The organism is Streptomyces sp. CB09001, from assembly GCF_003369795.1.
In the GTDB taxonomy this organism is placed as follows: domain Bacteria; phylum Actinomycetota; class Actinomycetes; order Streptomycetales; family Streptomycetaceae; genus Streptomyces.
The window spans coordinates 4846510-4903388 of sequence record NZ_CP026730.1; the positions used below are offsets into that span (position 1 = coordinate 4846510).

The 56879-nt window shown below is 72.8% G+C and carries 52 protein-coding genes and 1 pseudogene (2 of these 53 only partly in view); 30 read left to right on the top strand and 23 right to left on the bottom strand.

Annotation, left to right across the window (positions count from 1 at the left end):
- Positions 1–65: the 3' end of a hypothetical protein gene (locus C4J65_RS22710; protein WP_115744051.1), read on the top strand. 2269 nt of this gene lie to the left of the window's left edge; only the last 65 of its 2334 coding nucleotides appear in the window; its start codon lies beyond the left edge, outside the window; its stop codon occupies positions 63–65.
- 139 nt (positions 66–204) lie between these two features.
- Positions 205–425: pseudogene (locus C4J65_RS22715) on the top strand (ATP-binding cassette domain-containing protein); the annotation flags it as partial.
- Between the two features lie 6 nt (positions 426–431).
- Here C4J65_RS22715 and C4J65_RS22720 read toward each other — a convergent pair.
- Both C4J65_RS22720 and C4J65_RS22725 read right to left on the bottom strand, forming a co-directional pair.
- Positions 432–1328 carry a transglutaminase-like domain-containing protein gene (locus C4J65_RS22720; protein ID WP_115744052.1) on the bottom strand — a complete coding sequence of 299 codons (897 nt, stop codon included), beginning with the start codon at positions 1326–1328 and terminating at the stop codon, positions 432–434.
- Positions 1329–1369: 41 nt separating this feature from the next.
- Positions 1370–2404 (bottom strand): GNAT family N-acetyltransferase, encoded by a 1035-nt coding sequence (locus C4J65_RS22725; RefSeq protein WP_115744053.1) that lies wholly within the window; start codon positions 2402–2404, stop codon positions 1370–1372.
- A gap of 140 nt (positions 2405–2544) precedes the next feature.
- Between C4J65_RS22725 and fdxA the strand changes: the two genes are divergently transcribed.
- Together fdxA and C4J65_RS22735 are read left to right on the top strand one after the other, a co-directional pair.
- Positions 2545–2865, top strand: a complete 321-nt coding sequence (fdxA, locus tag C4J65_RS22730) for a ferredoxin (protein WP_003973842.1) — start codon at positions 2545–2547, stop codon at positions 2863–2865.
- 116 nt (positions 2866–2981) lie between these two features.
- The gene (locus C4J65_RS22735; protein WP_115744054.1) at positions 2982–4079 is read left to right on the top strand and encodes a bifunctional succinyldiaminopimelate transaminase/glutamate-prephenate aminotransferase; all 1098 of its coding nucleotides are present in this window, start codon (positions 2982–2984) and stop codon (positions 4077–4079) included.
- A 113-nt stretch (positions 4080–4192) separates the two neighbouring features.
- Here the strand turns inward: C4J65_RS22735 and C4J65_RS22740 are convergent, their stop codons facing one another.
- On the bottom strand, positions 4193–4624 hold the full coding sequence (locus C4J65_RS22740) for an ATP-binding protein (protein WP_115744055.1): 432 nt from the start codon (positions 4622–4624) through the stop codon (positions 4193–4195).
- Positions 4625–4988: 364 nt separating this feature from the next.
- A complete protein-coding gene (locus C4J65_RS22745) occupies positions 4989–5957 on the bottom strand; it encodes a heavy metal transporter (protein WP_115744056.1) in 969 nt (322 codons plus the stop codon).
- A gap of 83 nt (positions 5958–6040) precedes the next feature.
- Between C4J65_RS22745 and dapE the strand changes: the two genes are divergently transcribed.
- Positions 6041–7120 carry a succinyl-diaminopimelate desuccinylase gene (gene dapE, locus C4J65_RS22750; protein WP_115744057.1) on the top strand — a complete coding sequence of 360 codons (1080 nt, stop codon included), beginning with the start codon at positions 6041–6043 and terminating at the stop codon, positions 7118–7120.
- Between the two features lie 117 nt (positions 7121–7237).
- On the top strand, positions 7238–7996 hold the full coding sequence (locus tag C4J65_RS22755) for a TIGR00730 family Rossman fold protein (protein WP_115744058.1): 759 nt from the start codon (positions 7238–7240) through the stop codon (positions 7994–7996).
- 56 nt (positions 7997–8052) lie between these two features.
- On the opposite strand, the gene folP is transcribed toward C4J65_RS22755, so the two are convergent.
- The gene (gene folP / locus C4J65_RS22760; RefSeq protein ID WP_115746585.1) at positions 8053–8913 is read right to left on the bottom strand and encodes a dihydropteroate synthase; all 861 of its coding nucleotides are present in this window, start codon (positions 8911–8913) and stop codon (positions 8053–8055) included.
- A 168-nt stretch (positions 8914–9081) separates the two neighbouring features.
- Here folP and C4J65_RS22765 point away from each other — a divergent pair, with 168 nt between their 5' ends.
- Together C4J65_RS22765 and C4J65_RS22770 are read left to right on the top strand one after the other, a co-directional pair.
- The gene (locus C4J65_RS22765; RefSeq protein WP_003973835.1) at positions 9082–9441 is read left to right on the top strand and encodes a DivIVA domain-containing protein; all 360 of its coding nucleotides are present in this window, start codon (positions 9082–9084) and stop codon (positions 9439–9441) included.
- Positions 9438–10022 (top strand): DNA-3-methyladenine glycosylase I, encoded by a 585-nt coding sequence (locus tag C4J65_RS22770; RefSeq protein ID WP_115744059.1) that lies wholly within the window; start codon positions 9438–9440, stop codon positions 10020–10022. Before C4J65_RS22765 ends, C4J65_RS22770 begins: the two co-directional genes overlap by 4 nt.
- Before the next feature lie 401 nt (positions 10023–10423).
- On the opposite strand, the gene C4J65_RS22775 is transcribed toward C4J65_RS22770, so the two are convergent.
- The gene (locus C4J65_RS22775) at positions 10424–11227 is read right to left on the bottom strand and encodes an enoyl-CoA hydratase-related protein (protein ID WP_115744060.1); all 804 of its coding nucleotides are present in this window, start codon (positions 11225–11227) and stop codon (positions 10424–10426) included.
- A gap of 359 nt (positions 11228–11586) precedes the next feature.
- On the opposite strand from C4J65_RS22775, the gene C4J65_RS22780 reads away from it, so the two are divergent.
- Positions 11587–11754, top strand: a complete 168-nt coding sequence (locus C4J65_RS22780; RefSeq protein WP_003966491.1) for a DUF3117 domain-containing protein — start codon at positions 11587–11589, stop codon at positions 11752–11754.
- A gap of 122 nt (positions 11755–11876) precedes the next feature.
- Here C4J65_RS22780 and C4J65_RS22785 read toward each other — a convergent pair whose 3' ends face one another.
- The gene (locus C4J65_RS22785; protein WP_162833618.1) at positions 11877–12575 is read right to left on the bottom strand and encodes an O-methyltransferase; all 699 of its coding nucleotides are present in this window, start codon (positions 12573–12575) and stop codon (positions 11877–11879) included.
- 247 nt (positions 12576–12822) lie between these two features.
- Between C4J65_RS22785 and sigE the strand changes: the two genes are divergently transcribed.
- From sigE to C4J65_RS22810, 5 genes are all read left to right on the top strand, one after another.
- The gene (gene sigE / locus C4J65_RS22790) at positions 12823–13494 is read left to right on the top strand and encodes an RNA polymerase sigma factor SigE (RefSeq protein ID WP_115744061.1); all 672 of its coding nucleotides are present in this window, start codon (positions 12823–12825) and stop codon (positions 13492–13494) included.
- Positions 13491–14480, top strand: a complete 990-nt coding sequence (locus tag C4J65_RS22795) for a zf-HC2 domain-containing protein (protein WP_115744062.1) — start codon at positions 13491–13493, stop codon at positions 14478–14480. The genes sigE and C4J65_RS22795 overlap by 4 nt, the downstream gene beginning before the upstream one ends.
- A 117-nt stretch (positions 14481–14597) precedes the next feature.
- Positions 14598–16619 carry a trypsin-like peptidase domain-containing protein gene (locus C4J65_RS22800; RefSeq protein WP_115744063.1) on the top strand — a complete coding sequence of 674 codons (2022 nt, stop codon included), beginning with the start codon at positions 14598–14600 and terminating at the stop codon, positions 16617–16619.
- Between the two features lie 146 nt (positions 16620–16765).
- Positions 16766–17245 (top strand): sec-independent translocase, encoded by a 480-nt coding sequence (locus C4J65_RS22805; protein WP_115744064.1) that lies wholly within the window; start codon positions 16766–16768, stop codon positions 17243–17245.
- Positions 17246–17476: 231 nt separating this feature from the next.
- A complete protein-coding gene (locus tag C4J65_RS22810) occupies positions 17477–18148 on the top strand; it encodes a hypothetical protein (RefSeq protein WP_162833296.1) in 672 nt (223 codons plus the stop codon).
- A 90-nt stretch (positions 18149–18238) separates the two neighbouring features.
- Here C4J65_RS22810 and C4J65_RS22815 read toward each other — a convergent pair whose 3' ends face one another.
- Genes C4J65_RS22815 through C4J65_RS22825 form a run of 3 tightly spaced genes read right to left on the bottom strand, consistent with a single transcriptional unit; the run spans position 18239 to position 21325 of the window.
- Entirely contained in the window at positions 18239–19372 is a 1134-nt protein-coding gene (locus tag C4J65_RS22815) for an Mrp/NBP35 family ATP-binding protein (protein WP_115744066.1), read from the bottom strand.
- A gap of 44 nt (positions 19373–19416) precedes the next feature.
- Positions 19417–20016 carry a DUF1003 domain-containing protein gene (locus tag C4J65_RS22820; protein WP_162833297.1) on the bottom strand — a complete coding sequence of 200 codons (600 nt, stop codon included), beginning with the start codon at positions 20014–20016 and terminating at the stop codon, positions 19417–19419.
- On the bottom strand, positions 20006–21325 hold the full coding sequence (locus C4J65_RS22825) for a CBS domain-containing protein (RefSeq protein ID WP_115744067.1): 1320 nt from the start codon (positions 21323–21325) through the stop codon (positions 20006–20008). The genes C4J65_RS22820 and C4J65_RS22825 overlap by 11 nt, the downstream gene beginning before the upstream one ends.
- Positions 21326–21616: 291 nt before the next feature.
- On the opposite strand from C4J65_RS22825, the gene C4J65_RS22830 reads away from it, so the two are divergent.
- The gene (locus tag C4J65_RS22830) at positions 21617–22354 is read left to right on the top strand and encodes a hypothetical protein (protein WP_162833298.1); all 738 of its coding nucleotides are present in this window, start codon (positions 21617–21619) and stop codon (positions 22352–22354) included.
- A 15-nt stretch (positions 22355–22369) separates the two neighbouring features.
- Here the strand turns inward: C4J65_RS22830 and C4J65_RS22835 are convergent, their stop codons facing one another.
- Both C4J65_RS22835 and C4J65_RS22840 read right to left on the bottom strand, forming a co-directional pair.
- Positions 22370–22882, bottom strand: a complete 513-nt coding sequence (locus tag C4J65_RS22835) for a hypothetical protein (RefSeq protein ID WP_115744069.1) — start codon at positions 22880–22882, stop codon at positions 22370–22372.
- Between the two features lie 33 nt (positions 22883–22915).
- Complete coding sequence (locus C4J65_RS22840; RefSeq protein WP_115744070.1) at positions 22916–24031, bottom strand: magnesium and cobalt transport protein CorA; 1116 nt, start codon at positions 24029–24031, stop codon at positions 22916–22918.
- 511 nt (positions 24032–24542) lie between these two features.
- Here C4J65_RS22840 and C4J65_RS22845 point away from each other — a divergent pair.
- The gene (locus C4J65_RS22845) at positions 24543–25139 is read left to right on the top strand and encodes a suppressor of fused domain protein (protein ID WP_115744071.1); all 597 of its coding nucleotides are present in this window, start codon (positions 24543–24545) and stop codon (positions 25137–25139) included.
- A gap of 49 nt (positions 25140–25188) precedes the next feature.
- On the opposite strand, the gene C4J65_RS22850 is transcribed toward C4J65_RS22845, so the two are convergent.
- Positions 25189–26448: an MFS transporter gene (locus C4J65_RS22850; protein WP_115744072.1), complete on the bottom strand. Its 1260-nt coding sequence runs from the start codon at positions 26446–26448 to the stop codon at positions 25189–25191.
- Between the two features lie 193 nt (positions 26449–26641).
- Between C4J65_RS22850 and C4J65_RS22855 the strand changes: the two genes are divergently transcribed.
- From C4J65_RS22855 to C4J65_RS22865, 3 genes are all read left to right on the top strand, one after another.
- Complete coding sequence (locus C4J65_RS22855) at positions 26642–27292, top strand: DUF6758 family protein (RefSeq protein ID WP_003973817.1); 651 nt, start codon at positions 26642–26644, stop codon at positions 27290–27292.
- A 181-nt stretch (positions 27293–27473) separates the two neighbouring features.
- The gene (locus tag C4J65_RS22860; protein ID WP_115744073.1) at positions 27474–28331 is read left to right on the top strand and encodes a PHP domain-containing protein; all 858 of its coding nucleotides are present in this window, start codon (positions 27474–27476) and stop codon (positions 28329–28331) included.
- A gap of 64 nt (positions 28332–28395) precedes the next feature.
- Entirely contained in the window at positions 28396–29001 is a 606-nt protein-coding gene (locus tag C4J65_RS22865) for a MarC family protein (protein ID WP_003973815.1), read from the top strand.
- 64 nt (positions 29002–29065) lie between these two features.
- Here the strand turns inward: C4J65_RS22865 and C4J65_RS36385 are convergent, their stop codons facing one another.
- On the bottom strand, positions 29066–29218 hold the full coding sequence (locus tag C4J65_RS36385) for a hypothetical protein (RefSeq protein WP_037837350.1): 153 nt from the start codon (positions 29216–29218) through the stop codon (positions 29066–29068).
- A gap of 244 nt (positions 29219–29462) precedes the next feature.
- Here C4J65_RS36385 and C4J65_RS22875 point away from each other — a divergent pair, with 244 nt between their 5' ends.
- Positions 29463–30359: an NYN domain-containing protein gene (locus tag C4J65_RS22875; protein ID WP_162833299.1), complete on the top strand. Its 897-nt coding sequence runs from the start codon at positions 29463–29465 to the stop codon at positions 30357–30359.
- Between the two features lie 135 nt (positions 30360–30494).
- Here C4J65_RS22875 and C4J65_RS22880 read toward each other — a convergent pair whose 3' ends face one another.
- Complete coding sequence (locus tag C4J65_RS22880) at positions 30495–31391, bottom strand: alpha/beta hydrolase (protein WP_115744075.1); 897 nt, start codon at positions 31389–31391, stop codon at positions 30495–30497.
- 110 nt (positions 31392–31501) lie between these two features.
- Positions 31502–34117 carry a DEAD/DEAH box helicase gene (locus C4J65_RS22885; RefSeq protein ID WP_115746587.1) on the bottom strand — a complete coding sequence of 872 codons (2616 nt, stop codon included), beginning with the start codon at positions 34115–34117 and terminating at the stop codon, positions 31502–31504.
- Positions 34118–34609: 492 nt separating this feature from the next.
- On the opposite strand from C4J65_RS22885, the gene C4J65_RS22895 reads away from it, so the two are divergent.
- Complete coding sequence (locus C4J65_RS22895) at positions 34610–35395, top strand: ferritin-like domain-containing protein (protein ID WP_115744076.1); 786 nt, start codon at positions 34610–34612, stop codon at positions 35393–35395.
- Positions 35396–35531: 136 nt separating this feature from the next.
- On the opposite strand, the gene C4J65_RS22900 is transcribed toward C4J65_RS22895, so the two are convergent.
- The 4 genes from C4J65_RS22900 to C4J65_RS22915 form a co-directional block, all read right to left on the bottom strand.
- Positions 35532–35801, bottom strand: a complete 270-nt coding sequence (locus C4J65_RS22900) for a hypothetical protein (protein ID WP_115744077.1) — start codon at positions 35799–35801, stop codon at positions 35532–35534.
- A gap of 212 nt (positions 35802–36013) precedes the next feature.
- Positions 36014–36241 (bottom strand): DUF3107 domain-containing protein, encoded by a 228-nt coding sequence (locus tag C4J65_RS22905; protein WP_115744078.1) that lies wholly within the window; start codon positions 36239–36241, stop codon positions 36014–36016.
- Positions 36242–36384: 143 nt separating this feature from the next.
- A complete protein-coding gene (locus C4J65_RS22910) occupies positions 36385–37026 on the bottom strand; it encodes a TetR/AcrR family transcriptional regulator (RefSeq protein WP_030400709.1) in 642 nt (213 codons plus the stop codon).
- 282 nt (positions 37027–37308) lie between these two features.
- The gene (locus tag C4J65_RS22915; RefSeq protein WP_115744079.1) at positions 37309–37536 is read right to left on the bottom strand and encodes a hypothetical protein; all 228 of its coding nucleotides are present in this window, start codon (positions 37534–37536) and stop codon (positions 37309–37311) included.
- A 247-nt stretch (positions 37537–37783) separates the two neighbouring features.
- Here C4J65_RS22915 and C4J65_RS22920 point away from each other — a divergent pair, with 247 nt between their 5' ends.
- From C4J65_RS22920 to moeZ, 7 genes are all read left to right on the top strand, one after another.
- On the top strand, positions 37784–38824 hold the full coding sequence (locus C4J65_RS22920) for an alpha/beta hydrolase (protein WP_115744080.1): 1041 nt from the start codon (positions 37784–37786) through the stop codon (positions 38822–38824).
- Positions 38825–38832: 8 nt separating this feature from the next.
- Positions 38833–40497 carry a DUF3152 domain-containing protein gene (locus C4J65_RS22925; RefSeq protein WP_115744081.1) on the top strand — a complete coding sequence of 555 codons (1665 nt, stop codon included), beginning with the start codon at positions 38833–38835 and terminating at the stop codon, positions 40495–40497.
- A gap of 214 nt (positions 40498–40711) precedes the next feature.
- On the top strand, positions 40712–42454 hold the full coding sequence (locus C4J65_RS22930) for a DUF3492 domain-containing protein (RefSeq protein ID WP_115744082.1): 1743 nt from the start codon (positions 40712–40714) through the stop codon (positions 42452–42454).
- Positions 42451–43812, top strand: a complete 1362-nt coding sequence (locus C4J65_RS22940; protein ID WP_240330494.1) for a hypothetical protein — start codon at positions 42451–42453, stop codon at positions 43810–43812. Before C4J65_RS22930 ends, C4J65_RS22940 begins: the two co-directional genes overlap by 4 nt.
- A 111-nt stretch (positions 43813–43923) precedes the next feature.
- Positions 43924–44982 carry an NAD-dependent epimerase/dehydratase family protein gene (locus C4J65_RS22945; protein WP_115744085.1) on the top strand — a complete coding sequence of 353 codons (1059 nt, stop codon included), beginning with the start codon at positions 43924–43926 and terminating at the stop codon, positions 44980–44982.
- A complete protein-coding gene (locus C4J65_RS22950; RefSeq protein WP_115744086.1) occupies positions 44970–45719 on the top strand; it encodes a spherulation-specific family 4 protein in 750 nt (249 codons plus the stop codon). The genes C4J65_RS22945 and C4J65_RS22950 overlap by 13 nt, the downstream gene beginning before the upstream one ends.
- Before the next feature lie 63 nt (positions 45720–45782).
- A complete protein-coding gene (gene moeZ / locus C4J65_RS22955) occupies positions 45783–46961 on the top strand; it encodes an adenylyltransferase/sulfurtransferase MoeZ (protein WP_115744087.1) in 1179 nt (392 codons plus the stop codon).
- 71 nt (positions 46962–47032) lie between these two features.
- Here the strand turns inward: moeZ and C4J65_RS22960 are convergent, their stop codons facing one another.
- From C4J65_RS22960 to C4J65_RS22970, 3 genes are all read right to left on the bottom strand, one after another.
- Positions 47033–48574: an alpha/beta hydrolase gene (locus tag C4J65_RS22960; RefSeq protein WP_115744088.1), complete on the bottom strand. Its 1542-nt coding sequence runs from the start codon at positions 48572–48574 to the stop codon at positions 47033–47035.
- 141 nt (positions 48575–48715) lie between these two features.
- Positions 48716–50266 carry an alpha/beta fold hydrolase gene (locus C4J65_RS22965; RefSeq protein WP_115744089.1) on the bottom strand — a complete coding sequence of 517 codons (1551 nt, stop codon included), beginning with the start codon at positions 50264–50266 and terminating at the stop codon, positions 48716–48718.
- Between the two features lie 79 nt (positions 50267–50345).
- On the bottom strand, positions 50346–53141 hold the full coding sequence (locus C4J65_RS22970) for a lysylphosphatidylglycerol synthase domain-containing protein (RefSeq protein WP_115744090.1): 2796 nt from the start codon (positions 53139–53141) through the stop codon (positions 50346–50348).
- Positions 53142–53326: 185 nt separating this feature from the next.
- Between C4J65_RS22970 and C4J65_RS22975 the strand changes: the two genes are divergently transcribed.
- Positions 53327–53734: an MGMT family protein gene (locus C4J65_RS22975; RefSeq protein WP_275898166.1), complete on the top strand. Its 408-nt coding sequence runs from the start codon at positions 53327–53329 to the stop codon at positions 53732–53734.
- Positions 53735–54000: 266 nt separating this feature from the next.
- Positions 54001–56879: the 5' portion of an ATP-dependent DNA helicase gene (locus tag C4J65_RS22980; protein ID WP_115744092.1), read on the top strand. Its footprint extends 604 nt past the window's final position; the window shows 2879 of its 3483 coding nt (coding positions 1–2879); its start codon is at positions 54001–54003; its stop codon lies beyond the right edge, outside the window.

The window sequence follows — 56879 nt, forward strand, 5'->3', positions numbered from 1 at the left end:
CCATGCGCCAGGCCCTGAAGAGCAAGACCGACCGGGTGGCCGTCATCGACACCAGTCCCAGCTGACGCAGGCACGGACGAGAGGGGCGCCCGGCGAGTGCCGGGCGCCCCTCTCGCCGCGCCGCGCACCGTATGACATCTGTCATCCGGCACCCGGGACCGCCGACACTGCCGGGCGCCCTCCCCGCGCGGCCACGATGGGGAAATGACGAGGACAACGGCGGTCGGCTTCGACCGGGTGACCAAGGGGTACGGGGCGACCTCCGGGCCGTCGACGGCCTGACGCTCGCCCTGCACCCCGGTGAGACCGTGGCCCTGCTGGGCCCGAACCGGGCGGGCAAGTCGACCACGCTCGACCTGCTGCTCGGCCTCAGCCGCCCCGACCCCGGCACCGTCCACGTCTTCGGCGGCGAACCGCGCGAGGCCGGACCCTCAGTTCAGCATCGCCCGAGCCGTCCGAGCCTCCCCCCGCACCTCCTCGGCGACCGCCTCGTCCACCGCCCCCACCACCTCCGCGTACGCCTCCAACTCCCCGGCCCCCGCCGCGAACTCCCCCCGCTGCACCAACAACACCGCCCGCTCGTACCGCAACCGCGCCGCATGCGCCGGCAACAGCAGCGCCAGCTCGATCGCCCACAGCCCCACCGCCGACTGCTCCGGCCGCGCCGCCGCCCACGCCCGGATGTTGTTCAGCACCCGCGCCACGACGTCCAACGGCGCCGCCGGCTCCAGCATCGACGGCCGCAGCTCCGCCCCCGTCGCCCCGGCGACCAGCACTTCCGCGTCGGTGCCGCTCAGCAGCCGCCCCCCGTCGTACGGATCGACGAGCACCCGCTCCTCCAGCGCCGCGGACCCGGGGCCGGACACCGCTCCCGGCTCCGCCCCGAACCCGACCACGAAGTGCCCCGGCAGCGCGACCCCGTACACCGGCGCCCCCGCCCGCCGGGCCACCTCCAGCCACACCACCGACAGCAGGATCGGCAGCCCGCGCCGCCGCCGCACCACCTCGTGCAGCAACGACGACTCCAGCCGCTGGTAGTCCGCGGCGACCCCGTGGAACCCGTACCGCTCGCCGAGCAGGTCCCGCAGCGCCACCGCCCAGGCCCGCGGCGTGCCCGGCCGGAACGGCAGCTCTCCGGCCAGCCGGTCCAGTTCCACCTGCGCGGCGTCCAGCCCCGCCTCGTCCAGCGCCCCGTCCGCCTCCGCGCCCACCAGCAGGCACAGCGTGGCCAGGTCGGGGCGCTCGGACCGCGCCTCTTGTGCGAACCGCCGCCGCAGTTCGGCCGACCGCTCCGGCGACGGGGGGTGAGGAGGACGAGGAGGACGCATGGCAGGTTCGGGCCCTTTCGGAGCGATGTCTCGGCGGTGAGCTACCGGTCGGCCCCGGCGGCCGCGGGCTCCCGGTAGTGGTGGTAGGCGTGGTGCGCCGCGAAGCCCATCCCGGCGTACAGCGCCCGGGCTCCGGCGTTGTCGGTCTCCACCTGGAGCCACGCCGCCGACGCCCCCTCGTCCAGCGCCCGCCGGGCCAGCGCGGCCATCACGGCGGTCGCCAGCCCCCGCCGCCGCTGCGCGGGGTCGACCTCGACGGCCGCGAAGGAGGCCCAGCGCCCGTCCACGACACACCGCCCGATCGCCGCCACGTCGCCCGCGCCGTCCGCGTCGACAGCGCCCTCCGCGCCGGGCACCGTGGCGAACCACACCGACGGCCCCGACTCCAGTACCCGCAGCGCCACTTCGCTCACGCCCTTGCGCTGGTACCGGGCCAGCCAGGTCTCGTCCGCCTCCCGGGACAGGACCACACCGGTGCCCTCGGCCAGGTCGGCGACCGGCGCCAGTGGCCCGGTCCACACCTCGGCCGTCACCTCCCGGACCCAGCCCCGCCGCTCCAGCTCCGCGCACAGCGACTCCTGCGTACCGGCGGCGCCGGTCGCGGTCTGGACGTACGCGGGCAGCCCGCGCTCGCCGTACCAGCGGCGTACGGCCGTCAGCGCCTCGTCGAGCGGCAGCCCCGGATCGCCGAGCGGCAGCACCGAGTTGGCCCGCCGGGTGAAGCCCCCGGCCGCCCGCAGCTCCCATGCGCCGAGCCGCTCGCTCTCCACCGGTCGCCAGGACCGCGCGGCGGCGCGCGCCAGCTCCTCGTAGGACGCGGCGGGGCCGCGACGGCGGGCGGGCGCGGCCGGCACTACCTTCCCGGCGACCAGAGTGGATTCCGCGACATGGACCGACTCGCCACTCTTTCGTGTGATCAGCAGCACACCATCGGTCCATGATGTGAGAACACCGACCGTGTCGGTGAACTTCTCACCTGAGACACCAGCTTCGCTCAAGCGCCGTACGGAGACTCGTTTGCCCACGTCAGCAGTGGTGATACGGACCTCAAGACGCCCGGCGGCAGAGAATTCCACGGGTCTGTCCACCCCTCCTGTTCGGATCATGCCCAAGAACGGAGATACTAGGGGCGGGCATCGACGACGCCGCGCTCCCGCGCGCCAGGCGGCGGAGCCTACGGAGGCCCGCCAGCGCCCTATCGAGGAGGAACGACAGCGTGACCTACGTCATCGCGCAGCCTTGTGTCGACGTGAAGGACAAGGCGTGCATCGAGGAGTGCCCGGTCGACTGCATCTACGAGGGCCAGCGGTCCTTGTACATCCACCCGGACGAATGCGTCGACTGTGGTGCCTGTGAGCCGGTCTGCCCGGTCGAGGCGATCTTCTACGAAGACGACACTCCCGAGGAGTGGAAGGACTACTACAAGGCGAACGTCGAGTTCTTCGACGAGCTCGGTTCGCCCGGCGGCGCCAGCAAGCTGGGGCTGATCGAGCGCGACCACCCCTTCGTCGCCGCGCTGCCGCCGCAGAACCAGTAAGAGCGGCCCGCACACGCGCCGCCTCGGTCCCGTACGGCCCGATCACCCCGATCGGCGCCGCACGGGACCGAGGCGTTTGCCGTAGCGGCGCCGACGAGGAAAGGGAGCCACCCACCGTGTCCGCAGTCACCGACCGACTTCCCACTTTCCCCTGGGACAAGCTGGAGCCGTACAAGAAGACGGCCGCGGCCCACCCCGGCGGCATCGTCGACCTCTCGGTCGGCACCCCGGTCGACCCGGTCCCCGAGCTGATCCAGAAGGCCCTGGTGGACGCGGCGGACTCCCCGGGCTACCCGACCGTCTGGGGCACCCCGGCGCTGCGGGACGCCCTCACCGGCTGGGTGGAGCGCCGCCTCGGCGCCCGCGACGTCACCCACCGCCACGTGCTCCCCGTCGTCGGCTCCAAGGAACTCGTCGCCTGGCTCCCCACCCAGCTGGGCCTCGGCCCCGGCGACAAGGTGGCCTTCCCGCGCCTGGCCTACCCGACGTACGAGGTCGGCGCCCGCCTGGCCCGCGCGGAGTACGAGGCGTACGAGGATCCGACCGAGCTGGACCCGGCCGGCCTGAAGCTCCTGTGGCTCAACTCCCCGTCGAACCCGACGGGGAAGGTCCTGTCCAAGGCCGACCTGACCCGGATCGTCGCCTGGGCCCGCGAGCACGGCGTCCTCGTCGTCTCCGACGAGTGCTACCTGGAGCTGGGCTGGGAGGCCGACCCGGTCTCGGTCCTGCACCCGGACGTCAACGGCGGCTCGTACGACGGCCTGGTCGCCGTCCACTCCCTCTCCAAGCGCTCCAACCTCGCGGGCTACCGCGCGGCCTTCCTGGCCGGTGACCCGGCGGTCCTGGGCCCGCTCCTGGAGATCCGCAAGCACGGCGGCATGATGACCCCCGCGCCGACCCAGGCGGCCGTGGTGGCGGCCCTCGGCGACGACGAACACGTCCGCGTCCAGCGCGAGCGCTACGCCGCCCGCCGCACCGTCCTGCGCGAGGCCCTGCTGGGCGCCGGCTTCCGCATCGAGCACAGCGAGGCCAGCCTCTACCTCTGGGCCACCCGCGACGAGTCCTGCTGGACCACGGTCGCCCACCTGGCCGAACGCGGCATCCTGGTGGCCCCGGGCGACTTCTACGGCCCGGCGGGCGAGAAGTTCGTCCGAGTCGCCCTGACAGCCACGGCCGAACGCGTCCAGACGGCGGCAGAGCGCCTGAAAGCCTGACCGCCCCCAACGCCGGGCCACGGCTCGAGACACGCCCACCGCGCCGACGTAGGCAAGCAAAACGCCGGGACCCAGGAAGGAAACCTGGGCCCCGGCGCCGTACCAGCCAGGCGCTAGCCGATCGGCAGACCCTGCACCGGCAGCCCGCCCTTGCCCAGCGCGTCCGTCGGCAGCCCACCCTTCGTGGCGGTCGCCGCCGTGTCACCCACGATGTCCCCGGCGGATCCCGCCGCGTCCCCGGCCGCGTTCTGCGCCGCCGGCGTGGCCTTCTTGACGACCGAACCACCGGTCTGGCCGGCGGCCGGCACGGCCTTCTTGACGGCCTTGCCGCCGGTGTCACCCGCGGTCTCGGTGACGTTCTGGGCCGCGGAGGCGGCGGTGTTGCCGACGTTCGCCCCGTCCAGGGCGGTCAGTCCCCCGAGGTTCGGGGTGGCCGGCAGTTCGGGAGCCGCGCTGGCGGAGCCGGCCGCACCGACCCCGGCAGCCGCTCCCGCAGCGACGAGCAGCGCGGCACGGGCGATCCGGCGGGTCAGGGGGAGGGACATGATGCTCCTTGGGCGTAAGTCGACAACAACGGTGGGAAATCCGACCGGGCCCGGAGGGCGACCGGTGAGTGACCGGAGAGCGATCGACCGGGCTCGGACGCAGTGACTACCGCTCGAAGGCGACGAAGGTTGCGGCGGCCCAACGTAAAGAGTTGGTAATGCGTCGCATTATCAGGTGCACAGAAAAACGGGCAAAAGGGCGCCGGTCGGAAAGTCTGCTGAATCCTTACGGCCCTTGATTTTCCTGGGCTCGGACGCATTCCGGGGTGACGGCGCGAAAAACGCGTCCCGCGCGTCGACTCCGTGCCGACCCGGGTCACTCCCCGGGATGACGACTCGTACGGGTGAGCGTCGGACGCGCCTGCTATCCGGCGGACGTGATCCGCACCGCTTCCGCCGCCCGCTCCGCGCCCTTGGCGCCCTCGGAGCCCGTCGGGTACCACTTGCTGTCGGTGTTGCCCGCGGTCCACTCCCGGCCCGCGTAGGTGACCCGTTGGATGTGCAGCGAGGACGCGTTGGCCACCGCCCAGTGCGCCAGCTGCCAGCCGCGCCGCCCGTGCTCCCGGGCCGAGCCGGCACCGGTACCGCCGGTCACCGGCAGTGTCACGGTCCGCTCGTCGGAACGGGTCGCGGGCGGGGAGGACGCGGCGTCGCCGCCCACCTCCACGCCGGCCGGTCGCAGCACGTCGTGTCCGAAGTCCCGCACCAGCGCGGCGCGGACCGCGTCCGGCCCCTTCTCCGGAGTCGCACCGGGGCGCCCGTCGCAGGTCAGCGCGGCCGCGGACCGTCCGGTGAGCGCGGCGGCCAGCAACTCGGCGTCCGGTTCGTGCTTGGCGTAGGCGTACGGGAAGGCGCTGCGCTGCACCCGCTGGGCGGCGTCGGTCAGCGGAAGATCGAGGTAGCCGGGCACCTCGACCAAGTGGTCGTAGAACAGACCCGCCGAGTACGCCGGGTCCATGATCTCCTCGGGCTTGCCCCAGCCCTGCGAGGGCCGCTGCTGGAACAGGCCGAGCGAGTCCTTGTCGCCGTGGTCCAGGTTGCGCAGCGCCGACTCCTGCAGCGCGGCCGCCAGCGCGATCGTCACGGCCCGCTCGGGCAGCCCGCGCGCGGTGCCCACGGCGGTGATCGTGGCCGCGTTCACCGCCTGCTCCGGGGTGAACTCGTAGGTCGTCCGGCCGTCCTTGCCGGAGGCCACCTTGCAGCCCGGAGCGCCCCCGCCTCCGGTGACGTACTGCACGGCCAGATAACCGGCGACCGCGAGCAGGACCATGGAGGCGGCGCCCGAACGGGCGAGGCGGCCACGGCGTTTGCGAGGTGGGGACGGCTGGAGCACGCGTACAAGGTACTGGAGGGTAGGGTCCGGTGTCCGCCGGGTGCGCACCTTGCCCGAAGGGGCAGGGCGTTAGGGTCGGGGCCATGGCCGATACCCCGCTTGACCTCACGCTGGACGCCGCGGAGCTTACCGCGCGGCTCGTCGACTTCCCGTCCGAGAGCGGCACCGAGAAGCCCCTGGCGGACGCGGTCGAGAGCGCCCTGCGGTCCCTGCCGCACCTGTCGGTCGAGCGGTACGGCAACAACGTGGTCGCGCGCACCGGCCTTGGCCGCGCGGAGCGGGTGATCCTGGCCGGCCACATCGACACCGTGCCGATCGCCGGCAACGTCCCGTCCCGGCTGGACGAGGACGGAGTCCTGTGGGGGTGCGGCACCTGCGACATGAAGGCGGGCGTCGCGGTCCAGCTGCGCATCGCGGCCACCGTTCCCGCCCCCAACCGCGACCTGACCTTCGTCTTCTACGACAACGAGGAGGTCGCCGCCGAGCTGAACGGCCTGAAGCACGTCGCCGAGGCCCACCCCGAGTGGCTGGAGGGCGACTTCGCGGTGCTCCTCGAACCGTCCGACGGCCAGGTGGAGGGCGGCTGCCAGGGCACCCTGCGGGTGCTGCTGAAGACCGCGGGGGAGCGGGCGCACTCGGCCCGCTCCTGGATGGGCTCCAACGCCATCCACGCCGCCGCCCCGATCCTCGCGCGCCTGGCGGCGTACGAACCCCGCTACCCGGTCATCGACGGTCTGGAGTACCGCGAGGGCCTCAACGCCGTCGGCATCACGGGCGGGGTGGCCGGCAACGTCATCCCCGACGAGTGCGTCGTCACCGTCAACTTCCGCTACGCCCCGGACCGCACCCCCGAGGAGGCGCTCGCCCACGTGCGTGAGGTCTTCGCCGACTGCGGGGTGACGGACTTCGTGGTCGACGACCACAGCGGCGCGGCCCTGCCGGGCCTGTCCCACCCGGCCGCGGCGGCCTTCATCGAGGCCGTGGGCGGCACCCCGCAGCCGAAGTACGGCTGGACGGACGTGTCGCGCTTCTCGGCGCTCGGCGTCCCGGCGGTCAACTACGGCCCCGGCAACCCGCACTTGGCGCACAAGCGCGACGAGCGGGTCGAGGTGGCGAAGATCCTCGCGGGCGAGGAGCGCCTGCGCTCCTGGCTGACGGCTTGATCCACGGCGGTCGCGGCGGGTTTGTGCCGCTGCGTGGCGGACATGCTGAGGTCCCTCGTACGTAACCCGCGTAGATCTACGCTGAGGTGGAAGAACCTGCAACTGGAGGGAGCTCGCATGGCTACCGGCAACCCCGAGGGCAAGAAGCGGCCACCGGAGGAGCAGCGCCTGGGCCCCGTCCTGCGGCGGCGGGGCCAGGTGCAGGAGAGCACCACGGACCAGCGCCTGCTGGACGAGCGTGCTCCGACGGACTGGGTCCACACCGACCCCTGGCGCGTCCTGCGCATCCAGTCGGAGTTCATCGAGGGCTTCGGCACGCTGGCCGAACTGCCGCCCGCCATCAGCGTCTTCGGCTCCGCCCGTACGCCCGTGGACTCACCGGAGTACGAGGCGGGCGTGCGGCTGGGCCGCGGGCTGGTGGAGGCGGGCTTCGCCGTGATCACCGGCGGCGGGCCGGGCGCCATGGAGGCGGCCAACAAGGGCGCCCTGGAGGCGAAGGGCACCTCGGTCGGCCTGGGCATCGAACTGCCCTTCGAACAGGGGCTCAACCCCTACGTCGACATCGGCCTGAACTTCCGCTACTTCTTCGTCCGCAAGATGATGTTCGTGAAGTACGCGCAGGGCTTCGTCGTCCTGCCCGGCGGCCTCGGCACCCTGGACGAACTCTTCGAGGCCCTCACCCTGGTGCAGACCCAGAAGGTGACCCGCTTCCCCATCGTCCTGTTCGGCTCGGCGTACTGGGGCGGCCTGGTGGACTGGCTCCGCGGCACCCTGGTGGCCCAGGGCAAGGCCGCGGAGAAGGACCTCATGCTCTTCCACGTCACCGACGACGTGGACGAGGCGGTCGCCCTGGTCTCCAAGGAGGCGGGCCGCTAGCGGCCGGTCACGGGCGGGGGTGGGGTCCCGGGCCGGCCGCGGGCGCGGACGAGGCCCTAGGCCAGCCCCCGCCGCGCCACCGCCGGCTCCCGGTGCCCGGCGATCGTCGCCACCATGTCCAGCACCTGCCGGGTCTCCGCCACCTCGTGCACCCGGTACACCCTCGCCCCCAGCCATGCCGACACCGCCGTCGTCGCCAGCGTGCCGATCAGCCGTTCCTTCACCGGCCGGTCCAGCGTCTCCCCGACGAAGTCCTTGTTCGACAGGGACACCAGCACCGGCCACCCCGTCTCCACCATCTCCCCGAGCCGTCGCGTCGCCTCCAGGCTGTGCCGGGTGTTCTTGCCGAAGTCGTGCCCGGGGTCGATCAGCACCGACTCCCGCGGCACCCCCAGCCCCACCGCCCGCTCGGCCAGCCCCAGCGTCACCCGCAGGATGTCGGCCACGACGTCGTCGTACGTCACCCGGTGCGGCCGCGTCCGCGGCTCGGCCCCGCCCGCGTGCGTGCACACCAGGCCCACCCCGTACCGGGCCGCGACCTCCGCGAGCTTCGGATCGACTCCGCCCCACGCGTCGTTCAGCAGGTCCGCCCCGGCCTCGCAGACGGCCTCGCCGACCTCGTGCCGCCAGGTGTCCACGCTGATCACGACGTCCGGATGCCGACGCCGCACCTCCGCGACGAACCCCACCGTCCGCCGTGCCTCCTCCGTGGCCGACACCTCGTCCCCGGGACCGGCCTTCACCCCGCCGACGTCGATGATCGCGGCGCCCTCGGCCACGGCCTGCTCCACGCGCGCGAGGGCGGGCTCGTCGCGGAAGGTCGCCCCCCGGTCGTAGAAGGAGTCCGGGGTCCGGTTCACGATCGCCATGATCACCGGCTCCTGCGCCGCGAATTCACGCCTGCCCAGCCTGAGCATCCCCTGTGACATCTCCTCGTCCACACCGTTCTCTCGTGCCGCTCTCGACCCCGGGCGGGCGGCCCTTCGGCCACCGCGGCCCCGGCTGTCAGACTCGCATGGCACGATCGGACCCGACACAACCGACTCCGGCACAACCGACGCCGACCCGACCATGGGGGCCCAGCGATGGTCATGTTCCTGTTCCTCGTCATCGCGCTGGCCGTCGTCGTGGCCGCGGTGACACTCGCCGTGGTTGGCGGCGGCGAGAGCGGGCCGCTGCCCGACGCCGCGCCCGAGCGGGTGAGGGACGCGCTGCCCCCGGACCGGCCGGTGGGCCGCGGCGACGTGGAGCGGTTGCGCTTCCCGCTCGTGGTCCGCGGCTACCGCATGGCCGACGTCGACGACGCCCTCGGCCGCCTCGGCGCCGAGCTGGCCGAGCGCGAGGCCCGGATCGCCGACCTGGAGTCCGCGCTGGCGGGCGCCCGGGCCGCGGCGGCCCACCGCCACGTCGTCATGGACAAGCCGGACCGGGAGGAGCAGCAGTGAGCGCCGGGGAGGCCGTCGCGGGCCCGGACGGCGCGCTGCGCTGCCCCTGGGCGCTGTCCACCGCGGACTACGTCACGTACCACGACGACGAGTGGGGCCGCCCGGTGCACGGCGACGACGCCCTCTACGAGCGGCTCAGCCTGGAGGCCTTCCAGTCCGGCCTGTCCTGGATCACCATCCTGCGCCGCCGCACCGGCTTCCGCGCCGCCTTCGCCGACTTCGAGATCGCCAAGGTCGCGGCCTTCACCGACGCCGACCGCGAGCGCCTGCTCGCGGACACCGGCATCATCCGCAACCGCGCCAAGATCGACGCGACCCTCGCCAACGCGCGCGTGCTGGCCGAGTGGGCCCCCGGCGACCTGGACGAGCTGATCTGGTCGCACGCCCCGGACCCGGCCGGACGACCGGCCCCGAAGACCCTCACCGACGTCCCGGCCGTGACCCCGGAGTCCACGCTCCTGTCCAAGGCCCTGAAGAAGCGGGGCGTGCGCTTCGTCGGCCCGACGACGGCGTACGCGCTGATGCAGGCGTGCGGACTGGTCGACGACCACCTGGCGGCATGCGTGGCCCGCAGACCCTGAGCCGCCGGCCACCCGGCACCGACGGCCTCTCACCCATTGCCGTCCGCCCGCCGCGCCCGCGCCTGTTCCGCCGGGCCGTTTGCCGTCGGTCGTCCGGGGCGTGTCACCGGCGGCCCGCCGTCGGCCGCCGGGCCGCTCGGCGTCGGCTCTCCGCGGCCTGTCACCGGTTGTCGTCCGGCCGAGCCTGTTCCGCCGGGCCGTTTGCCGTTGGTCGTCCGGGGCGTGTCACCGGCGGCCCGCCGTCGGCCGCCGGGCCGCTCGGCGTCGGCTCTCCGCAGCCTGTCACCCGTTGTCGTCCGCCGCCTTCACCGGCCGCTCGCGGCCCGTCACCGGTTCCCTTGCCGCGCGCCGCGGCCCGCCCGTCGCCCGAGGCCCGTCGCCGGGTGCCTGCAGGTGTCCGCCTACCGGCCCAGGTACTTCGGCTTCTCCTTCTCGACGAACGCCCGCACCGCGATCGCGTGGTCCTCGGAGGCGCCCGCCCGCGACTGCAGCTCGTCCTCCTTGTCCAGCGTCTCGGACAGCGAGTGCGTCAGCCCGTACGCCATCGCCTCCTTCAGCGCCGCGTACGCCACCGTCGGCCCCTCGGCCAGCGCCCGCGCCGTCTTCTCGGCCTCGGCGCGCAGGTCCGCGGCGGGGACGACCCGGGTCGCGATGCCCAGCTCGTACGCCTCCTGCGCGCGGATGCTGCGCGGGAAGAGGAGCAGGTCGGCGGCGCGGCCGGGGCCGACGACGCGCGGCAGCGTCCAGGAGATGCCGGAGTCCGCGGTGAGCGCCACGCCCGCGAAGGACGTGTTGAACGCCGCCGTGTCCGCGACGATCCGGTAGTCCGCGGCGAGCGCGAAACCGAGCCCCGCTCCGGCCGCCACGCCGTTCACGGCGGCGACCACCGGCTTCTCGGCGCCGGCGAGCGCCCGGACGATCGGGTTGTAGTGCTCGCGCACCGTGCTCATCGTCTGCCCCGAGCCCGTCTCCCGGTCGGCGGCCAGCAGTCCGATGTGCTCCTTGAGGTCCTGGCCGACACAGAACGCCCGGTCACCGGCCGCGGTCAGCAGCACCGCCCGTACGGCGTCGTCCGCCGCCGCGGCACGCACCGCGTCCCGGAGCGCGACCTTGGTCTCGATGTTCAGCGCGTTCATCGCCTCGGGGCGGTTCAGCGTGATCGTCGCGAGCCCGTCGCTCACTTCGTAGAGCACGGTGTCGGCCATGGGGATCCCCTCCGCGTCGTGGCATGCAACGGCATGTGTCCGGGAGACAGCATGACGGAGATCACCGGGAACGGATCGCCCATGAGGTGTGACCTGCGTCAAAGAATTCCGGTCCGTATCCGTTCGGTGGAAGTGGGCGAGGGCGCGCAGTATCGCAGTCACATCGCCGAATTGAGTGGTTTTGCTCGCGCGCGTTGCCCAAGCGATGCCGACCGATGTTGGTCATCGGGTCCTGGGATGCGGGATAATGGCCGGGAAGCAATGTGTTCGATGCCGGTGTCGCGCGTCCATGCGGTCCGCGCGTGCCCTCACGGGCCGTCGGCGGTGACGGTGAGCTGGTATCAGGAAGGGGAACGAGCATGGCGGCCATGAAGCCGCGGACGGGCGATGGCCCGCTCGAGGTGACCAAGGAGGGGCGGGGCATCGTCATGCGCGTTCCGCTCGAAGGCGGCGGGCGGCTCGTCGTCGAGCTGACCCCCGACGAGGCCGACGCGCTCGGCGACGCCCTCAAGAAGGTCGTCGGCTGACGCGCGAGCGACCATACCCGTTCAGTCGCCCCGGTACCGTTCGCGGTGCCGGGGTGATTGTTCTTCGACGGCCCTTCCCGTGCGCGGCACTTCTCTCCGGCGCTTCGGTTCGGCGCTCGGGGTCAGCGCTTCACGGCGCACAGCAGTCCGTCGCCCACCGGGAGCAGTGACGGCACCAGTTCCTGGCTCTCCCGCACCGCGCGCAGGAGTTCCCGCACCCGCAGCACCTCGGTGGGCTGCGGTCCCGAGTCGATCGTGCGGCCTGCGCCGAAGACGCCCTCGAAGGCGACGAGACCCCCGGGACGCAGCAGGCGCAACGATTCAGCGAGGTAGTCCAGGTACTCCAGACGGTCGCCGTCGCAGAAGACCAGGTCGTATCCGGCGTCCGCGAGCCGGGGCAGTACGTCCAGGGCGCGCCCGGGAATGAACCGGGCCCGGTTGCTGGCGAAGCCCGCGGCCCGGAAGGCCTGGCGGGCGAACTGCTGGTGCTCCGGCTCCGGGTCGACGGTGGTCAGTACCCCGTCCGGCCGCATGCCGTGCAGCAGATGGATGCCGGAGACGCCGCAGCCGGTGCCGATCTCCGCGACGGCCTTGGCGTCCACGGCGGCGGCGAGCAACCCCAGGGCGGATCCCGTGCCCGGGGTCACCGAGCGCAGGCCTGCGTCGCGGGCCCGGTCGCGTGCCCAGAGCAGCGCGTCGTCCTCGGCGACATAGGCGTCGGCGAACGCCCAGCTCGTCTGCCGGTTGCCGGTAATGACCCTCTCCTGTCCCCGTCGTTGCCTCGGCGTGACTGTATCCGTTGGCGTCGGGAACCCGCAGATGGGACCAGTCGTTTAAAGGGGGAAGCAAAGAGGCGGTGCCGAAGAGGCGAACGAGCGGGCCGGGGACGAGCCGTACCGGCGCAGATCAAATTCTCGTAAAACCGCTTATCCGGAGCTAACGGGCGAGGTGGCTATGGTAGGGGCTCCACTGGACACCACCAGAGCCGACAGGGGAGGTGCGGCCGCACCCGCGGATCGGGGTGGAGTGCTGAGGCGCTTCCTCGGATCGGCAGGCAGGCCGAAATCCGTGAACGACACCGCTGCTGACCACAGCCACGCCGACGGTCCCACCACGGGACACGCCCAGACCGCGACCTTCTCCAGCGACGCGGACGGGCAGGCGTGGACTCCGCCCACCTGGGAGGAGATCGTCAGCACCCACAGCGGCCGGGTCTACCGCCTCGCCTACCGCCTCACGGGCAACCAGCACGACGCCGAGGACCTCACCCAAGAGGTCTTCGTCCGTGTCTTCCGCTCCCTGTCGACCTACACGCCGGGCACCTTCGAGGGCTGGCTGCACCGCATCACGACCAATCTCTTCCTGGACATGGTGCGCCGCAAGCAGCGCATCCGGTTCGACGCGCTGGGCGACGACGCGGCCGAGCGGCTCCCCAGCAGGGAGCCCACCCCGCAGCAGCTCTTCCACGACGCCCACTTCGACGCGGACGTCCAGCAGGCGCTGGACACCCTGGCGCCCGAGTTCCGCGCCGCCGTCGTCCTGTGCGACATCGAAGGGCTGTCGTACGAGGAGATCGCCGCGACGCTCGGCGTCAAGCTGGGCACCGTGCGCTCCCGCATCCACCGCGGCCGTTCGCAGCTGCGCAAGGCGCTCGCGCACCGGTCCCCGAAGGCGCGGGCCGACCGTCGCTCGTTCGCGGCCGGTGTGCCCGCACTGGGAGGAGGGGGCACGAGCGCGTGAGTGCGTCACGGCCTGAGCCCGAGGGACACCTCGCAGAGCAGCACCTGGGAGACCGACTCTCCGCCCTGGTGGACGGAGAGCTCGGTCATGACGCGCGTGAGCGCGTGCTGGCGCACGTGGCGACCTGCCCGAAGTGCAAGGCAGAGGTCGACGCCCAGCGCCGGTTGAAGAACGTCTTCGCGGAAGCGGCCCTGCCGGCCCCGTCCGAGAGCTTCCTGGCCCGCCTCCAGGGGCTTCCCGGCGGCGGTGACTCCGACGGTGGCGGCTCGCCGCTCAGCGGGCTGCCCGGAGGCTTCGGCGCGTCCGCGGCCACCGGTGTCTTCGGCCCGAGGCGGGGCGAGCGGTTCGAGTTCGACTACGTCCCCGCCGGGTCGCACGCCCCGTTGCTGCCGACCGCCACGTCGGGGCGCGGCTTCCGCATCCACGAGGTGAGCAGACAGGAGTCCGACCGTTCGGCCTCGCGCGGCCTGCGGTTCGCCTTCGCCGCCGCCGGAGCGGTGTCGCTGGCCGCGATCGCGCTGGGCGGTGTCACCCTCGGCACCCCGGACACCACCACCGAGGCGCGTGGCTCGGGCAGTGGAAGCAACGTGACGCCGCTGCGCACCCCGGGCTCGGCCGCGGCCACCGGTTCCGAGAGCCAGCGCCGCCGCACGGGCGGTCCGCTGCTCGGGCAGGGGCAGCGCGCGCTCGGTGACCTCCCCGTAGCGTCCACCACGGCCTCGGCGCCACTGCTGCCCGGGATGCCGGCCCCCGCCGGGGGCGACGCACGGCAGCAGGCCGTCCAGGCGCTGACCACTCCGGTGACGGCCGGAGCCGCCGCCATGTCCCCGCTGATACGCCCGCTGGAAGCCGTCCCGCCGCTCTCCCTCAACTCCTGGTCGGCGGCCCCCGAGGTCAGGCCGCCCAGCCTGCTTGCCGCCCCCGACCCGGCTCCGTCCCCCTACCCGGCGGCTTCTCCGGCCGCCTCCTACCCTCCGGTTCGCTGACGGGATCTGCCCGCCGGTCCGCGAACCTGATTGAATCCGGGGTGGCGTCAGAGCCCAGGGCCCTGTCGACGACAGGACCCAGGAGCCGACGATCTGCGGCCAGCTGCAGGGGAGAACATGAACGAGGGGAAGCCCCCGAAGGCGAAGTGGTGGAGTCGTTCCCGCTCGTCCGAGGAAGCATCCGACGGCGACTTCGAACTGGCACGCCCCCGCCCGGCGCCCACCACGGGCACGGGCACGGCCACCGAGGACCGGGCGACCGACGGGGGCGACTTCGAGCTGGCCCGTCCGGTGGCGGCGACCTCCCGCGCGACCGAAGCGGGCGACTACGAGCTGGACCTGCCCCGGCCCGAGCGGGACGAACCGACGGAGCCGCACCGGCAACCGGGCGCCGACGTCCCCGAGCCGCCGGATGCCGGTCTGCCCCGGCAGGAGGGCGGGCACGCCGCCCAGATGGTGGACGCGGGGTCGCGGTCCCGCGCGGGGACCGGCTCCGCTCCGGCCGCCGACGGCACGTCCGACGCCGAGCGGCCCAGGCCGCTGCACGAACCCGACCCGTACAGCACCCCGCCGTACGGTGAGCCCGGCCCCTGGGCCCCCGCACCGCCGGTCCAGCACCCCGCGGCCACCCCGGCACACGGCACGGTGACGACGGCGGCGCCGCACGCCCCGGTCACGCCCGCGCCGGAGGGCCCGCACGCCCCGGTGCCGCCCCCGGGCGCGTCGTCGGCGTCTCCGCCTGCGGGCGCGGCGCCCGACCCCGCGTTCGCGGACGCCCCGCCTCCGGCGCCGCGGACAGCACACGGGCAGCATCCGCCGGCCGCGGCTCCGGCGTACGACACGGCGCCCCGCGCCACCGCCCCGCCCTCCGACCCGTCGCCGGTGACGGCGCCCGGACCCTGGGCGGGCCCGGCGGCCCCGCCGCCCGGCGCCGAGGCCGCCGCCGATCCGTGGGGGCGTTACGACCCCTGGGCCGCCTCCGCCCAGCACCACCACGCGGCCGACCGCGCGCCGAAGCGGCGCCGCGCGCCGCGCACGAAGGCGCTCGTCGGCGGGGCGCTGCTCATCGCCCTGGTCTCCGGCGGCATCGGCGGCGGCGTGGGCGCGTACCTGGAACGGAACGGCGGCGTGGGCACGGTCGAGCTGCCCCAGGCCGGACCCGAGGCGGCCGAGCGGGACCCGGACAGCGTCGCGGGCATCGCCGCGCGCGCCCTGCCCAGCGTGGTGACCCTGCACGTGAGCGGCAGCGAGGCGGCCGGCACCGGCACCGGGTTCGTACTCGACGCCCGCGGCCACATCCTGACCAACAACCACGTCGTGGAACCCGCCGGCTCCGGCGGCGAGATCACCGTGACCTTCAACAGCGGCGACACCGCCGAGGCCGAGGTCGTCGGCCGGGACAGCGGCTACGACCTCGCCGTGGTGAAGGTCAAGGGCGTCAGCGGCCTCACCCCCCTGCCCCTCGGCAACTCCGACAACGTGCGCGTCGGCGACCCCGTCGTCGCCATCGGCGCCCCCTTCGACCTGGCCGGCACGGTCACCTCCGGCATCATCAGCGCCAAGGAACGGCCCATCACCGCCGGCGGCGAGGAGGGCGACGGCAGCGACATCTCGTACGTCGACGCCCTGCAGACCGACGCGCCCATCAACCCCGGCAACTCCGGCGGCCCCCTGCTGGACGCGCGGGGCCGGGCCATCGGCATCAACTCCGCCATCCGCTCCGCCGACAGCGGCAGCGCCGAGTCGGAGGACGGGCAGGCCGGTTCCATAGGCCTCGGCTTCGCCATCCCCATCAACCAGGGCAAGCGCGTGGCCGAGGAACTGATCAACACCGGCAAGGCCGCCCACCCGGTCATCGGCATCACCCTCGACATGAACTACACGGGTGACGGCGCCCGCGTGAGTGCCAAGGGCGGCGACGGCGGACCCGCGGTCACCACCGGCGGCCCCGGCGCCCAGGCGGGCATCAGGCCCGGGGACGTGATCACCGCGGTCGACGGACAACGCGTGCACTCCGGCGAGGAACTCATCGTCAAGACCCGCGCCCACCGCCCCGGCGACCGCCTGGAACTGACCCTGGAACGCGGCGGCGAGGAGACGAAGGTCTCACTGGTGCTCGGCTCCTCCGGCGGCGACTGACCGCCGGAAGGTCCCGACAAGGCGCCAGGAAGGCAAACAATTCGGAAAGCGCTCACGTACACCCACTCGGGGCTCACGGGACGGTACCGGTCGGACGGGATCGGCGGGTACCGTGGTGGCGGCCCGGACATCCCAAGGAGCTTCAGGTGTTCAATGACATAGGCGCACTAGAGCTGGTGACGCTCGTCGTCCTCGCCGTGCTCGTCTTCGGTCCGGACAAGCTCCCCAAGGTCATCCAGGACGTGACGCGCACCATCCGGAAGATCCGGGAGTTCTCGGACAGCGCCAAGCAGGACATCCGCCAGGAGCTGGGCCCCGAGTTCAAGGACTTCGAGTTCGAGGACCTCAACCCCAAGACGTTCATCCGCAAGCAACTGGACAACGACGAGCTGGGGCTCAAGGAGATCCGCAACGGCTTCGACCTGAAGAAGGAGATGGCCGAGGTCACCGACGCGGTCCACGGCCGCGACACGGAGCCGTCGTCCTCGGGGTCGTCGTCCTCCGGATCGTCGTCCGCCGGGTCCGGCAGCGGCCGCGTCGACATGTCGAAGAAGCCCGAGAAGCCCGGGAAGACCGACAAGCCCGCCGCCGACGACCGCCCGCCCTTCGACATGGACGCCACCTGACCCCGTCCGTCCCACGCCCGGCCCGCGGGCCGCGAACGTGACGTGTCTCATACTCCGGACGGGGCGCACAGGTCCCGAAGGCGACGCCCGCGCGGCTCACGCGCCGGGCGATTTCCCGGCTGCCGCCAGTGGGGTGGCTATGCTGCCCGAGTTGTTGTGCGGACCGGACGAGTGCGCCCGAAGGGGGGCGGGCCGTTCCGGTCCGACGAGAGCGAGGAGGCGTCCGGGCACATGGAGACGACGAGTCGGGCAGTCGCGCAGGCGCCGGCCGCGGAGGGCGGACCACAGTCCCCCTCCGGCCGGCATACGGTCGACGGCTACCTGCGTGCGCCCTTCCCGTGGTACGGCCTCGACGAGGCCTTCACGGGGCGGCGCCGGCTGATGCAGATCGGTACGGCGGCCGACGGGGCCGTGGAACACGGCTCGATCGGGCACGGCGACGAACCGTCGGTGCGCAACGAGCACGTGGCGGGCGACGAGCAGGACGCCAAGGAGAAGTTCGCGGTCGTCGTGACCGTCGCGGCCAACCCGGACCGGCGCAGCGCCGACGGCACCGGCCTGCTGGAGGCCACCTCGGTGTCCTCGGCGGCCTGGCTGGCCGGCGTTGGGCTGCTGTCCTTCACCTGGCCGGGCCAGATGGACCACTCGCTGCGCGACGACTGGCTGGAACAGCAGACGGAGACCGCGTGGGTCCTCGCGGACGACCTCGACGGCGACGAATGGACGACGCTGTCCCTCCCGGTGGACGGCGTGCCGACGCCCTTCCACTACCGGGAGTCCGAGTTCGGCTGGGTACTGGCCGGTTCGACCGAGCAGGGCGTGCACCTCGGCGCGTACGGACGGGGCATGAGCGCCTACGGGCTGGCCTTCGCCGTCGTCAAGGACATCGCCGCGTACGCCTAGCCGGGGCCCGTCCCACAGCCGTGCGTACGACGAGGGGCGCCGTCCGACGGACAGCGCCCCTGCTTCCGTACCCGTATCCCGTACGGAACGTCAGAACTTGTTCTTCGGCGTGATCCCCAGCGACAGCCCGGAAAGGCCCCGCTGCCGCCCTCCGAGCTTGCCCGCGATCGAGCGCAGCGCCGCGCCCGCCGGGGAGTCCGGGTCGGACAGGACGACGGGCTTGCCCTCGTCACCGCCCTCGCGCAGCCGGACGTCGATCGGGATGGAGCCGAGGACCGGCACCGACGCACCGGTCGTACGTGTCAGGCCGTCGGCGACCGCCTGCCCGCCGCCGGTGCCGAACACGTCGACCATCTCGCCGCAGTGCGGGCAGGGCAGCCCGGACATGTTCTCCACCACGCCGACGATCTTCTGGTGGGTCTGCACCGCGATGGCGCCGGCCCGCTCCGCCACCTCGGCCGCGGCCTGCTGAGGGGTCGTCACGACCAGGATCTCGGCGTTCGGCACCAGCTGCGCCACCGAGATCGCGATGTCCCCGGTGCCGGGCGGCAGGTCGAGCAGCAGGACGTCCAGGTCGCCCCAGTACACGTCCGCCAGGAACTGCTGGAGCGCGCGGTGCAGCATCGGGCCGCGCCAGACCACCGGCGCGTTGCCCGGGGTGAACATGCCGATCGAGATGACCTTCACGCCGTGGGCCGAAGGCGGCATGATCATGTTCTCGACCTGGGTGGGACGCCCGTCGGCGCCCAGCATGCGCGGCACCGAGTGGCCGTAGATGTCGGCGTCGACGACACCGACCTTCAGCCCGTCGGCCGCCATCGAGGCCGCCAGGTTCACCGTCACCGAGGACTTGCCGACGCCGCCCTTGCCGGACGCGACCGCGTACACCCGGGTCAGGCTGCCGGGCTTGGCGAAGGGCACCTCGCGCTCGGTCTGGCCGCCGCGCAGGGCGGTGGCCAGCTCCTTGCGCTGCTCGTCGCTCATCACGTCCAGCTCGACATCGACGCGCGTGACACCCTCGACGCGGGAGACCGCGTCCGTCACGCGCTGCGTGATGGTGTCCCGCATGGGGCAGCCGGAGACCGTCAGGTACACGGCGACCGCGACCGCTCCGTCCGCGCCGATGTCCACCGACTTGACCATCCCCAGCTCGGTGATGGGCCGGTTGATCTCGGGGTCGTTCACCGTCGCCAGTGCTTCGCGCACCGCGTCTTCCGTAGCCATAGGGTCGATGGTACGGCGCCGCCCACGGGGCGCGGAAAGCCCCGTCAGCGGTCGTGTACGTCACGTCCCGCGGACCGATCCGCCGGGAATACCCCGCGGTCGGGGTGGTGGCCGTTCTGCCGCTCCTCCAGATCCCTGACCAGGTCCTGGAGCTCGGAGCGGATCCAGTCCCGCGTGGCGACCTCGCCGAGCCCGATGCGCAGGGCGGCGATCTCCCGGGTCAGGTACTCGGTGTCGGCGATCGACCGCTCGTTCTGCTTGCGGTCCTGCTCCAGATTGACCCGGTCCCGGTCGTCCTGCCGGTTCTGCGCGAGCAGGATCAGCGGGGCCGCGTAGGAGGCCTGGAGCGACAGCATCAGCGTCAGGAAGATGAAGGGGTACTCGTCGAAGCGCAGGCCGCTCGGCGCGGACACGTTCCACACCACCCACAGGATGATGACGACCGTCATCCAGACGATGAACCGCCCGGTGCCCAGGAAGCGCGCGACGCGCTCCGACAGCCGGCCGAAGGACTCCGGGTCCCACTCGGGCAGCAGCCTGCGGCGCGGCGGGCGCGGCTGGTCGAGGCGGGCCCGGGCCCGGGAGGACGCGGTGGCCCCCGACGCCGCGCGCTCCCGGGCCGCCGTCTCGCGCTCAGGCACCATCGGTGCCCACCTCCCCCGTCGCCGTCTCCGTCGCCGTCTCCGTCTCCGTCCCGTCCAGGTGGTACTCGGTCTCCCGCCAGTCGTCGGGCAGCATGTGGTCCAGTACGTCGTCCACGGTGACCGCGCCGAGCAGCGCCCCCGAGTCGTCGACGACCGGCGCCGCGACCATGTCGTACGCGGCGAAGAACCCGGCGACCACGGGCAGCGCGGCGTCCGGCTCCAGCGGTTGCAGGTCGTCGTCGAGGATCGAGCCGACCAGCGTGTACGGGGGGTCCCGCAGCAGGCGCTGGAAGTGGACGGTGCCCAGGTACTTGCCGGTCGGGGTCTCCTCGGGCGGGCGGCAGACGTAGACCTGGGCGGCGTGCGCCGGGGACAGGTCGGGGTTGCGGATGCGGGCCAAGGCGTCGGCGACGGTCGCGTCGGGCCGCAGCACGATCGGCTCGGTCGTCATCAGACCGCCGGCCGTGTGCTCCTCGTACGCCATCAGGCGCCGCATGTCCGCCGCGTCGTCGGGCTGCATCAGGCTCAGCAGCCGCTCCTTGTCGGCCTCGGGCAGCTCGCCGAGCAGGTCGGCCGCGTCGTCGGGGTCCATCGCCTCCAGGACGTCCGCCGCGCGCTCCTCCTTGAGCTTGCCGAGGATCTCGATCTGGTCGTCCTCCGGCAGCTCCTCCAGAACGTCGGCCAGCCGGTCGTCGTCGAGGGCGGCGGCGACCTCCGCGCGGCGCTTGGCGGACAGGTGGTGCAGCACGTTGGCGAGGTCGGCGGGGCGCAGCTGCTCGAAGGTGGCCAGCAGGTTCTCGGCGCCCTGCCCCTGCTCCTCGACGGAGAAGCCGGAGACGCCGGACCACTCCACGGTCAGCGTCTCGCCCTTGTTGCGGCGGAAGGCGCCGCCCTTCCTGCCCTTGCGGACGAAGACCTTGTCGATCTCCCAGTCCCGGCGGGCGGGCAGCTGCTGCACCGACAGGTCCAGCACCGTGACCTCCTCGCCCGTCTCGGTGAGCGTGACCCGCCGGTCGAGCAGCTCGCCGAAGACGAGGCGCTCGGTGGGCCGCTGCTCGAAGCGCCGGACGTTGAGCACGCCGGTGGTGATCACCTGGCCGGACTCGATGCCGGTGACCCGGGTCATGGGCAGGAAGATCCGGCGGCGGGTGGTGAGTTCGACGACCAGTCCGAGGACGCGCGGGGGCTTGCGGCCGACGCGGAGCATGACGACCAGATCGCGGACGCGGCCCACCTGGTCACCGGCCGGGTCGAACACGGCGATGCCGGAGAGGTGGGAGACGAAGATCCGGGGGGCGCCCGCTGCCATGGCCGCGGCTCCTTTCCTCACGCTTCGCGGAGCCGGGGGCGAGTGCGTGACAGTCGAGAGAGACGAGTGAGAGTGCGTGAACGCTGATTCGTACGGTGTCTCTTTTCCGAATTGCCCGCTCGGACGCGCTTCAGGCTAGCCCGTCCCGATCGCCCTCGCCCTGGCGGCCGGTCCGGACGGACTGGCTCCGTTCGCCCCGCACGGCCCCGGTACGCTGCGCCCTGGCCCGGTCGGCGCGATGCCGACGTCCGTCGGCCCCGTGTCAGCCCTGTCAGAAAGGCAGCCCCACCTGTGTCTGTGACTCCCCGGCGCCGAATCCGCAGGGCCGCCTGGCTGGGCGCGGTGTGCGCCCTCGCCGTGACGGGAGCCGGGCTGACGGGATGCAGCAGCGAGGACCCCGACGCGGGCACCAACGGCCTCGGAAAGGTCCCGGCCGACAAGATCCAGGCGAAGGCCGGGACGGCCGCGGCGGCCGCCGAAACGGTGCGCCTGCACGGCACGGTGGACGCCGGCGGCAACAGGTACACCCTGGACATGCGGCTGAAGGCCGACGGAGGCACCGGGTCGGTCGCCGCCGAGGGGACGACGTTCAGGCTGCTGCGCGTCGGCGAGCAGCTCTTCCTCAAGGCCGACGCCGGGTTCTGGAGCCACGACGGCGGCGACGCCAAGGCGGCCGACAAGCTCGCGGGGAAGTACGTGAAGGTGCCGCAGAGCGACCCCGTGTACAAGAAGTTCAGCGGCTTCACGGACAAGGACGTCCTCCTCGGCGGTCTGCTGACCCTGCACGGCACGGTGAAGACGGACGGCCGTCACGAGCAGGCCGGGGTGCGCACCATCCGGATCACCGGAGACGACGGCGCGGGCGGCTCGCTGGACGTCTCCCTGGAGGGCACCCCGTACCCGCTGCGTCTGGTGCGGGCGGGCAGCGCGGGCACGATCGGCTTCTCGGACTGGAACAAGGACTTCGCGCTGGAGGAGCCGGCGAAGGACGACACCCTGGACTACGGCAGGCAGCTGCCGTCCTCCTGAAACGACCCGGTGCCGTCAGCGCCGTTTGCGGCGCTTCAGCAGCAGGCGCGGCAGCCCCGCCGGCGCCGGCTGCCGGGTCGTCGCCGGGCTCGGCAGCGGCGCCTCGGCCAGCGAGGCGTCGGGCAGCGGCGCCGTGGTCCCCGTCGGCTCCAGGCGCAGCACCCGGCACTCGCGGGCCCAGCGGTCGGTCATGGCCTCGCCGTCCGGGGCGTTCAGCCGCTTGCCCTTCAGGTCGCCGACCGCCGCCTGCCACGCCTCGGAACCGGACGGCAGCTCCACGACCCGCGCGGCCCAGGAGACCAGCCGGCCGCCCTTGTCCTTGCTGCGCACCGTCACCTCGGCCGTGGCCCCGTCGGCAAGACCCGGCAGCGGCTGTTCGCCCGGCCCGTCGCCGACGACGCAGGCCGCGCCCTCGTGCCAGACGTGCCACAGCGCGCGGGCGGGCACCCCGGGGCCCTTGACCCAGACGAGGCCGGACTTCTTGGTGGCCTCCTCGACGAGGGCCTGGTCGAGCAGCTCGCTTGTCATGCCGTCAGCCTATCCAGGCCCCCGGGGGCGGTCTCAGAGCCAGCCGTTGCGCTTGAGGGTGCGGTGGATGCCCAGACAGATGCCGACCGTGATCGACAGGACCAGGGGGTAGCCGAACTTCCAGTGCGTCTCCGGCATGTAGTCGAAGTTCATGCCGTACACACCGCACACCATCGTCGGCACGGCGATGATCGCGGCCCACGAGGTGATCTTGCGCATGTCCTCGTTCTGCGCGACGGACGCCTGGGCCAGGTTGGCCTGGAGGATCGAGTTCAGCAGTTCGTCGAAGCCGATGACCTGCTCCTGCACCCGGGCCACGTGGTCGGCGACGTCCCGGAAGTACTTCTGGATCTCCGGGTCGATCAGCCGCATCGGCCGCTCGCTGAGCAGCAGCATGGGTCGCAGCAGCGGCGCCACCGCCCGCTTGAACTCCAGCACCTCGCGCTTGAGCTGGTAGATCCGTCCGGCGTCCGTGCCGCGCGGGGAGCCCTTGCGGCCCGGCGAGAACACCTCCGTCTCGACCTCGTCGATGTCGTCCTGCACCGCGTCGGCGACCGCGATGTAGCCGTCGACGACGTGGTCGGCGATGGTGTGCAGCACGGCGGAGGGGCCCTTGAGCAGCAGCTCGGGGTCCTCCTGGAGGCGGCGGCGCAGCGCCCGCAGCGAACCCTGCCCACCGTGCCGGACGGTGATGAAGAAGTCCCGCCCGGTGAAGCACATGACCTCGCCGGTCTCGACGACCTCGCTGTTGGCGGTGAGCTGGTCGTGGTCGACGTAGTGGACGGTCTTGAAGACCGTGAACAGGGAGTCGTCGTAGCGCTCCAGCTTGGGCCGCTGGTGGGCCTGGACCGCGTCCTCCACGGCCAGCGGGTGCAGCCCGAACTCCCGGGCGATACCGGCGAACTCGTCCTCGGTGGGCTCGTGCAGGCCGATCCACACGAACCCGCCGTCGCGGCGCACCTGGCGCATCGCCGTGTGCGGGGTCAGCGGCACGTCCGTCTCGACCCGGGTGCCGTCGCGGTAGATGGCGCAGTCCACGACGGCGGAGGCGGTCGCCGGGTCGCGGGTGGTGTCGTAGGCACCGCCGTCCTTGCGCAGGGAGACGCGGGACGGGCGGACGGCGGCGCGCAGGTCACGGATCATCGACATGGCAGGCTCCTTCGCGGCGGGCGGCGAACGAGGCCGGAGACGGGTGGAACCACCCGGAATGAGGACGTCCAGACCACGCGTGCTCGGCGCGTCCACAAAGCGGGGGGCACCGCACCGTCGCGGTGGCCGACTTCGCTGCTGATTCAGCTGCTGATCCGGACCGACGGCCGGGTCAGGCAAAACGAGACGAAGTGCTCTTCCTTGCGAGGGCGCGCCTACGGGCGGCGGCGACGGGAAGAAAGCCGGTGCGGCTGCGTCAGCGGCCGGAAGAGCGGGTGGTACTGCACGGTCGACTTCGGTCCATGCCAGCCCCACCTCCTCCGGCCGGTCCCTCGTGAGGGACGATCCATTCCCCTTGTTTGGAGGGGTTCCCCGTAGGGGAGTGTTCACAGTGTCGGGGACTTGATCGCGACGCTCTGCGTGCTGCCCCGAACCGCTGGGCCAGAGTACCAGTCACCCGACGTGTCAAGGCGCCGCTTTGCCTCTTCCCGACGAGTTCTATGCTCGCCGCATGGCTGATGTTCTTCCTCTGGTCGAGGCCCGGTTGCACAGCGCGCTGGGTGAGCCGGACGCGCGCGCGGCGGTCACCTTCCTCGGCACCGACCGCATCGAGGTGCTGCGTTTCCCCGCCGCCGGCCAGGAGGGCGACGTCGTCCGCTACGCCACCCTCGGCATGTCGGCCCAGCCCATGGCGGACCCCACGGCCGCGCTCGCCGACCCGGTCAAGGGGCCCCGGGCCGAGCTGGTGCTCTCCGTGCGCTCCGGGGCGGCCGACACCGACAAGGTGCTGCGCCCGCTCGCCGTACTGGCCGCGTCCCCGCAGGTCGAGGGTGTGATCGTGGCGCCCGGCGCGTCGCTGGACGTCGGTGAGCCGCTGTGGCCCGGGGCCCCGTTCACCTCGGTCCTGGTCGCCGAGCCGGGGGGCCTGGTGGAGGATCTGGAGCTGGACGCCCCGCTGGACCCGGTGCGGTTCCTGCCGCTGCTGCCGATGACGCCGAACGAGGCCGCCTGGAAGCGCGTGCACGGCGCGCCCGCCCTCCAGGAGCGCTGGCTGAACCACGGAACCGACCTGCGCGATCCTGCGCGCAGGTCCGTTCCGCTGGACTGATGCGGCGGGCTGACGTACCGAAGTGACGTAACTCACCGGTTCCGTCTCGTCAGTTGGCGAAGACCGTGACCGAGTCCTCGCTCGCGTGCCGCGGCTCCAGCGCCTCCGCCATGGGGGTCCCCCCGCTCGAGCGAAGCCGAGAGTGGGGGAGGGTGAGCGCGCGACGCCGTACGACGACCACGACCGCGCCGAGCAGGGCGGTCACCGCCGCCACCACGAACGGGATGTGGACGTCGGTCCACTCCTCGATCTTCGGCGCGAAGTAGGGCGCGGCCGCCGCGGCGAACCAGCGCACGAAGTTGTAGCCGGCGCTCGCCACCGGACGCGGCGCGTCCGAGACACCGAGGGCCAGCTCGGTGTAGACGGTGTTGTTCACGCCGATGAACGGGCCGGACAGGATCGTGCAGACGATCGCCGCGGTGTGGTTGCCGTAGCCGAGGACCAGGACGTCGGCCGCCAGCAGCACCAGCGAGCCGCCGAGCACCTTGAGCGAGCCGAAGCGCCGCTGCATGCGCGGCGCGACCAGGACCGAGAAGACGGCGAGCAGCACACCCCACGCGAAGAAGACGGCGCCGGACTTGTACGGCGTCATGTTCAGCACGAAGGGGGTGAAGGCCAGCACGGTGAAGAACGTGTAGTTGTAGAAGAACGCCGAGACCGCGGCGGAGGCGAGGCCGCCGTGGCCCAGCGCCCTGATCGGGTCGAGCAGCGAGGTCTTGCGGGCCGGCTTCGGCTGCTCCTTCAGGAACACCGTGATGCACAGGAAGCCGATCGCCATCAGGAAGGCCGTGCCGAAGAACGGGTAGCGCCAGCTGGCGTCGCCGAGCAGTGCGCCCAGCAGCGGGCCGCAGGCCATGCCGAGGCCGAGGGCGGACTCGTAGAGCAGGATCGCGGCGGCGCTGCCGCCGGCCGCCGCACCGACGATCACCGCGAGGGCCGTCGAGACGAACAGCGCGTTGCCCAGGCCCCAGCCGGCCCGGTAGCCGACGAGCTGGCCGACGGTGTCGGAGGTGCCGGCGAGGCCCGCGAAGACCACGACGAAGGCCAGGCCGAGGAGCAGGGTCCTGCGGCCGCCGATGCGGCTGGAGACGAAGCCGGTGACCAGCATGGCCAGCGCGGTGATCAGGAAGTACGAGGTGAACAGGAGCGAGACCTGCCCGGCGCTCGCGTCCAGGCCCTGGGCGATGGACGGGAGGATCGGGTCGACGAGCCCGATGCCCATGAAGGCCACGACGGACGCGCCCGCGGTCGCCCACACCGCCTTGGGCTGCCGCAGGATGCCGCCCGTACCCGCGTCGAAGGGGTCCATGCTTGCTCTCCAATGGGGACGAGGGGGAACGAGGTGGGGTGCCAAATGGTTGGCATATGCACATAGTAAGTTAGCTCTGCTAATTAATGCAATGTACATCTAGTCACTCGGGAGCCGGCCCGGCCGGTGCCCTTCCCTCCGGATGGGTGATCGTCCTTGACGTGGGGGAGCGGGGGTAGGACCGTGGGGCTCTATGAGGGGCGAACCCAGTTGCCCGAAGTGTGGTGGCCGGGTCAGGGCTCCCGGCCTCTTCGCCGATTCCTGGCAGTGCGACCTGCACGGCACCGTGCACCCGGTCCAGCCCGTACTCCCGCCCAGCGTCGAGGCGCTCGGCGTCGTGGTGCACCGCACGCAGGTGCCGTTGTGGATGCCCTGGCCGCTGCCGGTCGGCTGGCTGTTCACCGGCGTGGCCTGTGCGGGCGACGACCGCAGCGGGGGCCGGGCGACCGCCGTCGCCTGCTCGGGACCCGGCCCGCTCGGGGGCATCGGTGAGCTGATCCTGGTCGCCGAGGAACTCGGCGTCGGCCTCGGCGCGCGGTACGCGGGCCTCGACGGGCCGGACCCCGGACCGTACCTGGACGTCGAGAAGCCGCCCCAGGTCAAGGTCCTGGCCGCGGGCCGCCCCACCCCGCTCTGGCACGTCTCCGGGGGTCCCGTCGACCGTGCCGTGTTCGCCGGGGAGGCCCTCGGCATGTGGCTGTGGGCCGTGGTGTGGCCCGAGCGGTCCGGGCTGCTGATGTACGAGGAGCTGGTGCTGACCGACCTGCGGGACGCCGGGGCCGAGGTGGACCTGGTGCCGTGCGGGGCGCTGTCGCCGCGGCTGATCGAGCCCACGGCGCCGTAGCGCCGCCTGGGGTGGGCAGGGCGGCGGGCCGGTTGTCGTGCCGCGGCCGTAGCCGTCCGGGCGGGCAGGGTGCGGGGGCGCGTAGGGGGCGCAGGGGTGCTGCGGGTGTGACGGCGGGGGTCCGAGTTCCGGTTATCCTGGAGCGTCCCCCTCCGTCCCGTCACCGCTTGGAGTCAGCGTCGTGCGCATCGATCTGCACACCCACTCCACGGCGTCCGACGGCACGGACACCCCGGCCCAGCTGGTGCGCAAGGCCGCCGTGACCGGACTCGACGTCGTCGCGCTGACCGACCACGACACCACCCGCGGCCACGCCGAGGCCGTCGCCGCGCTGCCCGAGGGGCTCACCCTCGTCACCGGCGCCGAGCTCTCCTGCCGGCTCGACGGCATCAGCATGCACATGCTGGCCTACCTCTTCGACCCCGAGGAGCCCGCCCTGCTCGCCGAGCGCGAGCTGGTCCGGGACGACCGGGTGCCGCGGGCCCGGGCCATGGTCGCCAAGCTCAACGAACTGGGCGTGCCCGTCACCTGGGAGCAGGTCGCCAGGATCGCCGGTGGCGGCTCCGTCGGCCGGCCGCACGTCGCCTCCGCCCTCGTCGAACTGGGCGTCGTCCCGACCGTGAACGACGCCTTCACCCAGGACTGGCTGGCCGACGGCGGCCGGGCCCACGTGGCGAAGCACGAGACCGACCCGTTCGAGGCGCTCCGGCTGATCAAGGGCGCGGGCGGGGTCGCCGTGTTCGCGCACCCGGCCGCCGCCAAGCGGGGCCGTACGGTGTCCGAGGCCGCGATCGCCGACCTGGCGGCCGCCGGGCTCGACGGCATCGAGGTCGACCACATGGACCACGACGCGCAGACGCGGGCACGGCTGCGCGGGACGGCGAAGGAGCTGGGGCTCCTGGTGACCGGCTCCAGCGACTACCACGGCAGCCGGAAGACCTGCGTGCTCGGCGAGTACACGACCGACCCCGAGGTGTACGGGGAGATCACGCGACGTGCGTTCGGGGCGTTCCCCGTGCCGGGGGCCGGCGGGGCCTGAGTCCCACCTCCCGCACGACCCCCTTCCACCCTTCCCACTCCTCCGCAAGGCCAGTAGCTCACCCATGTTCGACGTCGCCGTCTTCGGCTCCCTCTTCCTGACCCTTTTCGTCATCATGGATCCCCCCGGGATCACCCCGATCTTCCTCGCCCTCACCTCCGGCCGCCCCGGCAAGGTGCAGAAGCGGATGGCCCTCCAGGCCGTCTGCGTCGCCGGTGGTGTGATCACGGTGTTCGGTCTGCTCGGGCACCAGATCCTCGACTACCTGCACGTCTCCGTGCCCGCCCTGATGATCGCGGGCGGGCTGCTGCTCCTGCTGATCGCCCTCGACCTGCTCACCGGCAAGACGGACGAGCCCAAGCAGACCAAGGACGTCAACGTCGCCCTCGTACCGCTGGGCATGCCGCTGCTCGCCGGGCCCGGCGCGATCGTGTCGGTCATCCTCGCCGTGCAGAAGGCGGACAGCGTGACCACGCAGGTCTCGGTGTGGGCGGCGATCCTCGCCATCCACGTGGTGCTGTGGCTGGTGATGCGGTACTCGCTGCTGATCATCCGGGTCATCAAGGACGGCGGCGTGGTCCTGGTGACCCGCCTCGCCGGCATGATGCTCTCCGCGATCGCCGTGCAGCAGATCATCAACGGCGTCACGCAGGTGATCCAGGGCGCGTGAACACAGCGAGGGCCCCCGCACGGTGTTCCGTGCGGGGGCCCTGAGCATGTGCGAACGGTCCGCGTTACAAGGCCGAGGTCTCGGCGGGGCGGATCCACAGGCGCTGCCCGATGGCGGCGGCCTGCTGAACGATGCGGTTCACGGAGGCGGCGTCCACGACAGTCGTGTCCACGGGGGTCCCGTCGACGTCGTCGAGTCGCATGACTTCAAAGCGCATGGCCTCTCCCTTGATCTGGTCATCCTCCTGAGGAGAACTACTGGTGTGGCTCCTGGGTCGTCGGTGCCCGGGCTTCCGTAGTGGACAACGGGATGCCCCCTGCAAACATTCCCTACGCTAAGGAAATTTTTCGCACGACTAATTACTGACAGGTAAGACGCTTGTTACCGCGCGATAGGTGTCTCATACAAGACTGACCGGGACCGGTTGTGTTCGTAGCGTGACCGCCGGGACAATGGAGGCGATGAACGACGACCTCGCGCCCCTGAACGCTCGCATCGATCGCACGAACGAGCTGCTCCAGCGCATGCTCGCCGAGGTGGCGAAGACCCCCTCCACCCACGCGATCTTCGTCGACGCCGGATACCTGTACGCGGCGACGGGGCGACTGGTGGCCGGGACCGAGGACCGCCGGGCCTTCGACCTGGACGCCGAAGGACTCATCGAGGCCCTCATCGACAAGGCACGCAGCATCTTCGCGGACAGCCGCCTGCTCCGCGTGTACTGGTACGACGGCGCCCGGCGCCGCATCCACACCGCCGAGCAGCAGTCCATCGCCGGGCTGCCGGACGTCAAGGTGCGCCTGGGCAACCTCAACGCCAACAACCAGCAGAAGGGCGTCGACTCCCTCATCCGCACCGACCTGGAGTCCCTCGCCCGGCATCGCGCCATCAGCGACGCGGCCCTGCTCGGCGGCGACGAGGACCTCGTGTCGGCGGTCGAGGCCGCCCAGGGGTACGGAGCCCGCGTCCACCTGTGGGGCATCGAGGCCCCCGAGTGCCGCAACCAGGCCGAGCCGCTGCTCTGGGAGGTCGACAGCCAGCGCACCCTCGACCTCGACTTCTTCAAGCCGTACGTCTCCCGGCGCACGGCCCCCGCCGTCGAGGGGACGGGCCTCACCCGCCCCGCCCGGGACGACGTCCGCTTCGTGGGCGCGCGGATCGCGGCGAAGTGGCTGGCGGCCCGGGGGCGGGAGTCCCTGGTGGAGCTGCTCCCCGGCCACCCGTACCTCCCCGGCTCCGTGGACCAGGACCTGCTGGTGGAGGCCGAGGGGCTGCTGCAGTACTCGCTGCGCGGCCAGGCCGACCTGCGCCGGGCGCTGCGGGACGGCTTCTGGGAGCACCTGCGGGCGCAGTACTAGGGCCTGTCCCAGCGCAGTACTAGGGCCTGTTCCGGCGCAGTACTAGGGCCTGTCCCAGCGCAGTACTAGGGCCTGTTCCGGCGGAGTGCCGGGGCCGGTTCCGGCGGAGCGGGTCGCGGGAGCGCCACCGCTGCCTCAGCGCACGTACGGCCGGGGCGGCACGGGGTGGTCGTCCCAGAAGTCGGCGAGGGCGCGGGCCGTCGGCAGGGGCTGGTCGGTGTTGGGGGAGTGCTCGGCGCCCGCGACGACCGTCCGGCGGGCGTCCAGCCGCAGAGCCATCTCGTCCAGGAGGGGGACGGGCCAGGTGTCGTCGTAGGCGCCCGACAGCACGTGGCACGGCAGCGGCACGGCGGCGAGCTCGGCGACACGGTCCGGCTCGGTGCACAACTGGCGTCCCGTGGCGAGCAGTTGCGCCGGCCTGGTGCCCATCCAGCGGTCGCGCAGCCGCTCCGGTTCCTCCGGGCCGTGGGCGGGGGCCGGGGCGCCGACCTCTTCCGGCGGTCCCATGGCCTGCATCACGTTCCAGACCTCCGCCATCGTCATCGTTTCCAGCGCGTCCCGCAGCAGCTTCACCCGCTGCCGCTGCGACTCGGAGATCCGCGCCGGGCCCGAGGACATCAGCGTGAGGGACAGGAACGGGGCGGAGTCGAGCAGGACGGCGGCCCGCGCGATCTGGCCGCCCAGGGAGTGCCCGACGAGATGCACGCGCGCCCCGAGGGCGGCGGCCTGCGCGAGCACGTCCCGGGCCAGTTCGGCCCGCGCGTACCCCGCCTCGTCGTGCTCGGGCCCGTCCGACTCGTACTGCCCCCGTCCGTCCACGGCGACCGTGCGGTAGCCGCGCGCCCCGAGCGGCCGGTGCAGCAGCGTGAAGTCCTCCTTGCTTCCCGTGAAGCCGGGCAGCATCATCACCACGCCCCTCGGCGCGACCCCGGCGGCCACCGGCGAGTCGACGACGGCGAACTCACCGCGCGCGGTACGCAGCCGGTACGCGCGGGCGTCCGGGGGCGGGCTGAAGGCGGCGTTCCTGCTCACGGGCAGAGGCTATCGGGCGAGGCGCACGGGCGTGACGACGCCCAACGCCGTCGGCCCGGTCCCGCGTGGGTCGCGGGACCGGGCCGACGGTCTGGGACGGGCGGCGCGGATCAGCTCTCGCCGGCCTCCGCGGTGGCGGCGGCCGTCTTGCGGGTGCGGCGGGCCTTCGGCTTCGCCTCCGCCGTGTCGGCTTCCGCCGCCGGTGCCTCGACGGCGGCCGCGGCCTTACGGGTCCGGCGCCGCGGTGCGGCCTCCGGCTCCTGCGAGGCCTGAGCCGGAATCTCGGCGGCGGCCTCGACGGTCGCGGCCGTCTTGCGGGTGCGGCGGGCCTTGGGCTTCGCCTCCGTGGCCTCGGCGGTGTCGGCGGCGGCCTCTGCCTTGGTGGCGGCCGTCTTGGTGGCGGCCGTCTTGCGGGTGCGGCGGGGCTTGGTCTCGGCCTCGGCCTCGGCGTCCGGAGCCTCTACGACAGGCTCGGCGGCCTTGCGGGTGCGGCGGGCCTTGGGCTTCGCCTCTGTGGCCTCGGCGGTGTCGGCGGCGGCTTCTGCCTTGGTGGCGGCCGTCTTGGTGGCGGCCGTCTTCCGGGTGCGACGCGGCTTGGCCTCGGCCGCTTCCGGAGCCTGCGCCGGAATGTCGGCCTCGGTGACCTTGGTGACCTTGGTGACCTCGGTCGGTTCCGCGGCCTTGCGGGTGCGGCGGGCCTTGGGCTTCGCCTCCGTGGCCTCGGCGGTGTCGGCGGCGGCCTCTGCCTTGGCGGCGGCCGTCTTGCGGGTGCGGCGGGGCTTGGTCTCGGCCTCGGCCTCGGCGTCCGGAGCCTCTACGACAGGCTCGGCGGCCTTGCGGGTGCGGCGACGCGGCTTGGTCTCGGCCGGCTCGGACGCGGGCTCGGTCGCTCCCTCGGCCGTGTCGACCGTTGCCTCGGCGGCCGTGGCCTTGCGGGTGCGGCGGCGCGGCTTCTCGGCGGGAGCGGCCACAGCCGCAGGGGACTCGACGACCGCCGGAGCCACGATCGACTCCTCGGTGGCCGTCGGCGCCGGCGGAGCGGTCTCGAGCGGGACGACCGGGGCCTCGGCGGCCTTGCGGGTGCGGCGGCGGCGCGGCTTCGCCGGGGCCTCCACGATCTCCGGGGCCTGCGCGATCTCCGTGTTCTCCACCGCTTCGACGACCGTCGCCCCGGAAGGCGCGAGCGCGGTGTCCTCGGCGGCCTGCGCCACGGGGGCGTCGGGCGTCGCGGCGGTCTCCGGGCGGCGCGACGGCTCACCGTTCCGCGTACGGCGTCGGCGGCGCAGCGTGCGAGGCTCCTTCGGGGCGTCGGTGACCGCGTCCGCGGCGCTGTCCGCAGCTTCCGTCACGGCCTCGGCCACGGGCGCCACGGACGCCTCCGCGTCCACCGGCGCACCGCCGCGCATCCGGCGGCGCCGGCGCGGTGTCGTCCGGGACGAACGGTCGCGCTCGCGGTCGCCGGAACGCGAGTCGTCGCGCCCACCCCGGCCACCCCGGTCGCCACGCCCGCGGCCACCGCGGCCACCGCGGCCGCCCGGCTCGCCCAGGTCCTCGAGCTCCTCGGCGTCGAGCCCGGCGCGGGTGCGCTCCGAGCGCGGCAGGACGCCCTTGGTGCCCTCGGCGATGCCGAGGTCGGTGTACAGGTGCGGGGAGGTGGAGTACGTCTCCGGCGGGTCGTTGAAGCCCAGGTCCAGCGCCTTGTTGATCAGCTGCCAGCGCGGGATGTCGTCCCAGTCGACCAGCGTGATCGCCGTACCCTTCGCGCCCGCGCGGCCGGTGCGGCCGATGCGGTGCAGGTACGTCTTCTCCTCTTCCGGCGACTGGTAGTTGATGACGTGCGTCACGCCCTCGACGTCGATGCCGCGAGCGGCGACGTCGGTGCAGACGAGCACGTCCACCTTGCCGTTGCGGAAGGCGCGCAGGGCCTGCTCGCGGGCGCCCTGGCCGAGGTCGCCGTGGACCGCGCCGGAGGCGAAGCCGCGCTGCTTGAGCTGGTCGGCGAGGTCGGCCGCCGTGCGCTTGGTGCGGCAGAAGACCATGGCCAGCCCACGGCCCTCGGCCTGCAGTATGCGCGCCACCATCTCGGGCTTGTCCATGTTGTGCGCGCGGTAGATGAACTGCTTCGTGTTCGCGACCGTCGCGCCCTCGTCGTCCGGCGAGGTGGCGCGGATGTGCGTGGGCTGCGACATGTAGCGGCGGGCCAGTCCGATGACCGCCCCGGGCATGGTGGCCGAGAACAGCATGGTCTGGCGCCGGGCCGGCAGCATGTTGATGATCTTCTCGACGTCGGGCAGGAAGCCCAGGTCGAGCATCTCGTCGGCCTCGTCGAGGACCAGGCACTTGACGTGCTTCAGGCTCAGCTTCTTCTGGCCCGCCAGGTCCAGCAGGCGGCCCGGGGTGCCGACGATCACGTCGACGCCCTTCTTCAGGGCCTCCACCTGCGGCTCGTAGGCGCGGCCGCCGTAGATCGCGAGGACGCGCACATTGCGGACCTTGCCGGCGGTCAGGAGGTCGTTGGTGACCTGCTGGCACAGCTCGCGCGTCGGGACGACGACGAGGGCCTGCGGCGCGTCGGTGAGGGCCTCGGGCGCGGCGCGGCCCGCCTCGACGTCGGCGGGGACGGTGACCCGCTCGAGGAGCGGGAGGCCGAAGCCCAGCGTCTTGCCGGTGCCGGTCTTGGCCTGGCCGATCACGTCCGTGCCCGAGAGGGCCACGGGGAGCGTCAGCTCCTGGATCGGAAACGGAGCGGTGATGCCGACGGCTTCGAGGGCTTCGGCGGTCTCGGGGAGGATCCCGAGGGATCGGAACGTCGTAGTCAGGGTGCTGCCTCTTCTGTGTACGTGGTGCGAGGCGAGCGCGCGGGTCGTGCCGGACCGTGTCGGGGACGTCGGCTGCCTTACGGGTGAGCCGTAGGACACGGGACCTCTGTCGACGCTCCAGCGCTCGTACCACTGAGGGTCCCCCTCCGGAACCCGTACGCAATGCGGCGTACGGCAGGGAGGGCTGTCGGGTCGGAGCCGATCGGGCCACCGACCGGGCATCCTCATGCGTGCGGCCCGACGACGATGTCACGTACCCGTACGTCACATACTCGGCAGGCGCATTACCACCATACCCCGGATTCGCGCACACGCGATGGCCGATTTGCTCACGTAGTCGTCGTCACACTGACTGACCAGGGCCTTACCACCGCCGAAGAGCGGGCTATTGTGCGCTGCATGACGAGCTCTGACAAGCCTGGCACCGCCGCAGACGCCCCCGCAGACGTCCCCGCCGAGACCGCTGGAACCGCCGGTACCGCCGGAGCCACCCCGGTCGCCGCCCGCGACTGGGCGACGGCCGCGGCCGACCCGCAGTACCGCGCCGCGGTCGTGGACCTGCTCGGCGCGCTCGCGTACGGCGAGCTGGCGGCGTTCGAGCGGCTCGCGGAGGACGCCAAGCTGGCGCCCACGCTGGCGGACAAGGCGGAGCTGGCGAAGATGGCGTCGGCGGAGTTCCACCACTTCGAGCGGCTGCGCGACCGGCTGGCCGGGATCGGCGAGGAGCCGACGGGGGCCATGGAGCCGTTCGTGGCCGCCTACGACGGCTTCCACAAGCAGACTGACCCCTCGGACTGGCTGGAGGGTCTCGTCAAGGCCTACGTCGGCGACTCCATCGCCAGCGACTTCTACCGCGAGGTCGCCGCCCGCCTCGACACGGACACCCGCGAGCTGGTCCTCGCCGTGCTCGACGACACCGGGCACGCGGGCTTCGCCGTGGAGAAGGTGCGTGCGGCGATCGACGCCGATCCGCGCGTGGGCGGGCGGCTCGCGCTGTGGGCGCGGCGGCTGATGGGGGAGGCGCTCTCGCAGTCCCAGCGGGTGGTGGCCGACCGGGACGCGCTGTCGACCATGCTCGTGGGCGGGGTCGCGGACGGCTTCGACCTGGCCGAGGTCGGCAAGATGTTCTCCCGGATCACCGAGGCGCACACGAAGCGGATGGCGGCGCTGGGTCTGGCGGCCTGACGCCGTCCACCCGGGCGGAAGGTCGTCACCCGGGCGGAAGGTCGTCACCCGGGCCGAACGTCGTGGCCCGGGCCGAACGCCGTCACCCGGGCCGAACGCCGTCACCCTGACCTGACGCGGTACGGCGGCCTGCCGGTCAGGCGGTCGCCGAACTGCGCCGAAGCCTTCCCGCCGGGCGCAGCAGTAGCGACAGCGAGGCCGCGGAGACCGTCGCCGAACCCAGCAGCACCGGCACGAGCCCCCCGGCGCCCAGCGCGGTGTGCGTGACGAACGCCCCGAAGAGGGCCCCGGCGACGCCGGTCGGCAGGACGAGGAGCGGGGCGGGCAGGCGGTGGGGCAGACGGTGCGCGGCGGCCCATGCCAGGGCGAGGCCTAGAAGTGCGGCGCTGAGCGCTTCCAAGATCATGTCTGGGTCCCTCCCACATGGCCGGCCTGCCCCAAACGGTCACAGCCGACTTACCCCTGACCTGCGGAATGCAATCCTCCCCCTGTGGGTGAACTGTGCTCCGCCCGTGAACGGGAGTGGGGCGGGAGAGAGAACGGGAAGACGGGTGGGGCCCGGCGGTGTGTCACCGCCGAACCCCACCCGTCCTACGTCCGTCGTCCCGCGTCCGGCGGCTACAGCGCGCCGAAGCCCACCTTGCGCGGGGCCGGCTCGCCGATCTCGATGTAGGCGAGCCGGTCGGCCGGCACCAGGACCTTGCGGCCGTGTTCGTCCACGAGGCTCAGCAGCTGCGACTTGCCGGCCAGTGCCTCGCCCACCACGCGCTCGACCTCCTCGGCGCTCTGACCGCTCTCCAGAACGATCTCGCGGGGCGCGTGCTGCACGCCGATCTTGACCTCCACGGCTATGTCCCTCCGACGGTCAGTAAGTGCGCGATCTTCCGCGCCGTACCAGCACACATTAGCCCGGTGAGGGGACGTACACGCAGCGTCGGAGAACGCCAGGAGCGAACAGCCGACGGGAACAGAACCGGCGCCGCGGCGTCTCAGTGCTGCTCGGTGCCGTGCAGCGGGAAACCGGCGATGCCGCGCCAGGCCAGCGAGGTCAGCAGCTGCACCGCCTGGTCGCGCGGCACGCTGCGGTCGCTGTGCAGCCACGACCGCGCCACCACCTGCGCGAGACCGCCCAGTCCCGAGGCCAGCAGCATCGACTCCGCGCGCGAGAGGCCGGTGTCCTCGGCGATGACGTCGCAGATCGCCTCGGCGCACTCGTTCGTCACCTTGTCCACGCGCTCGCGCACGGCGGGCTCGTTGGTCAGGTCCGACTCGAAGACCAGGCGGAAGGCGCCGCCGTCGTCCTCGACGTAGGCGAAGTACGCGTCCATCGTCGCCCGGACGCGCTGCTTGTTGTCCGAGGTCGACGCGAGCGCGCTGCGCACGGACTGGATCAGCGCCTCGCAGTGCTGGTCCAGCAGGGCGAGGTAGAGGTCGAGCTTGCCGGGGAAGTGCTGATAGAGCACCGGCTTGCTGACGCCGGCGCGCTCGGCGATGTCGTCCATCGCGGCCGCGTGGTAGCCCTGGGCCACGAACACTTCCTGTGCGGCGCCCAGCAGCTGGTTGCGTCGGGCTCGGCGGGGAAGGCGTGTGCCCCGCGGGCGTACCGCCTCTGTCTGCTCGATGGCTGTCACGCCGCCTCCCATAGTCGTCCTCGTGCGGTGTGCGCCGCGTCGACATCGTACTTTTCGGTAACCGTGGTGTGTGTGCTGCGAGCGCAGAATTTCACGGACCGGACGGCGGCGAAAGTCGCACAACAGGTTTCAAAAGGGTTCAGACCGGGCAAAGATCGGCTCCCTTCTGGTCGGTGGAGTCGCTTTGCCGCCGCGTGGCGCCTCACGTCCCCGCCGTTCGGTGCCAGTCGTCCTCGGCGTTCTCGGCGTTCTCGGCGTCCTCGGCGTCCTCGGCGTCCTCGTTCAGCGGTAGTCGTCCTCGTCGAGCGAGACGACCCGGGCCTGCTCGGCCAGGTCGGCCTCGTTGGCGCGGTCCGGCTCGACGCCGGTCAGCGGCTCGTCACGCTCCGGTCCGACGTCCGCCCGCTGCTCGTCGGCGTCGGCGTCGGGTGCCTCGACGTCGCGGTCCTCCGGGTCCGGTGCCTGCGCCTCGTCGTCGAAGGTGTCTGGGTCGGTCGGGTCGACGGTCATGCTGGGCTCCCTTCCTACGGACGTCCCCGGGGTGCAGGGGTCACACGCGGGTGCCCACTTCACGAGCCTAGGAGACACCCGATCCGGACGCCATGCGTCGCCGGCCCCGGTCTTGCGTGCCCGGTCCCGGTCTCGCGTGCCCGGCCCCGGCGCCGACGGCATTCGTACCCGGGCGACGCGCCGCCGCAGCACCGCTTGTGACGGCGAACACATGAACCACTGCGTGATCGTCTCGTAACATTGCCGCATGCCTTCGACCGAGCCGCCCTCCGAGCCGCCCGCCAACGTGCTGCCGAAGGTCGCGGCCGTCAAGGTCGCGGACGGGGAGCGGCTCAGGTCGGTCCACCTCCCCGGCGTCACCCTGACGGTGCGGTCGAGACGGCCCGCCCGCGAGGGTCTGCCGCCCGCCCTCTACGTCCACGGCCTCGGCGGCTCCTCGCAGAACTGGTCGGCGCTCATGCCGCTGCTGGACGGCGTCGTCCACAGCGAGGCCCTCGACCTGCCGGGCTTCGGCGACTCCCCGCCGCCGGACGACGGCGACTACTCGATCAGCGGCCACGCGCGCGCGGTCGTCCGCCACCTCGACGCGTCCGGGCGCGGTCCCGTGCACCTGTTCGGGAACTCGTTCGGCGGCGCCGTCGCCACCCGCGTCGCCGCGGTGCGCCCCGACCTGGTGCGGACGCTGACCCTCGTGTCGCCCGCGCTGCCGGAGATCCGCGTGCAGAGCAGCGCCCTGCAGACGGGGCTGCTGGCGGTGCCGGGGGTGGTGTCGCTGTTCAGCCGGCTCACCCGGGAGTGGACGGCAGAGCAGCGGGTCCGCGGCGTGACGGCGCTCTGCTACGGCGATCCCGCAGGCGTGAGCGAGGAGGGCTTCCGCAATGCCGTCGAGGAGATGGAGCGGCGGCTGCAACTGCCGTACTTCTGGGAGGCGATGGCCCGCTCCACGCGGGGAATCGTCAACGCGTACACGCTCGGTGGCCAGCACGCCCTGTGGCGACAGGCCGAGCGGGTTCTCGCACCCACGCTCCTGGTCTACGGTGGACGGGACCAACTCGTCGGATTCCGCATGGCCCAGCGGGCCGCCCGCGCCTTCCGTGAATCCCGGCTGCTGACCCTGCCGGACGCGGGACACGTGGCGATGATCGAGTATCCGGAGACCGTGGCCACGGCGTTCCGCGAACTCCTCGCGGACACCGCGGAAGCGGTGGGCACCGGGAAGCCGGCGGGTGGCGAGAGGACCGACGGGGCCGTCGACGGCGAGCCCGCCAACCAGACCACAGGAGGCTGAGGCGCGACGTGGGACGCCACAGCCGCCGCGGGCCCGCACCCAAGGCAGACGCCGCGGACGCCGCCGCAACACGCGAGAACCGGGCCGGTCGGCCCGACCCGCGCCGGACGAACGGGCCGTCGCAGGAGCCACAAGGGCCGCACCGGCCACAGGGGCCCCATCAGCCACAGGGGCCCCATCAGTCACAGTGGCCCCACCAGCCGCAGGGGGCCGACGGGGCGGCGCCACGCGGGGCGGTTCCGGGCGACGTCCTGGGTGCCCGCCAGGGGTACGCGGGCCCGGGTCCCGGCCCGGGGCGAGGCCCGGGCGGGCGGTTCCCGGACGAGACGCCGGCCCACGGTTTTCCGCGCACGGCGGACGGCACGCCCGCGCAGGGCGTCCCGAGGTTCCCCGACGGCACGCCCGCCCACGGCGTCCCCCGGTATCCCGACGGCACCCCGGCGCACGGTGTGCCGCGGGTCCGGGGCGGTCACCCCGAGCAGCGGGAAGCAGGCGGAAGCTGGGGCGAGTCGGCCGGGCGGCCCGGTGCCGGGTACGGACCGGCGGCGGGACCGCACGCCGGGGCCCCCGCACCCTCCGCGCCGCCCTCGCCGTCCGGACCGCGCTCGCCCTTCCCGAGGCAGCGGCAGGCGCCGGCGGAGGGGCCGCGGCAGGACTACCTGGACGCCTTCGGCGCGGACGAGGACGTCTTCGCGGTCCGCTCCCGAGGCCGTACCCCCGGTGCGGCGCGGCCCGCCGACCCGTACGCCTCCGTCACCGACTGGAGCACCGCGGACGGGGGCGCCTCCGGAGGCGGCGGCATCCCCGCCGGTGCCGACGCGGACGCCGACGACGAGCCGCCCACGGGTGAACCCGCACCGGTCAAGGGGGCCAAGGGCCGGACCTTCACGGGTATCGCGGCGGCCGCCGTCACCACCGTGCTGGCCGTCGTCGTGGCCGGTCAGGTCGCCGACGGGACGGACGAGGACGGCGTGAGCGCGCAGTCCGGCACCGGCCAGGCCCGCGGGGCCCACGACCCGGCGTCACGGGACGACGAACGGCCGACGCCCTCCGCGTCCGGGTCCGCGAAACCGCTGACGTACGAGCAGAAGATGGGCAAGAGGTACCCACTCGGCGCCACCCTCAAGGCCTCGGGGAAGTTCGACGCGATCCCGGGCATCGCCAAGGGGACCGGCAAGGGGAAGCGGTACACCTACCGCATCGACGTGGAGCAGGGGCTCGGCCTCGACGGTGAACTCTTCGCCGAGGCCGTGCAGAAGACCCTCAACGACAACCGGAGCTGGGCCCACAACGGCGCCCGCACCTTCGAGCGCATCGAGTCGGGGCAGCCCAGCTTCGTCATCACGCTGGCCAGCCCCGGCACCACCGCCGAGTGGTGCGCCAAGTCGGGCCTGGACACCACCGAGGACAACGTGTCCTGCGACTCGGCCGCCACCCAGCGCGTGATGATCAACGCCTACCGCTGGGCCCAGGGCGCGTCGCCGTACGGCGACGCGATCCACGCGTACCGGCAGATGCTGATCAACCACGAGATCGGTCACCGCATCGGCTACAACCACGTCACCTGCGACAAGGACGGCGAGCTCGCCCCGGTCATGCAGCAGCAGACGAAGTTCGTCGACCACGACGGAATCGACTGCCGGCCCAACGCCTGGGCCTACCCGAACGGCTGACGGACGGCTCGGGCCCGCACATCACGCCGGGTGACCGCTTGATCTCTTAACGCGACCGAACGCGCCTCGCACGGGAAAGTTACGACCGTTCACCCCTTTTGGTGGCGTGATGGACAACCGTCCATCACGCCACCTCCTTGTCCGCATACGTTCGTCCCGCTGCGAGCCGCCGGGCCAACGGCGGCTCCCCAAACGGGAGATCGGGGGTGCGCGCGTGCGCATCGGACTGCTTACGGAGGGTGGCTATCCGTATGTGAGCGGTGAGGCCGGGCTCTGGTGCGACCGGCTCGTGCGCGGCCTGGAGCACCACGAGTTCGACATCTACGCGCTCAGCCGTAGCGAGCACGAGGAGGGCGAGGGCTGGGTGCCGCTGCCGCCGCAGGTCGGCCGGGTGCGCACCGCCCCGCTCTGGGAAACCGTGGACGACGGAATCGTCCACGGACGGCGCGCGCGCCGGCGCTTCGACGAGTGCTACCGGGAGTTGGCCACGGCCCTGTGCACCGCCGCCCCCGGGGATCCGGCCAGGAGCTCGGAGGGGGAGTCGGAAGGGCAGCCCGAAGGACAGTCGGCCCTTGAGGCGGACCGTTTCGGCAGTGCGCTGTACGGCCTCGCCGAACTCGCCCGCGACGAGGGCGGACTGCCCACCGCGCTCCGCTCGGAGAACGCCGTACGCGCTCTCGAACGCGCCTGTCGCGCACCCGGCGCCCACCGCTCCGCGCGCGAGGCCCGCGTCCCCGATCTGCTGGCCGTCGCCGCGCGTCTGGAACGCGCCCTGCGCCCGCTGTCCCTCGACTGGTACGAGGACGACGACCTAGGTTCGGTGGACCTGTGCCACGCGACCTCCGGAGGCACGGGCGCCCTCCCGGGCCTGCTCGCCCGGCACTTCTGCGACGTGCCGCTGCTCGTCACCGAGTACGGCGTGCGGCTGCGGACGCACTACCTCACGGAACCCGATTCCTCGCCCGCGATACGGTCGCTGCTCGCCGCCTTCCACCGGCGGCTGGCCGCCGAGACCTACCGGCGCGCGGCCGTGGTCACCCCGGGCAACAGCCATGCCCGTCGCTGGCAGGAGCGCTGTGGCGCCGACCGCGCCAGGCTGCGCACCGTCTACCCGGGCATGGACGCGGCCCCCTTCGCGGAGGCGGGGGAGTCGCCGGAGTGCGCCGACCCGCAGACCCTCGTCTGGGTAGGCCGCTTCGAACCGGCCAAGGACCTGGTCTCGCTGCTGCACGCGTTCGCGGAGATCCGCAGGTCGGAGCCCGGCTCGCGGCTCAGGATCGTCGGTGCCCCCTGCGGCCCCGAGGGCGTCGCCTACCTGGCCCACTGCAAGGGACTGGCGGCGCAGCTCTTCCCGGACGAGGCCGACGGCCCGCACTCCGTCGGCCGCAACCCGGTCTCCTTCGAGGAGATCGGCGGACCCGAACTGCCCTCCCGCGCCGACGCGTACGCCTCGGGGGCCCTGGTGGTGCTCTCCAGCGTCGTCGAGGGATTCCCGACCGGGCTCGTCGAGGCCATGTTCTGCGGCCGGGCGACGGTGTCCACGGACGTCGGCGCGGTGGTGGAGGCCATCGGCGGCACGGGACTCGTCGTACCCCCGCGCAATCCGCGGGCGCTCGCCGAGGCATGCGTCGCGCTGTTGCGCGACCCCGAGCGCCGCGAACGCCTGGGCGCCGCCGCGCGCGCCCGCGCACTGGAGCTGTTCACCGTCGAGCAGAACATCGCGGCATTTCACGGCATTTACCTGGAGATCCTCTCGCGTACACCGGTACACCGCGTCGTACTCGACGACACCGGCGAACCCCTGCCCTTCGGCGTACCCGCCGAGGCCCACGTCCCCGGTCGCTGGAGCGATGCCACGGCCCGGATCGCGGCCAGGGGCGGTCCCGGCTGGGCCACGGACGGCGGCCCCGTCCGGGCCACGACACCGGTTTCGGCGGCCGAGGGAGCGTCCCGATGAGCGGCCTCGGCGAACTGGACCTGCCAGGGGCCCCGTGCGGCCCGCGCGCGGGCGGGAGCCCGGAGGGAAGCTCGGGCCCTCGCGAACGCGCCCGTCGTGAAGACGCCCTTCGTGAAGACGCCGGTCGTGAAGGCGCCGCTCGTGAACCTGCTGCTCGTGAACCTGCTGCTCGTGAACACGCTGCTCGTGAAGTTGCGGGCGGCGGTGGCGGAGTCGGTGCCGTCGGTCGGGCAGGCCGCGACGGCGGGCAGTCGCCGCCCGCGTCCGCCGTCCGCCGCTCCGCCGCGGACCCCGTGAAGGGGCTGCTGCACCGGCACCGCGAACTGTGCGAACGCGCCGTGGACCCGCTGGAGATCGCGGCGGGCCTGGAGGCGCACGGCGTCACCGACCGGACCGCCGCACGCTTCCGCCACCGGGACGTCTTCTCCCTCGCGGAGGAGATGTACGCCCGTGTCCCGCGGGACGGCGACACCCCCGCACGCCCCGAGGACGGGCCGGCGCCCCGGCCGGGCGGATCGCGCGCCGCCGGGATCGTCCTCGCCCTGCTGCCCGGCGTGCTGTGCGCCGCCGCCGTGGCCGGACTGCGGCTGACCGACGGACGGCCGCGCCTGATCGCGGCCGTCGTCGGAGTCCTCGCGGTGGCCCTGGCCCTGGGCGCGGCACTGCGCCGCGGGCCGCTGAGCGCGGCGACGCGCACCACCAGCACCTGGACCTGCTGGCTCCTCGGCTACGCCCTCCTCGGCGACGGGCTCCTGCACACCGCGGTCAGCGGCGGCCCCGACGCCCTCCCCGACGGCACCGCGGAGGGCGCGTGGCCCGTCACCGTCGCCCCCGTCCTGGCGCTCGCGCTGTCCTACGCGGCCGCGGTCGGCTGCGCCCACCTCTTCAGCGCGGGCGCCCGCCGCAAGCTGCCGTCCAGCCGGGGTCTCGCCGACTTCTCCGCCTCCGTACGCCCCCTGCTGCTCGGCGCGTTCGCCCTGTACCTGGGAACCCTGGCGGCCTTGCTCGCGCTGACCGGCGCCGTGCTCGGCGAACCCGCCGACTGGCCCCAGGGACTCAGTCTGGGCGCCCTGCTGCTGCTCGCCCGGCTGCTCGGCGTGCACGGTCACACCCACGCCGGCACGCTCGTCCTCACCGCCACGGCCGCCGGGGAGGCGGCCGCCCTGGCCACGGTCTTCGCCGGCCGCCTCCCCGGCTGCGGCTTCCTCTCCGCCCCCGTGGAGGCCCTGGTCGCCGCCTGCGGCCCGGCCGGTGTCCCGACAGTCGTCTGCGGCATCGGCGCCCTCACCCTCCTCGTCCACGCGTGCCGTCGCCTGACCAGGGCCTCGGCCCACGCCGAGACGGAGCGGACGCGGTGAGCGCGCGCACGGACCGCCCCTCACCCGTCCGCAACACCCCCGTATCACCCCTTGAAGGAGCCCCCAGATGACCACCTCCCGACCCGACGCCTCGGCACCGGGAGCCGTCCGATGAGAGTCCTGCTGATCGGAGCCAACGGCTACATCGGCCGCTTCGTCGCCGACCGTCTGCTCGCCGACCCCGCCGTCCAGCTCACCGCCCTCGGCCGCGGCGACGACGCCGACGTCCGCTTCGACCTCGCCACCGGAAGCCCGGGCGCCCTCACCCGCTTCCTCGACGCGGTCCATCCCGGAGTGGTCGTCAACTGCGCGGGCGCCACCCGGGGCGGCGCCCGCGAGCTCACCCGGCACAACACCGTCGCCGTCGCGACCGTCTGCGAGGCCCTGCGCCGCAGCGGCTGCGGCGCCCGCCTGGTGCAGGTCGGCTGCAGCGCGGAGTACGGACCCAGCCAGCCCGGTTCCTCGACCGCGGAGGACGCCGTGCCCCGCCCCGGCGGTCCCTACGGCGTCAGTAAACTCGCCGCGACCGAACTTGTCCTCGGCTCCGGTCTGGACGCCGTCGTCCTGCGGGTCTTCTCGCCCGCGGGGCCCGGTACGCCCGCCGGCTCCCCGCTGGGCCGGCTCGCGGAGGCCATGCGCCGCGCGATGCAGTCCGGCGACGGCGAACTCCGGCTCGGCGGCCTCGGCGCCCAGCGGGACTTCGTCGACGTCCGCGACGTCGCGCGAGCGGTGCACGCCGCCTCGCTCTCCGCCGCGCAGGGCGTCATCAACATCGGCTCCGGCCGCGCCGTCCGCCTGCGCGACGCCGCCGCCACCCTTGCCCGGGTCGCCGGCTACGGCGGGTCCCTGCACGAACTCGACGGACTCCCCGGCGCTCTGCGGCCCACGATCGGCCACCCCCGCACCGAGTCCCTCGGCCACCGTGTCGACGCCCTCGGGCACCACCGGAGCGAGGCCCTCGGCCATCACCGCCCGGACCCCCTCCAGAGCCGCGGCGAGCGCACCGACCCCGAGCACGCGGCCCCGGCACCCCACCCGTACCCCGACGGCTGCGGCAGCTGGCAGCAGGCCGATGTGCGCACCGCACGCGACCGGCTCGGCTGGCGGCCCCGGATCGCCCTCGAAGAGTCCCTCGCCGACATCTGGATGGAGGCGGCATGTCGTATCTGACCAGCACCAAAGCAGGTCTCGCCAGCACCGGCGTCCGCACCGGCCTCGGTGTCCCGGGGCTGGCCCACCCCCTCGTCGCCCCCGACGAGTGGGCCGGCCTCACCTGCCCCGGCACCCCGCTGCACTGGGTCGTCCTCAACATCGCCGACGGTCCCGGTGCGCACCCCGACCCGCGATGTCTGGAGGCCGTCGGCCGACTGCGCAACGCGGGCATCCGCGTCCTCGGTCATCTCGACGCCGCTTACGGCGCCCGCAGCCTCGGCGAGCAGATCTCCGAGGCCCACCGATTCCTCGACTGGTACCAGGTCGACGGGTTCCTCCTCGCCCACTGCCCCTCCGACCGGGCCGCCCTCCCCGAAGTCCGCCGCACGGTCACCACCCTGCGGGCGATCCGTGACGATGCCCACATCGTCCTCGGCCACGGCACCCACCCCTTCCCCGGATACGCCGAGAACGCCGACCAACTCGTCACCTTCTCGGGCACCTGGGCCGACTACCGCTGGTCCCAGGTGGCCGAGTGGAGTGCGGACTATCCGCCCGAGCGCTTCTGCCACTTCGTGCACGGTCTGCCGCGCGGGCACCTGGAGGAGGCGCTGCGCATCGCCCGTTGGCAGGGGGCCGCGACGATCTGCTTCACCGACCGCACGGACCGGGGTGGCCGGGCCGACCCCTGGGAGACGATGCCCGGCTACTGGGACGAAATCGTCTCGCGGGTCGGGACAGGTGTCTCGGAATGAAAAAGGCCGTGGCAGTGTTACTTGCAGAACAACCGTAATCACTGACCGACCAACGGAGTCCCCGTGTCGCTGCCACCCCTGGTCGAGCCGGCCGCCGAGCTCACCGTAGACGAGGTCCGCAGGTACTCCCGCCACCTGATCATCCCCGATGTGGGGATGGACGGGCAGAAGCGGCTGAAGAACGCCAAGGTGCTCGCCGTGGGCGCGGGCGGCCTCGGTTCGCCGACGCTGATGTACCTGGCGGCGGCCGGTGTCGGCACGCTCGGCATCATCGAGTTCGACGAGGTCGACGAGTCCAACCTGCAGCGGCAGGTCATCCACAGCCAGGCCGACATCGGCCGGCCCAAGGCCGAGTCCGCCCGTGACACCATCCAGGGCATCAACCCGCTGGTGGAGGTGATCCTTCACCAGGAGCGGCTCGAGGCCGACAACGTGATGGACATCTTCAGCCAGTACGACCTGATCGTCGACGGCACGGACAACTTCGCGACCCGCTACCTGGTCAACGACGCCTGCGTGCTGCTGAACAAGCCCTACGTCTGGGGTTCGATCTACCGCTTCGACGGCCAGGCCTCCGTCTTCTGGTCCGAGCACGGCCCCTGCTACCGCTGCCTCTACCCGGAGCCCCCGCCCCCCGGCATGGTCCCCTCCTGCGCCGAGGGCGGCGTGCTGGGCGTGCTGTGCGCGTCCATCGGCTCCATCCAGACCAACGAGGCCATCAAGCTCCTCCAGGGCATCGGCGAGCCGCTGGTCGGCCGCCTGATGATCTACGACGCCCTGGAGATGACCTACCGCCAGGTCAAGGTCCGCAAGGACCCCAACTGCGCGGTCTGCGGCGAGAACCCGACCGTCACCGAGCTCATCGACTACGAGGCCTTCTGCGGCGTCGTGTCCGAGGAGGCCCAGGCGGCCGCCGCCGACTCCACGATCACTCCCAAGCAGCTCAAGGAGTGGATCGACGACGGCGAGAACATCGAACTCATCGACGTCCGCGAGCCGAACGAGTTCGAGATCGTCTCCATCCCAGGCGCCCGGCTGGTCCCGAAGAACGAGTTCCTCATGGGCTCGGCCCTCGAGAACCTTCCGCAGGACAAGAAGATCGTCTTGAACTGCAAGACGGGTGTCCGCAGTGCGGAAGTCCTCGCGGTCCTCAAGTCCGCCGGCTTCTCGGACGCCGTCCACGTCGGCGGCGGCGTGATCGGCTGGGTCAACCAGGTCGAACCGGAGAAGCCCGTCTACTGACCGGCTCTCCGACCCGCTTCCCGGACGGCGAGGGTTTCGCGCACCGCAGGTGCCCGAAGCCCCCGCCGCCGTCACGAGCAGACCTTGCCGTCCTTCGGCACCGTCCCCTTCAACAGGTAGGCGTCCACCGCGGAGTCGACGCAGTCGCTCCCGCTCCCGTAGGCACCGTGCCCCTCGCCCTTCCAGGTCAGCACCACGCCGACGTCCTTGCCCAGCTCATCCGCCATCCTGGGGGCGCCCTCGTAGGGCGTGGCCGGGTCGCCCGTGTTGCCGACCACCAGGATCGGGGCCGCGCCGGGCGCGCTCACCTCCGGGGTCTCGTGCTGACCGGCCACCGGCCAGTCGTGGCACCACCCGGCCGTGTCCCAGCCGAGGAAGGAGCCGAAGACGGGCGAGACCTCCTCGAACCTCGGCAGCAGCTTCTTCGTCTCCTCCGCGGTCGGCCGCTGCTTGTCGTCCAGGCACGATATGACCCTTTGCGAGTGGGTCGTCGTGCCGTAGCGCCCCGAGGGATCACGCTCGTTGTAGCCGTCGGCGAGCGCCAGCAACTCCGAGCCGTCGCCCTCCTCGGCCGCCTTCAGCGCACTGGTCAGGGCCGGCCAGCCGCTCTCGCTGTACAGCGGCAGCACGATGCCGGTGAGCGCGAGGGTCTGCGTCAGCTCCCGCCCCGGCGACGACGTGGGCAGCGGCTCCGCATCCAGCCGATCCAGCAGGTCGGCGATCTTCCGCGACCCTTGCTCGGGTTCCTGCCCGGTCGACTCCAGGTAGTCGTCCAGCGCGCGCTGGAAACCCCTGGCCTGGTTCTCGGCGTGGCCCATCGTGTCGGCGGTCGGGTCCACCACCGCGTCGAGGATCACGCGTCCCACGTGCCTGGGGAAGAGGTGGGCGTAGACGCCGCCGAGCTCGGTGCCGTAGGAGATGCCGAAGTAGTGCATCCTCTCGTCGCCCAGGACATGCCGCATCAGGTCCATGTCGCGGGCGGTGTCCGTGGTCGAGACGTGTTCCATGAGCTTGCCGGCGGCCTTCTCGCAGCCCTTGCCGAAGTCGGCGGCGTCCTTGAGGTAGGCCTGTTCCTCGGCAGGGGTGTCCGGCGTGGAGTCCACTGACTCGGCGGCCTCGATCGCCTCGTCGGTGCGGCACCGGACGCCCTCGCTGGCCGCGACCCCGCGCGGGTCCCAGCTCACCAGGTCGTACCGCTCGTGCAGGGAGGAGACGGTGTCGGCGTAGGACGGCATCATGGAGACGCCGGAACCGCCCGGTCCGCCGAAGTTGAACAGCAGGGAGCCGATGCGGTCGTCCCCGCTCGCCCCGGACCGGATGAGCGCGAGATCTATCGTCTCGCCGTCCGGGTCGGACCAGTCCAGGGGCGCCTTGAGCGTGGCGCACCGCCAGTCGCCGTCCGGTGCCGGGGCATCGGCGGTGCCCTCGCAACGGGACCAGTCCAGCGTCTGGGACGCCAGCGCCTGTGGCACTCCGGACGGTGCCGCCGCGGAGGGCCCCGCGCTGCTCCTGCCCCCGCCGTCCTTGTCCTCGTCGGACGAGCCGCCGCTGCAGCCCGCCGTCAGTAGTGCGGCGGCGGCCGTCAGAGCCGTCCACCGGACGAGACGCGCCATGTCCTCTCCCCCCTGGCAAGCCGTCCGCGCCGTGCGGCGGATGGCGTTCCTGCCATGGTAGGTGGCGCGGGCAGCGCCCGCCGACGCCTGTGGATAACGCTCCGACCTGCTATTTCGGCCAGTCTGTGGCGGCGTCCGCGGTCAGGAGCACACGGTTTTGGCCGCCGGTACCCTTCCGTCGAGGAGGTAGCCGTGCACCGCGTCCTGCACGCACCTGTTCTTGCTGTCGTAGGCACCGTGCCCCTGGCCCTTGTAGGTCAGTTCGACGCCGACGCCCTCGCCGAGCGCGTCCACCATCCTGCCGGCGCCCTCGTAGGGCGTCGCGGGGTCGCCGGTGTTGCCGATCACCAGGATCGGCGCCGCGCCCGGCGCGTGGACGTCCGGATGGTCGGCGGCTCCGGCGACCGGCCAGTCGGTGCAGCTGAGCATGGACCAGGCGAGGTAGTCGCCGAACAACGGGGAGGCGTCCCGGAACTGGGGGAGCTTGTCCTCCACGTACGCGGGGTCGTAGCGCGGTTTGTCGTCGGCGCAGTTGATGGCGACGTTGGCTGCGGTGATGTTGCTGTACTCGCCGTCCTCGTTGCGCCCGTTCAACGCGTCCGACAGCACCATGAGGACCCGCCCGTCCCCGTCGTACGCCTGCTCCAGGCCCTCGGTGAGGTACTCCCAGAAGTCCTTCGAGTACAGCGCCTGCGCGATGCCGCCGGTCGCGGCGGTCTCGGTGAGTTCGCGGGGGAAGACCCCCGGGATCGGCTTGCGGTCGAGGTCCTTCAACAGGCGGGCGATGCGCGCCTCGACGTCCTCGGCCGTGTCCCCGATGGGGCAGTCCTCGACCTTCGAGACACAGTCCTCGGCGAAGTTGTCGAGCGCCAGCTGGAAACCCTTGGCCTGGCCCAGCGAGCCCTGTTCCGCGGTCTGCGTCGGGTCGACGACCGCGTCGAAGACGGCGCGGCCCACGTGCTTGGGGAAGAGGTGGGCGTAGACGCCGCCGAGTTCGGTGCCGTAGGAGATGCCGAAGTAGTGCAGCTTGTCGTCGCCGAGTACCTGGCGCATCAGGTCCATGTCGCGGGCGGCGTCGGTCGTGCGGACGTGCGGAAGGATCTTCTTCGAGTGCTTCTCGCAGGCCGTGTTGAACTCCTCCGTATTGTCCACGAACTCGGTGCGCTCGGCCCGGTCGTCGGGGGTGGCGTCCTGCTGGAAGTAGGTGTCGAGCTGTTCGTCGTCCAGGCACTCGACGGGGTCGCTGCGGCCGACGCCGCGCGGATCGAAGCTGACCAGGTCGTAGCGGGTGCGCAGTTTCGCGTAGTCCTGGCCGAACGCGGGCAGCGTGGTGACGCCGGATCCGCCCGGACCGCCGAAGTTGAAGACGAGTGAGCCGATCCGCCGGTCCGCCGCGCCGTCGGCCTCGGCCCGGATCAGCGCGAGGCCGATGGTGTCGCCCTCGGGGTCGTCCCAGTCGAGCGGCGCCTTCATGGTGGCGCACTGCCACGCGTCGCCGTTCGGCAGCGGGGAGGGGGCGGCGCCGCCGCCCTCGGCCTCGGACGGTGCCGGACAGTCCTGCCAGTGCAGCTTCTGCCCCGTCAGGTCCTCGTCGTCCTCCTGCGACCCGCCGCCGCAGCCCGCCAGCAGGACGGACAGCGCGGCGGCGGTGGCGGTCAGGGCGGCGGCGCGCAGCCGGGAGGGATTCGGCATGCGTCCATCGTGCGGTCGCGCGCGAGCACCCGCGCGGGGCCAGGGCCGTACGAGGTACGGAGCCCCCTCACCCAGCCGGTTACAGCGCCTCTTTGCGCGTGAGGTGGTTGAAGACCAGCCAGCCCGGCAGTACCGGCAGCCACAGGGTGAGCAGCCGGTAGAGCAGCACCGCGGGCGCGGCGACCTCCTTGGGCAGACCGACGGCGATCAGACCCACCGTCAGTGTCGCCTCCACCGCGCCCACACCACCGGGTGTCGGCGCTGCGGACCCGAGCGCGTTGCCCGCGAGGAAGACGACCGCCACGCTGGCCAGGCTGATGGACGACGACTCGTCGCCGAAGGCGCGGATCGAGGCGTCCAGGCACATCACGAAACAGGCGGTGAGCAGCAGCATGCCGCCGATACCGGTGATCAGCTTCTGCGGCCGTTGCAGCACGTCCAGCATGCGCGGCACGACCCCGGCGAAAAGCGACCGCACGCGCGTGACGACGAATTTGCGCAGGAACGGCACCGACGTCACCACGAGCACCAGCACCGCCACCGTCAGCAGGCCCGCGATGACCGTCCGGGACGGCGACAGCGACGGTGTCTTCTCGGTGCCGGTCAGATAGCCGAAGGACAGCAGCATCAGGATGTGGCAGCCGAGCCCGAACAGCTGGGACGCGCCGACACTCGCCACCGCGAGTCCCGGGCGCACGCCCGCGCGTTGCAGGAAGCGCGTGTTCAGGGCGACGCCGCCGACCGCGGCGGGGGCGACGATCTTCACGAACGACCCGGCGACCTGCGCGGCCACGGTCCGCAGGAACGGCACTCTCTCGGGCACGAAGCCCAGCAGCGACATCGCCGCCGCGACATAGCTTGCCGCCGAGAACAGCACGGCCGCGGCCACCCAGCCCCACTGGGCGTTCGAGATCAGCGGGCCGAACTCGATGTGGGTGAGCTGGGTGAGCAGGAAGTAGGCGCCGATCGCGCCGGCGATGAAGCTGATCAGCGTGCGCGGCCGCACCCGCTCCAGCCGGGCCGGTTCGACGGGCGCCTGCGGCCTGATGCGCAGCACGGCGTGGCGGATCTGGGTGAGCAGGTCCTCCTCGCGGGCCTCCTCGATGGCCTCGTCCACGGCCCGCTTCTCGGCCCGCTGCTCGGCACGTACGGCCTTCTTGTCCGGCCGGTCGGTCTTGTCCGGCCGGTCGGGCTGGGCGGATTGGTCGGTCTGCTCCGACGTGCGGCTCGTGAGGTCGTGACCGGCCGCCTCTGCGCGGGCCAGCTTGGCCTGCCGGGACGACTCCAGCACCGCCTCGCGCTCGCGCTGGGCCCGTTCCCGCGCCAGCCTGCGCAGGGTCGCGCGCGTGGAACGGCTGAGCGCGATGGGCTGGAGCATGGGCAGGCAGTCCGCCACCGTGTCGGGGCCGAGGACCCCCACCGCCGACGCGACCGCGCGTTCGGCACCGACCCGCAGGCCGAGCGTCACCAGGAGCTGGGAGATGTCCATGCGCAGCAGCAGGTCGCCGGCGGCGATCTCACCGATGCGCAGGTCGGTGAGGATCACCGTGCCGGAACGATCCACCAGGATCGCGTCGCCCACCAGCCGGCGGTGCGCGATGCGCCGGGACTGCAGGGCCCGTACCTGCTCCCAGGTCCCGCGCAGCAGGTCGTCGGTGATCTCCTCGTCGGCCAGCGAGTCCAGGGAGCGCCCGCCGGTGTGCTCGTAGACGAGCATCACGGCGTCGGGACCGAGCTCCGACGTCGCGATCAGCTTGGGCGCGTTGGCGCCGGCCGCGATGGCCGCGTAGGCGAGCAGCGCCTCCTGCTCCAGCGCCTGCCGCAGCGAAGGGAGGCTGCTGCGGGTGGCGAAGCCGCGCAGGGTCAGATTGCGCCACGCGCGGTAGAAGAAGCCCTGCGCCTGCTGCTCGCGGTCCACCACCGTCACGTCGAGCGGCCGGCCGTCCTCCAGCGTGACGAAATAGCGGCGTCCGCGGTCACCGGTCTCGACGTTGTCGGACGGTGCCTCCTGCCGGGCGGCGGTCACCGGCCGGAAGCCGACGTGCCGCAGGCCCGCCATCAGCGTCCGACCGGTGGGGCGCACGTTGGGGGAGCCGACGGCGTAGAGGGTGCCGTAGGCGACGGTCCAGCCGATGAGGACGGTGAGGATGATCGAGAACGGCGTCGTGTAGCCCGTGACGAGCATCGAGAAGGCGTCGAGGAGCAGCACGATCCACAGCACCGCGCGCCAGCGGGGTCTGCGGGACATGCCGACGGCCGTCATGTACGCGATGACCGGGGCGAGGTAGCCGTGCACGGGGTCGGTCAGCGCGTGGATGTCGCCCGGGGACGGCTGGGTGAGCGCCTCCTGGATGGAGCCGGGAGCGGCCTTGGCGACCCACAGGTCGGTGGCGAGGGTCACCCCGTGCGCGAGGACCGCCGCCAGCACGCCGTCGGCGATCCGCAGACCGTCCCGTTTGATCAGCCGCTCGATCGCGAACGCGACGGGCACCAGGAGGATCGCGATGCTGGAGGCCAGCCCGGCGATCTTGATGAGCAGGTCGGGGGCCTGCCCGGTGCCCTTGTTGATGTCCTGTTCGAGACCGGACGTGGTGCCGTGCGCGAAGGCGGCGATGGCGAGGAGTACGGCGACGGCGAGTACGCCCACCAGGAGGCGCACCAGGTCGGAAGGCCGGTGCACGCGCGCGGGGAGCAGTGGTTCGTCGCCCTCGACCTCGTCGATGTGCGCCACGTCGTCGGGGTCGGCGGCCGTCGCCGAGGGGCCTTCGGTCACCCGTTCACCGGCCTCCCCGTCGTCGGCGTCCGCGGTGTCCGGGCGCGACGAAGCGTCAGAGGTGCCCTCGGCGTCCTCGGGGTGCACACCCTGCTGCTTCATCGCCTCTTCTTGCTCTCGTATCACTGGTCACCGCCCGCACGATGGTGGCATGCCGCGTCGGCCTCGGCAGGCATCAGGGTGCCCGTGCGGGCCGCACAGTCTGCCCGAAGCGCCGCTCGTGGGCGAGGGACGCGGGCCCTCGGGAGCGCGTCGCGTTGTCGGCCGGGTGCGGCAGGATGGGGCGGATGAGCGAGCAGAGCCTTCCGGACGGCGTCCGTCCGGAGAACCCGGACGCGCTGCCCGAGTACGCCGAGCGGGTCCTCGACACGACCGAACTGATCCCGCCGGGCCGCGTCATGACCTACGGCGACGTGGCCGAGTACCTGGAGGAGGGGGGACCCCGCCAGGTCGGCCGGGTGATGTCCCTCTACGGGGGAGGCGTCCCCTGGTGGCGTGTGGTCCGCGCGGACGGGGTCCTCCTCGCGGGCCACGAGCTGGAGGTGCTCGGCCGCTACCGGGAGGAGGGCACGCCCCTGAAGGAGGCGAGCAGGTCCGCCGAGGGGCATCTGCCGCGCCTCGACCTGAAGCGGGCGCGGTGGGACGGCGACGGACGCCCACAGGGGCACGGCGGACGCGCACAGGGTCACACCTGACAGCTTCCGCCATGTGACCGGCCGATGTGCGACGTGTGATCCGTATGAGGTAAACCACGCACTTCGGGCATGTCCGTGGCATGACGTACGTTCGTGGGGCAGGGGGCGCTCGTGCCGCGAGTGACCCGAGGGAAGAAGAGGAAGCGCCGCTTCCGTCTCGTCCCCCGGCGTAGCGTCGGCCGCACGCGTGCCCCTCATTCCGCGGCCACCGCCCCGCCCACGGCGCGGACGGCCCACCAGCACACCCACCAGGACCGGCGAACCACGTGAGCTCCTCTTCCTCCACCGGGCACCCGTCGCACCCCCAGGTGCGACGGGGGAGCCGTGGCGCTTACCGACTGGTGCGTACCCCGCCGGCTCGCACGGACCCCCCTCGTCTGGACGCCGCACAGCGCGCCGTGGTTGACCACCGGTCCGGACCGCTGCTCGTCCTGGCCGGGCCGGGCACCGGGAAGACCACCACCCTGGTCGAGTCGGTGGCCGACCGGATCGCCAGGGGCGGCGACCCCGAGCGCATCCTGGTGCTCACCTTCAGCCGCAAGGCGGCCGTCGAACTGCGCGACCGGATGGCGCTGCGGATCGGCGCCGCGCGTGCGCCCCGGGCGACGACCTTTCACTCCTTCGGCTACGCCCTGGTCCGCGCCCACCAGGACAGCGACCTGTTCGTGGAGCCCCTGCGGCTGCTGTCCGGCCCCGAGCAGGACGTGACGGTGCGCGAGCTGCTCGCCGGGCAGGTGGACCTGGAGCGGCTCGGGCTCGCCCATGTGCGCTGGCCCGACGAGCTGCGCGCCTGCCTGACCACCCGAGGCTTCGCCGACGAGGTCCGCGCGGTGCTCGCCCGCAGCCGCGAACTGGGACTCGGCCCGGACGCGCTCGCGGCCTTCGCCCGCCGCATCGGCCGCCCCGACTGGCGCGCCGCCGCCGTCTTCCTCGCCGAGTACCTCGACGTGCTCGATCTCCAGGGCGTACTCGACTACGCCGAACTGGTCCACCGCGCGGTGCTCCTCGCCCGCCGTCCCGAGGTCGCCGCACACCTGACCGGCCAGTACGACGCGGTGTACGTCGACGAGTACCAGGACACCGACCCGGCCCAGGTACGGCTGCTGCACGCGCTGGCGGACGGAGGGCGCACCCTCGTCGCCCTCGGCGACCCCGACCAGTCGATCTACGCCTTCCGAGGCGCGGACGTGAACGGCATCCTGGACTTCCCGACCGCCTTCCCGCGCGCGGACGGCCGGCCGGCGCCGGTCGAGGTACTGCGGACCGCACGCCGGTCCGGGTCCGGCCTGCTGGCCGCCACCCGGCTGCTGACCCGGCGCATGCCACTGACCCGCCTCCCCGCCGACAAGGTGCGCGCCCACCGTGAGCTGAGTGCGGTGCGGGACGGCGGGCGGGTCGAGGCGTACACGTATCCGACCTCCGGCACCGAACTGGACAACATCGCCGACATCCTGCGCCGGGCGCACCTGGAGGACGGAGTCCCGTGGCGCGACATGGCCGTCCTGGTACGCGCCGGCTCGCGCACCATCCCCACCCTCCGCCGGGTCCTCACCGCGGCCGGCGTCCCCCTGGACATCGACGGCGACGACCTCCCCCTGCGCCACGAGCCCGCGGTGGCGCCCCTGCTGACGGCGCTGCGAGCGGTGGCGGTGGCGGAGGCGGACACCGGGTCCTGGGCGGGGGAGCAGCCCGGGACGGTCGGGCGCGAGGCCGACGCCGATCCGCCTGCCGATGCCGATGACTATCTCGGCGACCACGACCAGCGCGACGACCACGGCGACGACGCCATCGCAGACGTAGACGGTGGCGGAGACACGGAGACGAAGCCCCCGCGCGGTGAGAACGAGCACCGCGCGGACGAGCCGTGCTGGCTGTCCACCGAGACCGCCCTCACCCTGCTCACCTCCCCCCTCGCCGGGATGGACGCCGCAGACCTGCGCCGCCTCGGCCGTGCCCTGCGCGACGAGCAGCGCGCCGCAGGCAACCCGCTGCCGCCGCCCTCCGACGAGCTGCTCGCGCGGGCGCTGGCCGAGCCGGAGAGGCTCGCCGTGCACGACCCCGCCTACGCGCGCGGCGCCCAGCGGCTCGGCGCGCTGCTCCGCAAGGCACGCGAGCGCCTGGCAGGAGGTGGCAGCGCCGAGGAGGCGCTGTGGGACCTGTGGGACGGCACCCCCTGGCCCACCCGACTGGAACGCTCCGCCAGGCGCGGCGGCGCCGCCGGACGCAACGCCGACCGAGACCTGGACGCCGTGTGCGCCCTGTTCGCGACGGCCGCCCGCGCGGAGGAGCGCACCGGCGGCAGGGGCGCCCTGAACTTCCTGGAGGAGGTCGACGCCGAGGACATCGCGGCCGACACGCTCGCGCGGCGTGCGGTGCGTCCCGACGCCGTCCGCCTGATGACCGCGCACCGCTCCAAGGGACTGGAATGGCGGCTCGTCGTCGTGGCCGGCGTCCAGGAGGGCCTGTGGCCGGACCTGCGCCGCCGCGGTTCCCTCCTGGAGGCCGACCGGATCGGCCGCGACGGACTCGCCGAACCCCTCACGCCCGGAGCCCTGCTCGCCGAGGAGCGCCGTCTCTTCTACGTGGCCGCCACACGCGCGCGCGAACGGCTCGTGGTGACCGCGGTGAAGGCACCGGCCGACGACGGGGACCAGCCGTCCCGCTTCCTGACCGAACTCGGCGTCGAACCCGTCGATGTCACGGGCCGCCCGCGCCGCCCCCTCGCCGTCGCGGCGCTCGTCGCGGAACTGCGCGCCACCACCGTCGACCCCCGCGTCTCCGAGCCGCTGAGAGAGGCCGCCGCGCGCCGTCTGGCCCGCCTCGCCGCCCTGACCGACGAGGACGGCCGTCCCCTGGTGCCGTCCGCGCATCCCTACCGCTGGTGGGGCATGTGGGATCCGACCGAGAGCAAGGTGCCCCTGCGCGACCGCGACCAGCCCGTCACGCTCTCCGGCAGTGCCCTGGACCAGCTGGCCAACACCTGCGCCCTGCAGTGGTTCCTGGGCCGCGAGGTGAAGGCCGACGCGCCCGCTACGGCCGCCCAGGGCTTCGGCAACGTGGTGCACGTGCTCGCCGACGAGGTGGCCTCCGGACACACCCCGGCCGACCTCGCCGTCCTCATGGAACGTCTGGACTCCGTGTGGAA

Excerpts from the sequence above, each read along its gene's own strand:
- C4J65_RS22855 (WP_003973817.1), top strand. The coding sequence starts at position 26,642 with ATGAGGGGCGAACCCAGTTGCCCGAAGTGTGGTGGCCGGGTCAGGGCT.
- C4J65_RS22840 (WP_115744070.1), bottom strand. The coding sequence starts at position 24,031 with ATGTCGATGATCCGTGACCTGCGCGCCGCCGTCCGCCCGTCCCGCGTC.
- C4J65_RS22780 (WP_003966491.1), top strand. The coding sequence starts at position 11,587 with ATGGCGGCCATGAAGCCGCGGACGGGCGATGGCCCGCTCGAGGTGACC.
- C4J65_RS22900 (WP_115744077.1), bottom strand. The coding sequence starts at position 35,801 with ATGATCTTGGAAGCGCTCAGCGCCGCACTTCTAGGCCTCGCCCTGGCA.
- C4J65_RS22865 (WP_003973815.1), top strand. The coding sequence starts at position 28,396 with ATGTTCGACGTCGCCGTCTTCGGCTCCCTCTTCCTGACCCTTTTCGTC.
- dapE (WP_115744057.1), top strand. The coding sequence starts at position 6,041 with ATGGCCGATACCCCGCTTGACCTCACGCTGGACGCCGCGGAGCTTACC.
- C4J65_RS22765 (WP_003973835.1), top strand. The coding sequence starts at position 9,082 with ATGGTCATGTTCCTGTTCCTCGTCATCGCGCTGGCCGTCGTCGTGGCC.
- folP (WP_115746585.1), bottom strand. The coding sequence starts at position 8,913 with ATGCTCAGGCTGGGCAGGCGTGAATTCGCGGCGCAGGAGCCGGTGATC.
- C4J65_RS22825 (WP_115744067.1), bottom strand. The coding sequence starts at position 21,325 with ATGGCAGCGGGCGCCCCCCGGATCTTCGTCTCCCACCTCTCCGGCATC.
- C4J65_RS22835 (WP_115744069.1), bottom strand. The coding sequence starts at position 22,882 with ATGACAAGCGAGCTGCTCGACCAGGCCCTCGTCGAGGAGGCCACCAAG.
- C4J65_RS22940 (WP_240330494.1), top strand. The coding sequence starts at position 42,451 with ATGAGCGGCCTCGGCGAACTGGACCTGCCAGGGGCCCCGTGCGGCCCG.
- C4J65_RS22845 (WP_115744071.1), top strand. The coding sequence starts at position 24,543 with ATGGCTGATGTTCTTCCTCTGGTCGAGGCCCGGTTGCACAGCGCGCTG.
- C4J65_RS22720 (WP_115744052.1), bottom strand. The coding sequence starts at position 1,328 with ATGCGTCCTCCTCGTCCTCCTCACCCCCCGTCGCCGGAGCGGTCGGCC.
- C4J65_RS22945 (WP_115744085.1), top strand. The coding sequence starts at position 43,924 with ATGAGAGTCCTGCTGATCGGAGCCAACGGCTACATCGGCCGCTTCGTC.
- C4J65_RS22820 (WP_162833297.1), bottom strand. The coding sequence starts at position 20,016 with ATGGTGCCTGAGCGCGAGACGGCGGCCCGGGAGCGCGCGGCGTCGGGG.
- C4J65_RS36385 (WP_037837350.1), bottom strand. The coding sequence starts at position 29,218 with ATGCGCTTTGAAGTCATGCGACTCGACGACGTCGACGGGACCCCCGTG.
- C4J65_RS22895 (WP_115744076.1), top strand. The coding sequence starts at position 34,610 with ATGACGAGCTCTGACAAGCCTGGCACCGCCGCAGACGCCCCCGCAGAC.
- C4J65_RS22740 (WP_115744055.1), bottom strand. The coding sequence starts at position 4,624 with ATGTCCCTCCCCCTGACCCGCCGGATCGCCCGTGCCGCGCTGCTCGTC.
- C4J65_RS22950 (WP_115744086.1), top strand. The coding sequence starts at position 44,970 with ATGTCGTATCTGACCAGCACCAAAGCAGGTCTCGCCAGCACCGGCGTC.
- C4J65_RS22965 (WP_115744089.1), bottom strand. The coding sequence starts at position 50,266 with ATGCCGAATCCCTCCCGGCTGCGCGCCGCCGCCCTGACCGCCACCGCC.
- C4J65_RS22800 (WP_115744063.1), top strand. The coding sequence starts at position 14,598 with ATGAACGAGGGGAAGCCCCCGAAGGCGAAGTGGTGGAGTCGTTCCCGC.
- C4J65_RS22875 (WP_162833299.1), top strand. The coding sequence starts at position 29,463 with ATGAACGACGACCTCGCGCCCCTGAACGCTCGCATCGATCGCACGAAC.
- C4J65_RS22810 (WP_162833296.1), top strand. The coding sequence starts at position 17,477 with ATGGAGACGACGAGTCGGGCAGTCGCGCAGGCGCCGGCCGCGGAGGGC.
- C4J65_RS22815 (WP_115744066.1), bottom strand. The coding sequence starts at position 19,372 with ATGGCTACGGAAGACGCGGTGCGCGAAGCACTGGCGACGGTGAACGAC.
- C4J65_RS22920 (WP_115744080.1), top strand. The coding sequence starts at position 37,784 with ATGCCTTCGACCGAGCCGCCCTCCGAGCCGCCCGCCAACGTGCTGCCG.
- C4J65_RS22755 (WP_115744058.1), top strand. The coding sequence starts at position 7,238 with ATGGCTACCGGCAACCCCGAGGGCAAGAAGCGGCCACCGGAGGAGCAG.
- C4J65_RS22850 (WP_115744072.1), bottom strand. The coding sequence starts at position 26,448 with ATGGACCCCTTCGACGCGGGTACGGGCGGCATCCTGCGGCAGCCCAAG.
- C4J65_RS22970 (WP_115744090.1), bottom strand. The coding sequence starts at position 53,141 with ATGAAGCAGCAGGGTGTGCACCCCGAGGACGCCGAGGGCACCTCTGAC.
- C4J65_RS22775 (WP_115744060.1), bottom strand. The coding sequence starts at position 11,227 with ATGGCCGACACCGTGCTCTACGAAGTGAGCGACGGGCTCGCGACGATC.
- C4J65_RS22960 (WP_115744088.1), bottom strand. The coding sequence starts at position 48,574 with ATGGCGCGTCTCGTCCGGTGGACGGCTCTGACGGCCGCCGCCGCACTA.
- C4J65_RS22975 (WP_275898166.1), top strand. The coding sequence starts at position 53,327 with ATGAGCGAGCAGAGCCTTCCGGACGGCGTCCGTCCGGAGAACCCGGAC.
- C4J65_RS22915 (WP_115744079.1), bottom strand. The coding sequence starts at position 37,536 with ATGACCGTCGACCCGACCGACCCAGACACCTTCGACGACGAGGCGCAG.